At 37.6% G+C, this 57,671-nt stretch carries 60 protein-coding genes, 1 tRNA gene, 1 other RNA gene and 1 other annotated feature (2 of these 63 cut by a window edge); of the genes, 46 read left to right on the top strand and 16 right to left on the bottom strand.

Going from position 1 to position 57,671, the window contains the following annotated elements:
* The 9 genes from UN64_RS15685 to UN64_RS15645 form a co-directional block, all read left to right on the top strand.
* On the top strand, nucleotides 1-469 hold the 3' portion of the coding sequence (locus UN64_RS15685; protein WP_077364447.1) for a sigma-54 interaction domain-containing protein. 932 nt of this gene lie to the left of the window's left edge; 469 of the gene's 1,401 nt are visible here — the last part of the coding sequence; its start codon lies off the left edge, out of view; it ends in the stop codon at nucleotides 467-469.
* 429 nt (nucleotides 470-898) lie between these two features.
* On the top strand, nucleotides 899-2,326 hold the full coding sequence (kamA, locus tag UN64_RS15680) for a lysine 2,3-aminomutase (protein WP_077364445.1): 1,428 nt from the start codon (nucleotides 899-901) through the stop codon (nucleotides 2,324-2,326).
* A gap of 14 nt (nucleotides 2,327-2,340) precedes the next feature.
* Nucleotides 2,341-2,613 (top strand): YokU family protein, encoded by a 273-nt coding sequence (locus tag UN64_RS15675; protein ID WP_077364443.1) that lies wholly within the window; start codon nucleotides 2,341-2,343, stop codon nucleotides 2,611-2,613.
* A gap of 74 nt (nucleotides 2,614-2,687) precedes the next feature.
* Nucleotides 2,688-4,055: an aspartate aminotransferase family protein gene (locus UN64_RS15670; RefSeq protein WP_077364441.1), complete on the top strand. Its 1,368-nt coding sequence runs from the start codon at nucleotides 2,688-2,690 to the stop codon at nucleotides 4,053-4,055.
* A 14-nt stretch (nucleotides 4,056-4,069) separates the two neighbouring features.
* Nucleotides 4,070-4,798, top strand: a complete 729-nt coding sequence (locus UN64_RS15665; protein ID WP_077364439.1) for a CoA transferase subunit A — start codon at nucleotides 4,070-4,072, stop codon at nucleotides 4,796-4,798.
* Nucleotides 4,741-5,403, top strand: coding sequence for a 3-oxoacid CoA-transferase subunit B (locus UN64_RS15660; RefSeq protein WP_077364437.1), 663 nt, complete (start codon nucleotides 4,741-4,743; stop codon nucleotides 5,401-5,403). Before UN64_RS15665 ends, UN64_RS15660 begins: the two co-directional genes overlap by 58 nt.
* A 19-nt stretch (nucleotides 5,404-5,422) precedes the next feature.
* On the top strand, nucleotides 5,423-6,682 hold the full coding sequence (locus UN64_RS15655) for a peptidase (protein ID WP_077364435.1): 1,260 nt from the start codon (nucleotides 5,423-5,425) through the stop codon (nucleotides 6,680-6,682).
* Nucleotides 6,682-7,989 carry a 4-aminobutyrate--2-oxoglutarate transaminase gene (gene gabT / locus UN64_RS15650; RefSeq protein WP_077364433.1) on the top strand — a complete coding sequence of 436 codons (1,308 nt, stop codon included), beginning with the start codon at nucleotides 6,682-6,684 and terminating at the stop codon, nucleotides 7,987-7,989. The genes UN64_RS15655 and gabT overlap by 1 nt, the downstream gene beginning before the upstream one ends.
* A gap of 161 nt (nucleotides 7,990-8,150) precedes the next feature.
* Entirely contained in the window at nucleotides 8,151-9,593 is a 1,443-nt protein-coding gene (locus UN64_RS15645) for a hypothetical protein (RefSeq protein WP_077364431.1), read from the top strand.
* A gap of 40 nt (nucleotides 9,594-9,633) precedes the next feature.
* Here UN64_RS15645 and UN64_RS15640 read toward each other — a convergent pair whose 3' ends face one another.
* The gene (locus UN64_RS15640) at nucleotides 9,634-9,885 is read right to left on the bottom strand and encodes a DNA alkylation repair protein (RefSeq protein ID WP_077364429.1); all 252 of its coding nucleotides are present in this window, start codon (nucleotides 9,883-9,885) and stop codon (nucleotides 9,634-9,636) included.
* 105 nt (nucleotides 9,886-9,990) lie between these two features.
* On the opposite strand from UN64_RS15640, the gene UN64_RS20975 reads away from it, so the two are divergent.
* From UN64_RS20975 to UN64_RS15630, 3 genes are all read left to right on the top strand, one after another.
* Nucleotides 9,991-10,131 carry a hypothetical protein gene (locus UN64_RS20975; protein WP_165389407.1) on the top strand — a complete coding sequence of 47 codons (141 nt, stop codon included), beginning with the start codon at nucleotides 9,991-9,993 and terminating at the stop codon, nucleotides 10,129-10,131.
* Nucleotides 10,132-10,161: 30 nt separating this feature from the next.
* Nucleotides 10,162-10,346, top strand: a non-coding RNA gene (gene ssrS, locus UN64_RS15635) — 6S RNA.
* A 73-nt stretch (nucleotides 10,347-10,419) separates the two neighbouring features.
* Nucleotides 10,420-11,307 carry a 5'-3' exonuclease gene (locus UN64_RS15630; RefSeq protein WP_077364427.1) on the top strand — a complete coding sequence of 296 codons (888 nt, stop codon included), beginning with the start codon at nucleotides 10,420-10,422 and terminating at the stop codon, nucleotides 11,305-11,307.
* Here the strand turns inward: UN64_RS15630 and UN64_RS15625 are convergent.
* Together UN64_RS15625 and UN64_RS15620 are read right to left on the bottom strand one after the other, a co-directional pair.
* Nucleotides 11,304-12,230, bottom strand: a complete 927-nt coding sequence (locus UN64_RS15625; protein ID WP_171978937.1) for a DMT family transporter — start codon at nucleotides 12,228-12,230, stop codon at nucleotides 11,304-11,306. The two genes, UN64_RS15630 and UN64_RS15625, sit on opposite strands and share 4 nt — an antisense overlap.
* Entirely contained in the window at nucleotides 12,227-12,628 is a 402-nt protein-coding gene (locus UN64_RS15620; protein WP_077364425.1) for a reverse transcriptase-like protein, read from the bottom strand. The genes UN64_RS15625 and UN64_RS15620 overlap by 4 nt, the downstream gene beginning before the upstream one ends.
* Before the next feature lie 73 nt (nucleotides 12,629-12,701).
* Between UN64_RS15620 and UN64_RS15615 the strand changes: the two genes are divergently transcribed.
* Genes UN64_RS15615 through UN64_RS15605 form a run of 3 tightly spaced genes read left to right on the top strand, consistent with a single transcriptional unit; the run spans nucleotide 12,702 to nucleotide 14,369 of the window.
* On the top strand, nucleotides 12,702-13,370 hold the full coding sequence (locus UN64_RS15615; protein ID WP_077364423.1) for a reverse transcriptase-like protein: 669 nt from the start codon (nucleotides 12,702-12,704) through the stop codon (nucleotides 13,368-13,370).
* Between the two features lie 52 nt (nucleotides 13,371-13,422).
* Nucleotides 13,423-13,722 carry a DUF6123 family protein gene (locus tag UN64_RS15610; protein WP_077364421.1) on the top strand — a complete coding sequence of 100 codons (300 nt, stop codon included), beginning with the start codon at nucleotides 13,423-13,425 and terminating at the stop codon, nucleotides 13,720-13,722.
* Nucleotides 13,723-13,724: 2 nt separating this feature from the next.
* Entirely contained in the window at nucleotides 13,725-14,369 is a 645-nt protein-coding gene (locus UN64_RS15605) for an HD domain-containing protein (RefSeq protein WP_077364419.1), read from the top strand.
* Between the two features lie 167 nt (nucleotides 14,370-14,536).
* Here the strand turns inward: UN64_RS15605 and UN64_RS15600 are convergent, their stop codons facing one another.
* Complete coding sequence (locus UN64_RS15600; protein WP_077364417.1) at nucleotides 14,537-14,866, bottom strand: 2Fe-2S iron-sulfur cluster-binding protein; 330 nt, start codon at nucleotides 14,864-14,866, stop codon at nucleotides 14,537-14,539.
* A 165-nt stretch (nucleotides 14,867-15,031) separates the two neighbouring features.
* Here UN64_RS15600 and UN64_RS15595 point away from each other — a divergent pair, with 165 nt between their 5' ends.
* The 4 genes from UN64_RS15595 (at nucleotide 15,032) to UN64_RS15575 (ending at nucleotide 19,651) form a co-directional block, all read left to right on the top strand.
* Nucleotides 15,032-16,720: a formate--tetrahydrofolate ligase gene (locus UN64_RS15595; protein WP_077364415.1), complete on the top strand. Its 1,689-nt coding sequence runs from the start codon at nucleotides 15,032-15,034 to the stop codon at nucleotides 16,718-16,720.
* A 56-nt stretch (nucleotides 16,721-16,776) separates the two neighbouring features.
* Complete coding sequence (locus UN64_RS15590; RefSeq protein ID WP_077364413.1) at nucleotides 16,777-16,926, top strand: YycC family protein; 150 nt, start codon at nucleotides 16,777-16,779, stop codon at nucleotides 16,924-16,926.
* Between the two features lie 314 nt (nucleotides 16,927-17,240).
* Nucleotides 17,241-18,101 (top strand): CvfB family protein, encoded by an 861-nt coding sequence (locus UN64_RS15580; RefSeq protein ID WP_077364411.1) that lies wholly within the window; start codon nucleotides 17,241-17,243, stop codon nucleotides 18,099-18,101.
* 131 nt (nucleotides 18,102-18,232) lie between these two features.
* Entirely contained in the window at nucleotides 18,233-19,651 is a 1,419-nt protein-coding gene (locus tag UN64_RS15575) for an amino acid permease (protein ID WP_139343157.1), read from the top strand.
* Nucleotides 19,652-19,666: 15 nt separating this feature from the next.
* Here UN64_RS15575 and UN64_RS15570 read toward each other — a convergent pair whose 3' ends face one another.
* Both UN64_RS15570 and UN64_RS15565 read right to left on the bottom strand, forming a co-directional pair.
* A complete protein-coding gene (locus UN64_RS15570) occupies nucleotides 19,667-21,208 on the bottom strand; it encodes a solute symporter family protein (RefSeq protein WP_077364409.1) in 1,542 nt (513 codons plus the stop codon).
* Nucleotides 21,205-21,540, bottom strand: coding sequence for a DUF485 domain-containing protein (locus UN64_RS15565; RefSeq protein ID WP_281249458.1), 336 nt, complete (start codon nucleotides 21,538-21,540; stop codon nucleotides 21,205-21,207). Before UN64_RS15565 ends, UN64_RS15570 begins: the two co-directional genes overlap by 4 nt.
* Nucleotides 21,541-21,748: 208 nt before the next feature.
* On the opposite strand from UN64_RS15565, the gene UN64_RS15560 reads away from it, so the two are divergent.
* Both UN64_RS15560 and UN64_RS15555 read left to right on the top strand, forming a co-directional pair.
* Nucleotides 21,749-22,429, top strand: a complete 681-nt coding sequence (locus UN64_RS15560) for an MgtC/SapB family protein (protein WP_077364405.1) — start codon at nucleotides 21,749-21,751, stop codon at nucleotides 22,427-22,429.
* Nucleotides 22,430-22,442: 13 nt separating this feature from the next.
* Complete coding sequence (locus tag UN64_RS15555; RefSeq protein ID WP_077364403.1) at nucleotides 22,443-23,015, top strand: cysteine hydrolase family protein; 573 nt, start codon at nucleotides 22,443-22,445, stop codon at nucleotides 23,013-23,015.
* Between the two features lie 411 nt (nucleotides 23,016-23,426).
* On the opposite strand, the gene UN64_RS15550 is transcribed toward UN64_RS15555, so the two are convergent.
* Nucleotides 23,427-24,491: an SDR family oxidoreductase gene (locus UN64_RS15550; RefSeq protein WP_171978936.1), complete on the bottom strand. Its 1,065-nt coding sequence runs from the start codon at nucleotides 24,489-24,491 to the stop codon at nucleotides 23,427-23,429.
* Nucleotides 24,492-24,551: 60 nt separating this feature from the next.
* Here UN64_RS15550 and UN64_RS15545 point away from each other — a divergent pair, with 60 nt between their 5' ends.
* The gene (locus tag UN64_RS15545) at nucleotides 24,552-25,214 is read left to right on the top strand and encodes an NAD(P)H-binding protein (protein ID WP_077364399.1); all 663 of its coding nucleotides are present in this window, start codon (nucleotides 24,552-24,554) and stop codon (nucleotides 25,212-25,214) included.
* Nucleotides 25,215-25,280: 66 nt separating this feature from the next.
* Entirely contained in the window at nucleotides 25,281-25,709 is a 429-nt protein-coding gene (locus UN64_RS15540) for a BrxA/BrxB family bacilliredoxin (RefSeq protein WP_077364397.1), read from the top strand.
* Nucleotides 25,710-25,810: 101 nt separating this feature from the next.
* On the opposite strand, the gene UN64_RS15535 is transcribed toward UN64_RS15540, so the two are convergent.
* The 3 genes from UN64_RS15535 to UN64_RS15525 form a co-directional block, all read right to left on the bottom strand.
* Nucleotides 25,811-25,975, bottom strand: a complete 165-nt coding sequence (locus UN64_RS15535; RefSeq protein WP_077364659.1) for a YjcZ family sporulation protein — start codon at nucleotides 25,973-25,975, stop codon at nucleotides 25,811-25,813.
* Between the two features lie 435 nt (nucleotides 25,976-26,410).
* Nucleotides 26,411-26,995, bottom strand: coding sequence for a glycerol-3-phosphate 1-O-acyltransferase PlsY (plsY, locus tag UN64_RS15530; protein WP_077364395.1), 585 nt, complete (start codon nucleotides 26,993-26,995; stop codon nucleotides 26,411-26,413).
* A 91-nt stretch (nucleotides 26,996-27,086) separates the two neighbouring features.
* On the bottom strand, nucleotides 27,087-29,264 hold the full coding sequence (locus tag UN64_RS15525; RefSeq protein WP_077364393.1) for an MMPL family transporter: 2,178 nt from the start codon (nucleotides 29,262-29,264) through the stop codon (nucleotides 27,087-27,089).
* Nucleotides 29,265-29,372: 108 nt separating this feature from the next.
* Between UN64_RS15525 and UN64_RS15520 the strand changes: the two genes are divergently transcribed.
* Complete coding sequence (locus tag UN64_RS15520) at nucleotides 29,373-30,146, top strand: class I SAM-dependent methyltransferase (RefSeq protein WP_077364391.1); 774 nt, start codon at nucleotides 29,373-29,375, stop codon at nucleotides 30,144-30,146.
* A gap of 15 nt (nucleotides 30,147-30,161) precedes the next feature.
* Nucleotides 30,162-31,181, top strand: a complete 1,020-nt coding sequence (gene ltaE / locus UN64_RS15515; protein WP_077364389.1) for a low-specificity L-threonine aldolase — start codon at nucleotides 30,162-30,164, stop codon at nucleotides 31,179-31,181.
* Nucleotides 31,182-31,279: 98 nt separating this feature from the next.
* Here ltaE and UN64_RS15510 read toward each other — a convergent pair whose 3' ends face one another.
* Together UN64_RS15510 and UN64_RS15505 are read right to left on the bottom strand one after the other, a co-directional pair.
* Nucleotides 31,280-32,737: an amidase family protein gene (locus tag UN64_RS15510; protein WP_077364387.1), complete on the bottom strand. Its 1,458-nt coding sequence runs from the start codon at nucleotides 32,735-32,737 to the stop codon at nucleotides 31,280-31,282.
* Between the two features lie 140 nt (nucleotides 32,738-32,877).
* The gene (locus UN64_RS15505; RefSeq protein WP_077364385.1) at nucleotides 32,878-33,618 is read right to left on the bottom strand and encodes a DUF6081 family protein; all 741 of its coding nucleotides are present in this window, start codon (nucleotides 33,616-33,618) and stop codon (nucleotides 32,878-32,880) included.
* A 190-nt stretch (nucleotides 33,619-33,808) separates the two neighbouring features.
* On the opposite strand from UN64_RS15505, the gene UN64_RS15500 reads away from it, so the two are divergent.
* From UN64_RS15500 to UN64_RS15445, 12 genes are all read left to right on the top strand, one after another.
* On the top strand, nucleotides 33,809-34,087 hold the full coding sequence (locus UN64_RS15500; protein ID WP_077364383.1) for a hypothetical protein: 279 nt from the start codon (nucleotides 33,809-33,811) through the stop codon (nucleotides 34,085-34,087).
* 99 nt (nucleotides 34,088-34,186) lie between these two features.
* Nucleotides 34,187-34,561 carry a DUF2203 domain-containing protein gene (locus tag UN64_RS15495; RefSeq protein ID WP_077364381.1) on the top strand — a complete coding sequence of 125 codons (375 nt, stop codon included), beginning with the start codon at nucleotides 34,187-34,189 and terminating at the stop codon, nucleotides 34,559-34,561.
* 80 nt (nucleotides 34,562-34,641) lie between these two features.
* A tRNA-Arg gene (locus UN64_RS15490) sits at nucleotides 34,642-34,716 on the top strand.
* Nucleotides 34,717-34,838: 122 nt separating this feature from the next.
* Entirely contained in the window at nucleotides 34,839-35,759 is a 921-nt protein-coding gene (trhO, locus tag UN64_RS15485) for an oxygen-dependent tRNA uridine(34) hydroxylase TrhO (protein WP_077364379.1), read from the top strand.
* 82 nt (nucleotides 35,760-35,841) lie between these two features.
* Nucleotides 35,842-36,162, top strand: coding sequence for a hypothetical protein (locus tag UN64_RS15480; protein WP_077364377.1), 321 nt, complete (start codon nucleotides 35,842-35,844; stop codon nucleotides 36,160-36,162).
* Entirely contained in the window at nucleotides 36,149-36,526 is a 378-nt protein-coding gene (gene kapB / locus UN64_RS15475; protein WP_077364375.1) for a kinase-associated lipoprotein KapB, read from the top strand. The genes UN64_RS15480 and kapB overlap by 14 nt, the downstream gene beginning before the upstream one ends.
* A gap of 64 nt (nucleotides 36,527-36,590) precedes the next feature.
* Complete coding sequence (nadE, locus tag UN64_RS15470) at nucleotides 36,591-37,406, top strand: ammonia-dependent NAD(+) synthetase (RefSeq protein ID WP_077364657.1); 816 nt, start codon at nucleotides 36,591-36,593, stop codon at nucleotides 37,404-37,406.
* A 91-nt stretch (nucleotides 37,407-37,497) separates the two neighbouring features.
* The gene (locus UN64_RS15465) at nucleotides 37,498-37,749 is read left to right on the top strand and encodes a hypothetical protein (RefSeq protein ID WP_077364373.1); all 252 of its coding nucleotides are present in this window, start codon (nucleotides 37,498-37,500) and stop codon (nucleotides 37,747-37,749) included.
* Between the two features lie 216 nt (nucleotides 37,750-37,965).
* Nucleotides 37,966-39,915, top strand: a complete 1,950-nt coding sequence (locus UN64_RS15460) for a phospholipase D-like domain-containing protein (RefSeq protein ID WP_077364371.1) — start codon at nucleotides 37,966-37,968, stop codon at nucleotides 39,913-39,915.
* 103 nt (nucleotides 39,916-40,018) lie between these two features.
* A complete protein-coding gene (dat, locus tag UN64_RS15455; protein ID WP_077364369.1) occupies nucleotides 40,019-40,888 on the top strand; it encodes a D-amino-acid transaminase in 870 nt (289 codons plus the stop codon).
* An 18-nt stretch (nucleotides 40,889-40,906) separates the two neighbouring features.
* Entirely contained in the window at nucleotides 40,907-41,479 is a 573-nt protein-coding gene (locus UN64_RS15450) for a DUF502 domain-containing protein (protein WP_077364367.1), read from the top strand.
* A gap of 90 nt (nucleotides 41,480-41,569) precedes the next feature.
* Nucleotides 41,570-42,781: a DUF2515 family protein gene (locus UN64_RS15445; protein WP_077364365.1), complete on the top strand. Its 1,212-nt coding sequence runs from the start codon at nucleotides 41,570-41,572 to the stop codon at nucleotides 42,779-42,781.
* A gap of 6 nt (nucleotides 42,782-42,787) precedes the next feature.
* Here the strand turns inward: UN64_RS15445 and UN64_RS15440 are convergent, their stop codons facing one another.
* Nucleotides 42,788-43,168, bottom strand: a complete 381-nt coding sequence (locus UN64_RS15440) for a hypothetical protein (RefSeq protein ID WP_077364363.1) — start codon at nucleotides 43,166-43,168, stop codon at nucleotides 42,788-42,790.
* Between the two features lie 311 nt (nucleotides 43,169-43,479).
* Nucleotides 43,480-44,319 (bottom strand): pyrroline-5-carboxylate reductase, encoded by an 840-nt coding sequence (gene proC, locus UN64_RS15435; RefSeq protein ID WP_077364361.1) that lies wholly within the window; start codon nucleotides 44,317-44,319, stop codon nucleotides 43,480-43,482.
* A gap of 144 nt (nucleotides 44,320-44,463) precedes the next feature.
* On the opposite strand from proC, the gene UN64_RS15430 reads away from it, so the two are divergent.
* Nucleotides 44,464-44,856: a hypothetical protein gene (locus tag UN64_RS15430; protein ID WP_077364359.1), complete on the top strand. Its 393-nt coding sequence runs from the start codon at nucleotides 44,464-44,466 to the stop codon at nucleotides 44,854-44,856.
* On the opposite strand, the gene UN64_RS15425 is transcribed toward UN64_RS15430, so the two are convergent.
* Complete coding sequence (locus tag UN64_RS15425) at nucleotides 44,850-45,674, bottom strand: GDSL-type esterase/lipase family protein (protein WP_171978935.1); 825 nt, start codon at nucleotides 45,672-45,674, stop codon at nucleotides 44,850-44,852. The genes UN64_RS15430 and UN64_RS15425 overlap by 7 nt on opposite strands.
* A 76-nt stretch (nucleotides 45,675-45,750) precedes the next feature.
* Between UN64_RS15425 and UN64_RS15420 the strand changes: the two genes are divergently transcribed.
* The gene (locus UN64_RS15420; protein WP_077364355.1) at nucleotides 45,751-46,695 is read left to right on the top strand and encodes a DMT family transporter; all 945 of its coding nucleotides are present in this window, start codon (nucleotides 45,751-45,753) and stop codon (nucleotides 46,693-46,695) included.
* Nucleotides 46,696-46,766: 71 nt separating this feature from the next.
* Complete coding sequence (gene msrA, locus UN64_RS15415; RefSeq protein WP_077364353.1) at nucleotides 46,767-47,729, top strand: peptide-methionine (S)-S-oxide reductase MsrA; 963 nt, start codon at nucleotides 46,767-46,769, stop codon at nucleotides 47,727-47,729.
* 17 nt (nucleotides 47,730-47,746) lie between these two features.
* Here msrA and UN64_RS15410 read toward each other — a convergent pair whose 3' ends face one another.
* A complete protein-coding gene (locus tag UN64_RS15410) occupies nucleotides 47,747-49,108 on the bottom strand; it encodes an MATE family efflux transporter (RefSeq protein WP_077364351.1) in 1,362 nt (453 codons plus the stop codon).
* 87 nt (nucleotides 49,109-49,195) lie between these two features.
* Between UN64_RS15410 and UN64_RS15405 the strand changes: the two genes are divergently transcribed.
* The 6 genes from UN64_RS15405 to UN64_RS15380 all read left to right on the top strand — a co-directional run.
* A complete protein-coding gene (locus UN64_RS15405; RefSeq protein WP_077364349.1) occupies nucleotides 49,196-49,468 on the top strand; it encodes a hypothetical protein in 273 nt (90 codons plus the stop codon).
* A gap of 56 nt (nucleotides 49,469-49,524) precedes the next feature.
* Nucleotides 49,525-49,729: a binding site (T-box leader), on the top strand.
* 41 nt (nucleotides 49,730-49,770) lie between these two features.
* Nucleotides 49,771-51,453 carry an arginine--tRNA ligase gene (argS, locus tag UN64_RS15400; protein ID WP_077364347.1) on the top strand — a complete coding sequence of 561 codons (1,683 nt, stop codon included), beginning with the start codon at nucleotides 49,771-49,773 and terminating at the stop codon, nucleotides 51,451-51,453.
* 143 nt (nucleotides 51,454-51,596) lie between these two features.
* Nucleotides 51,597-52,535 carry an EamA family transporter RarD gene (gene rarD, locus UN64_RS15395; protein ID WP_077364345.1) on the top strand — a complete coding sequence of 313 codons (939 nt, stop codon included), beginning with the start codon at nucleotides 51,597-51,599 and terminating at the stop codon, nucleotides 52,533-52,535.
* Between the two features lie 170 nt (nucleotides 52,536-52,705).
* On the top strand, nucleotides 52,706-55,564 hold the full coding sequence (locus UN64_RS15390) for a 2-oxoglutarate dehydrogenase E1 component (protein ID WP_077364343.1): 2,859 nt from the start codon (nucleotides 52,706-52,708) through the stop codon (nucleotides 55,562-55,564).
* A complete protein-coding gene (gene odhB, locus UN64_RS15385) occupies nucleotides 55,557-56,843 on the top strand; it encodes a 2-oxoglutarate dehydrogenase complex dihydrolipoyllysine-residue succinyltransferase (RefSeq protein ID WP_077364341.1) in 1,287 nt (428 codons plus the stop codon). Before UN64_RS15390 ends, odhB begins: the two co-directional genes overlap by 8 nt.
* A gap of 358 nt (nucleotides 56,844-57,201) precedes the next feature.
* Nucleotides 57,202-57,671: the 5' portion of a nuclease-related domain-containing protein gene (locus tag UN64_RS15380; RefSeq protein ID WP_077364339.1), read on the top strand. It continues 211 nt past the right edge of the window; only the first 470 of its 681 coding nucleotides appear in the window; it begins with the start codon at nucleotides 57,202-57,204; the stop codon falls past the right edge of the window.

Genomic DNA, 57,671 nt, shown 5'->3' with positions numbered 1-57,671 from the left:
TTTGTATTTTAGATTAAATGTCGTTTATATAGAACTTCCGCCGTTGCGTGAAAGGCACAAAGATATTTCCTATTTATCAAATTATTTTTTACAAGAATTAAACACTGCTTTTAAAAAGAATGTGCTGGGATTAACACAGGAAGCAGAACAATTACTTAATGAATATAGCTGGCCGGGAAACATTCGAGAGCTGAAACATGCCGTCGAGCATTGTATGAATTTTGCTGATAACAACACAACGATTGGTGAACCTTTATTGCCGAAGCATATAAAAGGTACAAAAATTATTAGAACAGAAAATCACATACCCCATCCCTCAACAATACCTCCATTGAGGAAAGCTTTAGGAGAATATGAAAAGCAGATCATACAAATGGCTCTAAAACAAACCTCGGGTAACATTCAGCAAGCTGCAAGAATATTGCAAGTTCCTAGACAGACGCTTCAATATAAAATAAGACAAAAATAAACCGCCGGAAATTCGGCGGTTTTTCTATTCCATTAAGGCTCTTTTCTAAAAGATTGTTGCTTTGGATGTTTTCGTTTTTTCTTCCTATGCAAGTTGATTGAAACGTAAGGTGCGTGCCTACCACATGAGAAGCTTCTCGCTTAGGCATGCGAGGAGGAAGCTCACATCGAAATAATTTACTTGTAAACGCAGGAGCAAGGAAACTTCCATGAAGCGGTCAGGTGGAGACTCCTAATGGCGCAAAGCGGCGATCAACTACAATCGGAGAGCAATAATGTATACAAAAACAGCCTTCATTAAATCACATATAGGCTCGAAAAAGCTCTAACATGCATAAACTATATTGTTATTTATTATTCGGATATTTCAGATTAATTGGCATGAATCTTGCATGCGTTATGAAGTGTAGAAATAAAGGAGGTCATATATATGCCGGTAGTTAATGGATTGTTTAAACCTAAGAAACATTGGAAAGAGTATGAGCTTTGGAAAGATGTGACTGAGGAGCAATGGAATGACTGGTTATGGCAGCTTACAAATACAATCAGAAATTTAAACGATTTAAGAAAAGTGGTTAATTTGACACCAGAAGAAGAAGAAGGCGTTAAAATTTCTACTATGACAATTCCTTTGAACATCACACCTTATTATGCATGGCTGATGGATCAAGACGATGCTAGATGTCCTATTCGTATGCAGTCTGTACCTATTGGAAAAGAAATATTAAAAACAAAATACGATTTAGAAGATCCGCTGCATGAGGATGAAGATTCTCCTGTACCTGGGCTTACTCATCGTTATCCGGACAGAGTTCTCTTCTTGGTAACCAACCAATGTTCCATGTATTGCCGTTATTGTACAAGAAGAAGATTCTCTGGGCAAATTGGGATGGGTGTTCCTAAAAAGCAGCTTGACGCAGCCATTAATTATATAAGAAATAATCCACAAGTAAGAGACTGTTTAATCTCCGGGGGAGATGGACTATTAATCAATGACAATATTTTAGAATATATTTTAAAGAATCTAAGAGAAATACCTCACCTTGAAATTATTCGGATCGGGACTAGAGCACCTGTTGTTTTCCCGCAAAGAATTACAGAAAACTTATGTAATATCCTGAAGAAATATCACCCTGTGTGGCTAAACACACACTTCAATACTTCTTTAGAGATAACAGAAGAGTCAAAGAGAGCTTGTGAAATGCTTGCGAATGCAGGGGTTCCTGTCGGCAATCAATCTGTCATTCTAGCAGGAATTAATGACAGTGTACCGATCATGAAAAAGTTAATGCATGATCTTGTAAAAATAAGAGTTAGACCTTACTACATCTATCAGTGTGACCTATCAGAAGGAATCGGTCATTTCAGAGCACCAGTATCTAAAGGTCTTGAAATTATTGAAGGATTAAGAGGGCATACATCTGGGTACGCTGTTCCAACATTCGTTGTTGACGCTCCTGGAGGGGGAGGAAAAATCGCTGTTCAGCCAAATTATTTGATCTCTCAATCTCCTGAAAAAGTGGTACTCAGAAACTTTGAAGGTGTAATTACTTCCTATCCTGAACCGCAAAACTATCAAGCTGGCAGAGCCGATGCCTATTTTAATGAAATCATGGGGACAGACCATATTAAGCCCGCTATCGGTGTATCTGCATTAATGCGTGACGAAGCTTTCAACTTAGTTCCCCAAGGATTAAAACGTTTAGAACGAAGAGAAGATTATGGCACAAACCCTGAACATAGTTCATTAAAAGATAAACGGGATAAACGTGATGAATTGAAAGAGAAAAAATTTAAATTTGAACAAGAGAAAAACGCAGGAGTTTCAAGTACGCCTGAAGAACAAAAGAATGCATAAGAATGGAGGATAACATGAAGTGTTTATGGTGTGAAAATGAAAATACAGAACAAACTGCCTGCACAGGTTATTGGGAACTTCCAGATGGCACAAGAGCAGTCGAAATAACTATAATTCCTTCAGTTTCCTGCCCGTCTTGCGGAATGGAGTATCAAGAAGACCATATTGTAGATGAAATAGAAGATCAGCTTATGCTCATCGACACAAAAAGGATAGATGCTTCTATTTCCTATACTGACCTGATGAGCATTCCGAGGTTTCTAAAGAAAAATTATTTTAAGCTTTAACAACACATAGAGGAAGGAAATGTCTGCTTCAATTGGCATTTCCTTTTCAACCTCACGAGGAAGGAGCCTTTTTTATGAGGAAATCACATCTCATTAAACCGGTTCTAGGAAATGATTATCCTGTAATCAGTCATGGTAAAGGAATCTACCTATATGACAAAGAAGGAAAACAATACATTGACGGATCATCAGGAGCTATTACCGCCAATATTGGGCACGGTGTACAAGAAATTGCGGAAGCAATGTGGAATCAGGCAAAACATGTATCCTTTGTATACCGATCTCAGTTTACAAGTGATGCCGCTGAACTACTGGCTGAAAAACTGGCAGAATGTGCACCAGGAGAACTAAATTCCGTTTTCTTTGTTAATAGTGGGTCTGAGGCTACTGAAACAGCATTAAAGATTGCTATTCAATATTTTCAAGAACAAGGAATTTTCACGAAAACAAAAGTACTATCGAGATGGACCAGCTATCACGGAATTACGCTAGGTGCTTTATCTATGTCCGGGCATCAGCTCAGAAGACAGCGCTTTAACTCTCTTTTGGAAGATTTCCCTGTTGCCCCAGCACCATATTGCTATCAATGTCCATTAAAGGATGCCTATCCGGGATGCGGTGTCAGGTGCGCTGATGAACTTGAAAACATCGTTCAAGCGATAGGAGCAGAACAGATCGCCGCTTTTATTGTTGAACCCGTGATAGGTGCTTCAGGTGGAGCTATCGTTCCTCCTGATGAGTATTATTCAAAAATTAGAGCGATTTGCGATAAGTATGACATTTTAATGATCGCTGATGAAGTAATGACTGGAATGGGCAGAACCGGAAAAATGTTTGCGATGGAACACTGGGGAGTTATACCAGACATCTTAGCACTTGGAAAAGGCATGAGTGCAGGCTATACCCCTATGGCAGCAACAATCGTATCAGACAAAATTATGAATGCAATTGAATCAGGAAGCAGAGTTGTGATGAGCGGCCATACGTTTAGTGCCAATCCTCAGTCAGCGGCAGCTTGTCTTGCAGTTCTTCATTATATGGAAAAAAATAATCTCCAAGAAAATGCAGCACTAATGGGTGACTATCTTCAAAACCATTTACAGCGTTTGCAATGGAAATATTCATTGATCGGTGATGTTCGTGGAAAAGGACTGTTGTGCGGACTTGAACTAGTAAAAAATCCTTTAACAAGAGAACCTTTTGAACTAGCAAACAAGATTACAGACCGGCTTTTATCAATTTGTTTTAAAAAAGGGCTGCTTGTTTATCCAGCGGTTGGCGGTGTAACAGGATTTTCAGGAGATTCTATCCTTATCTCTCCGCCACTGACGGTAACAAAAGAACAGATCAATGACATTATCGATATCTTTGATCAATCAATAAGCGAACTTACCAATCAATTAATCTCGGAAGGTTTATATATTACGGAAGCCACGAGTTGAAAGAGGTGTGGGAGATGGCACAAGTAAATAAACAAATTTCATTAGAAAGTGCATCTCAATATTTTTTTAACGGAATGTCACTTATGGTAGGCGGGTTTGGAGGGGTAGGTGCTCCTCCTTCTTTAGTGAATTTAATTCTGGAAAAGAATATTCAAGATATTTTTCTTATTAGTAATGATACTGGGTTTCCGTGGATTGGGCCAGGAAAGCTGATTACTGAAAAAAGAGTTAAAAAGCTGATTGCATCACACATCGGTTCAAATCCTGAAGCCGGAAAACAAATGCAAGATGGATCTTTGGAAGTAGAGTTTGTGCCTCAAGGAACGCTCGCAGAAAAGATCAGGGCTGGAGGTATGGGATTAGGCGGAATATTAGTAGATGTTGGTTTAGGTACTGTGGTTGAAACGAATAAAGAAAAAGTTCATGTGAACAGCAAAGAATATATGATTGAGACCGCTTTGACTGCAGACGTATCTATCATATATGCGAAAAAAGCTGACTTATATGGAAATCTCATATATGACAAAAGTGCACGAAATACTAACCCTCTAGTAGCGACAGCAGGAAACATCACGATCGCTGAGGTTGAAGAAATTGTGCCGCCCGGTTCATTAAATCCAGAAGAAATTATAACTCCTGGCGTATTTGTTGATTACATTATTCAAAGTAAAGGGGTGGACTGGAAATGGGTTTGGGAATTGAAACAAGGCACAGGATCGCAAGAAGGGCAGCACTCGAAATAAAAGATGGCATGACAGTTAATCTGGGCATAGGAATTCCAACACTTGTTGCAGATTATATCTCAAAAGAATTACATATTATGCTCCATACTGAGAATGGTATTTTAGGAATGGGCGGTTCGCCTGCAGAAGGTGAAGAAGATGGAAACCTCTCTAATGCGGGAGGGTATCCTGTTACGATTCAGCCAGGTGCTTCTTATTTTGACAGTGCAACTGCTTTCGGAATAATCCGTAAAGGCTTGCTTGATGTAACGATATTAGGTGCACTGGAAGTCAGCGAAAAAGGTGATATCGCAAATTGGATCGTTCCAGGAAAGCGTGTACCGGGCATGGGCGGTGCAATTGATCTTGCTCAAAAAGCGAAAAAAGTAATCATTTTAATGAACCATACAGACAAATTCGGAAATCCTAAAATTGTTAAGAATTGTTCTCTACCTCTTACAGTAAAAGAAGGAGCGCATATGATTATCACTGAAAAAGCAGTCTTTCATTGTGAGGACGGGCAATTATTCCTTAGAGAAGTTATGAATCCATATACCGTCGAAGAAGTTATCGATACGACAGGTGCTACTGTTATTGTTGATGAAAAAGTTTCTGTATTTCAATAAGTTCTGGGGGAGGACAGTCATGCTTCTAAAAGAAAAGCTCTCGAATTGGCTTTTAAAAGAACAAGATAATGCGATACGTTTTTTGCAGGAAACGGTTCAAGAAGCAAGTACAACTGGGAATGAAGCAGGCGTTCAAAATTTAATTGTGAGAAAACTGCACGATATGGGACTCGAAGTTGACATGTGGCACCCTGATGGGGAAGAACTGGCAAATCATCCTTATTTCTGTGCAAGCCGAACTAACTTTGGAAGCAGCCCTAATGTTGTGGGGATTTGGCGAGGAAAAGGAAAGGGGCGTTCACTTGTTCTAAACGGACATATTGATGTTGTTCCTGAGGGCGATTTAAATCAATGGGATGACCATCCATATAGCGGAAAAATTATCGATGGGAAACTATTTGGACGAGGATCTACTGACATGAAAGGGGGCAACTTGTCACTTCTTCTTGCAATTCAGGCGTTAAAAGAAACAGGAACAACATTAGATGGGGACTTGTATTTTCATAGTGTTATAGAAGAAGAGAGCGGCGGTGCAGGTACACTGGCTGCTGTTCTTAGAGGCTATACAGCAGATGCTGCAATTATTCCCGAACCAACTAATATGAAAATCTTCCCTGCTCAACAAGGGTCCATGTGGTTTAAGCTAACCATAAAAGGAAAGGCAGCACATGGTGGCACCCGTTATGAAGGGGTCAGTGCCATTGAGAAAACTTCTGTTGTCTTAGAAGCAATCAAAGCTCTTGAAACGACACGCAACAAAAGAATAACGGATCCATTATATAGGGAGATACCCATCCCAGTTCCCATCAATGTAGGGAAAATCTCAGGAGGAAACTGGCCATCTTCCGTTCCTGATACTGTTCAATTAGAAGGCAGGATAGGCGTAGCACCTCATGAAACATTAGAAGAAGTAAAACGGGAGTTAGAAGATTATCTTTCTAGTCTTCAGGATGAATGGCTATCGGAGCATCCTGTTTCTGTAGAATGGTTTGGTGCTCAATGGCTGCCCGGATCTATTGATACAGATCATCCTCTCATGAATACACTAATTAAAAACTATGAACATGTTAAAAAAGAACGGCCGATCATAGAAGCTTCGCCATGGGGAACTGACGGCGGCCTGCTTTCACAAGCAGGAAATACACCCTCTATTGTATTCGGACCTGGCGTTACTGCTGTAGCACATTACCCAAATGAATACATTGAAATCTCAAAGATTATTGAGGCAGCAGAAATTATAGCTTTAACGATTTATGACTGGTGCGGGGGGAGTAACTAATGAAGAAATCAGAAGAGTTATTAAAGAGAAAAGAGCTGAATGTACCAAGAGGACCTTTTAATAATGTATTAAGCTTTCTGGATCATGCAAAAGGCAGTACGATGACAGATGTTGACGGCAAGGAATACATTGATTTTGCGGGTGCTATCGGTACACTTAATGTCGGCCATTGTCCGCCAAGAATTGTTGAAGCATTAAAGAATCAAATTGATAAATACATTCATCCTTGTTTTCATGTCATGATGTATGAGCCCTATATACAGCTGGCTGAAAAATTAAATGAGATCACCCCGGGAACTCATCATAAAAAAACATTCTTTCTGAACAGCGGTGCAGAAGCAGTAGAGAACGCTGTTAAAATAGCTCGGAAATATACGGGAAGAAAAGCGATCATCTCCTTTGAACGCGGTTTTCATGGAAGGACACTTCTTGCCATGTCTTTAACTAGCAAAGTAAAACCATATAAGTTTGAATTTGGCCCTTTTGCTCCTGAGACATACAAGATGCCATATCCTTATTATTATAGAGATGAGCGCAATACGGAAGAAACCGATGCAGCGATTTTAAGCAAGTTTGAGGATTTCTTTTTAGGCGAGATTCCTCCAGAAGAAATCGCAGCTATTATTTTTGAACCTGTTCAAGGAGAAGGCGGTTTTGTTGTTCCATCAAAGACTTTTATAAAAGGACTTCGGCAGATCTGTGATAAATATAATATTTTATTGATTGCAGACGAAATACAAACCGGTTTCGGCCGTACAGGTAAAATGTTTGCCATGGAGCACTTTGATGTGGTGCCAGACTTGATGACAATGTCTAAATCAATTGCCGCCGGCCTTCCTATCTCTGCAGTTACAGGAAGATCAGAAATTATGGATGCACCTGCTCCGGGAGAAATCGGAGGAACATATGGCGGCAGTCCTCTTGGCTGTGTTGCAGCATTAGAAGTAATTGCTATGATTGAAGATGAGCAGTTATTATCGAAAGCAAATAAAATTGGTAAAATCATATTGGATACTTTTAGCAAGTGGAAAGATCAATACGAATTTATCGGTGACGTTCGAGGTATCGGAGCGATGTGCGCACTTGAAATCGTCAAAGATAAAAAAACGAAAGCACCTGATGCAGACAAAGCAAAGAAAATCATCGCTTTATGCAACCTAAACGGTGTTGCGATCATGGGAGCTGGATTATATAGCAATGTGATAAGGATTCTCTCGCCGCTTGTTATTTCAGAAGAGCAGCTTCTAAAAGGACTTAATATCATGGAAGCGCAATTAAATCATATAAGTGAGACAGTATCTATGTAATTAATCAACCCTTGCTGAATCTAAATCAGCAAGGGTTTTTAAATTCCCAAAAACTAGGATTTATTCATAAATATTCAAAATATTATGGTATTATTTAAGTAAAGAGAGAAAACAGGTGGGTCCTAAACTTAAAATTTATAACATAAAAAGGGGAATCGGCTTTGAACAGCAAATGGGGAAAAATCATTATAGGAGCTGTTTTATTAATCGGCTTTGTGATCTTTACACAATATGAAAAAAACGCAGAGCCAGCTTGGAAAGTAAACCCAGAAAACTTTACCGTTCTAGATAGCTGGGACGAGTTAATGGATTATGAAAAAATAAAGTACAATGAATTGAAGTTTGCAGACCATTTTAACTTATTCAAAGACAGTAATATTTCTGTTCCACTTTCAAATGAACACAGAACTCTAAGAATAGAAAAGACTTGGAATAATGGGTTTCAGCTTTACGTGCTTTACAGTGTGGATCTAAAAGAAAGAGATAAAGATGAAGGCGATGTTCCGAGATTGAATGTAGAAAAGGTTAAATTATCATCAAAGCAAAGTAAAGAATTTTTAGGCAGTGCAGAAATATATCCTGGTGAAACTTCGTCAAAAGGATATGTTTATAAACATCGCTTATACAACTCAATGATGATTCATCCCGAATTTAATAATGCTGTATATACACAAGAAGATTGGGAAGAAGTGATGAAAAGTAACCGGTTCGAACTAAATGACATCACGATGAGCTCGAAGAAAGGAGTAACACATTTGAAGCCTATTGCTTTTCAGGTTGAACCAGTTCAGATAAACGGCCTTCCAAAAGCTATTGCATCAACCCCTATTAATCAAACTTTGCATGTGAATAATGGCGATGAAATAAATTTAAGAAATATGGAATTTTATCAGATAGGTTCCAGAATTATGCTAGATAAAAAAATTGATAAAGACTTGGTTTCTCTGATTGGAGAAGTTAATATTAATGACAGAAAACATAAAGTTGAATATGAAATTCAATCAATAAATGAATCAGAGGATTTTATTCAAGGATACTCACTAATGAGTGAGCTGTTTAATTTAGAGGAATCTGATGAAGGAAGTTTTTCAATAACACATTCTGTTCACCGTACCAAAAATGAATATTCTTTCTCTGTGCCTAAAATTGACCTAGAGAAATATAACGCTAATCAAGCAGAAGGGGTAACGAAAAACGAATTAGTTGTAAACGAAAATGATGTAAAAGTGGTTTATGAAGGGTTGTACTGGGATGACGCAAATAATCAAGGCGGTATTAAATTCTCATTTGAAACTTTGCCTAAACAAGACTCTATTCAGGATTTCTATATCTACCCTCGTCCCAGCTATCATTTCAGTCCTCAGTCACACGAGGATCGATTCGCGAAGAACCTTGTCTCTGTTAAGGATTCTACAGGTAAACAACTAGAAGAATTTGACATAACCCAAATTTACCAAGACGAAAAATCTTCCTTTTTAATTTATTTTTACAACGGTTTGCCTGTTGATGATCTGTCAATTACTCTTTCACATCTCACTCACATCAAGCCTTTAAAAAATAATGTCGTGGTGCCATTGAAACTTCCTTCTGCTAGAAACGAATAAAACAGTAAGACTGCCTAAAAATTATGGCAGTCTTTTTTGTCTATTGCCTTGGATTGCTTTGAGCACGTTTAATGTACATTTCTTCTTCACCTACAATACCGCAAGCTCCGCATTGAATTAATCTTTCAGAACCCTTGTAAGGCAAGTGGAACATATCGAGCTGTCCTTCTTCATACTGCTGTACAACATCACCTGTAGAAGGATCAAGTTTTACAGATACCGGATTTTGTTCGATAACATTAAAACGTGTTCGATTTGTTTTGCAATTAGGGCACAAATAAGGATTTGCCAATGTAAAGACCTCCTTTTTAGTATTAGGCTAACCATTTGAGGAAAAATTATGTAAGTTTTAATTTAATCATATTTAGCCATAGTAAATATAAGGAGGGATGAACAGATGGGCAGACAGAAAAAAGGTAATGCGAATGCACAAAGAAACAACAATGTGAAAGAAAATGGAGCAGAAAACCAAACAGAATTTGCTTCTTATGCTGAGATGGAAGTTCAAAAGATGCATCACGGCAAGAAAACAAAATAATTTTACATCTGAACTAATACAGAGTATAATAAAAATCTGCGATGTTAGTGGCTTTCCAATGTCTTTAACCTATGTGCTAATGACGGGAATCCAATATGATCTGTCAGACAGTCATGCCTTGCACTCGACTTGGAAGGCTGTAACGGCAGCTGCGGATACCCACCTGAGAGATCAGGTTCCAAAGGCATATAAAGTCACGGCAGAGCGGATTTTACTTAACAATTAACAAGCGTATTTTACTTCATTGTAAAATGCGCTTTTTTCATAACATAACCGGGGGATATTGGAATGGAGAAGAAAGAAGTTTTGCTTTTGATCGATGGATTCAACCTGCTGAGCAGATGCTATTTTGCAACAGCATATGGCAAAGAGATGCATGACCTGCCGCGAAATTCAAAAGGACAATTTACGAATGCAATCCGTGTAACCATACAGAAATTACTCATGCTTGTCAGAGAACACGAGCCTACACATATTGCAGTTGCTTGGGATGTGAAGCGGGAAGAAACGCTTAGACGCGAAAAATTTGCAGAGTATAAAGGAACAAGAAACGAACTGCCAGAACCACTCATTCAGCAATATGAAACACTTGTTGAATTATTTGATACGATTGGAATTACACAGCTTACAATTCCTAGGTATGAAGCAGATGATATCATCGGAACAATGGTAAACCGCTGGCGGAATGAAAGAGACGGGGAGTGCATCATTTACAGCAATGACCGTGACCTATTACAACTGTTATGTGATCGAACATCACAGCTTATATCAATAAAACGTGAAGAGTTAAAATATACACTGAATCATTTTCAAGAAGAGTATGGGATTACTCCTGCACAATGGATAGATGTAAAAGCATTATTAGGTGATAAAAGTGATAACATCCCTGGAGTAGCTGGTGTAGGAGATAAAGCTGCCCTGCCACTCATTCAGCAATATGGTGCAGTTGAGCTCATTTATGAAAATTTCGAAAATCTAGATCCTAAGTACAAACGTTATCTGAAAAAGCTTGAAGCAGGAAAGGATATGGCCGTATTAAGTAAGGATTTATGCACCATCTTCACTGATGTTCCAGATATAGTTGACAGAGACCTTGAAGAATGCAGATATCTATTAAATAAAGAGGCGGTTCGAGAAGCTTTGCATGCTTTGGAAATACAAATAAGAGTGGGTTAATATCCCACTCTTTTTGTTTTCTTTTTAAATGTAAAATCACTGTATTTCAATTCAGAGAGAATCATACCGAACAAAATGAGAATACAACCGATAAGTGCTTTTGAACCTAAGCGTTCATTAAGTACAATAAAAGCAGTGATTGCTGCAAATACCGGTTCCATCGCAAATATCAATGCCACTCTTGCAGGAGTAGTAAAAGATTGAAAATACGTTTGGGCTAAAAAGGCGAGAGCAGTCGCAAACAATGAAGTGATCAGAAGGGCTGTAATGACTTCAGATTTAAGCAGCATATTCGCTGCAAATATTTCCTGCCATTGCTCCGTAAAAAATGCTGTAATAAAGCTTAAAAATGACACAGTAAACAGCTGTATAACTGTCAGGCATAAAGCATCAAAGGATTTTGCAAATTTACCTGTAAAAACAATATGCATTGCAAACGATACAGCACATAAAAGAACATAACCATCACCTATATTTAGAGAAAAACTATTATGGATTGTAAGTAAGTACAGTCCAGCCACTGCAAGCAATGAACTTATGCCGATCTGCCAGTTCAGTTTTTGTTTTAGCAGTGCGTAGCTAAAAAGAGGGACAAGCACCACACTTAATCCTGTTATAAATCCAGCTTTTGAGGAAGTCGTATATAGAAGTCCAACAGTCTGAAATCCGTACCCTAAAAATAGCCAAAAACCTAATAATGTTCCACTTTTTAATAGATTTTTATTTTTAAATTTCCTAAAAGATGAACGCTTAAAAAAGTATATAATGAATAATAATAGTATGGCAGCTATAAAAAAACGGACAGTATTAAATGAATAAGGTTCAAGAAAAGCGATCGCTTTTTGAACAATGACAAACGTCGTTCCCCAGACAAGTGCGACTAATAGCAGATTAAAATCAGCAAACCATGGTTTCTTTATCATTTGGAACTCCTGTTTAACTGGATAGCTTTCCTGGCCAGTTCATCTGCTGCTTTATTTTGTTTGGATGGTATCCATTTGATAAAGAATAAATCGAGCTGATCTGCTAAAGAGAGAACGGTTTCAAGAAGCACAGTATACCTTTTGTCTTTAGCATATCTTTTGTCTACTGCACTTTCTACAGCTTGAGAATCTGTCCGGAATGAAACAATCTGCCACTTGTTTTCAACACATAACTCCAAGCCTCGTATTAGAGCCTGAAACTCTGCTTCATGGTTAGACATATTGCCTAATGGGAAACGATAAGACTGGGTTGTGCCATCTCCGACTTTCACATAAACTCCTGCACCTGACAATCCTGGATCACCAGCACTTGCACCATCTATATATACTTCGATCAATTGATGACTCTCCTCTGTGTAAATTTATATACGTATTATAATGCACTTTAAATAAAACAAAAAGGAGATTGCTATGAAATTCTCCCTAGAATATATGTACAAACATCCAAAATCACAATTGAAAATTCGTTTTGTTTCAGATCCTGTTTCTTTGCAAGAAGCAATTTTTACGGCGAATGATCTGGAAAAAACGGGCCGAATTTCTGAGTTGATATTCATCGACACAAAAGGTGTAACATGGACAAAAAAAGAACTGTTAAAACTTACTGAAGTTAAAAAAGAAGAGCCTAAAGAAATCCGTGTATTTTTTGATGGAGGTTTTTTAACGGAATCCAGAATGAGCGGCCAAGGAATCATTATTTATTTCTCGCAGAACGGCATAAATTACCGACTAAAGAAAAATGCCAGTTTTACCAATATTGAATCGAACAATGAAGCAGAGTACGCAGCGTTATGGTCTGCTGCCAGGGAACTTGAAGAGCTTGGTGTTCAATATGAGCAGGTCTTAATTCAAGGAGACTCAAAGGTAGTAATCGAACAGATGAAAGGAGAATGGCCATGTTATGAAGTGAACCTTCAAAACTGGGCAGATAAAATCGAAACACTGTTTAAGAAGCTTCAGATTGAACCTGTTTACGAATGGATTGCAAGAAATGAAAATAAAGATGCTGACCAATTAGTAAATCAGGCTTTAAATGGCAAGATCATCAAAGCAAAAAAAGAAGTCATTGATAATTCCTGATTCTAACTGGTACAATTTACTAGAAACTTTGGATTTTGGGGTTGAGTAAAACATGGCAGCAAACATTTTAGAAGATTATGTAGCATTGCTAGCTTCAAAAGGTTTTCGTCTTTCAGATGGAGATCTTCATTTTATTGATTTTGGCAGACATTATACAGAAGCATCTGAATCTCAGGTGAAAATAGCTTTAGAAGTTACACTCGTCAAACAATTATCTTTTGATGGGAGTTACTTTATTGCACTGCTTGAATCATTTGTTCAAGAAGATGTCCGATCTAGGAAACGCGCATATGAATTACTTGACCGTTTACAATCGAACAGAGAAATTAACAAATCTTGTACAGTGGGGTAAAAATGAACCAATTAATAATAGAAAAAACTGAAGAATTTGTTAAAGAAAAATTAAAAGATGAAAGCAGCGGGCATGACTGGTACCATATTTACCGTGTAAAAAAGCTGGCAGAAAACATTGCAGAGCAAGAAGGTGCTGATTATTTTATATGTGTAATGGCAGCCTTGCTTCATGATATAGCTGATGAAAAAATTGCAGGCACGGAAGAAAAAGGGCTGGAAGAGGTAAAATTATGGCTGAAGTCTATTGCCTTAGAAAGTCATTATATAGATCAAATTATATCTATTATAAGTACGATGTCGTTTAAAGGCGGAAATCAGTCAGCCATGCAAACACTTGAAGGAAAAGTTGTTCAAGATGCTGACAGGCTAGATGCTATCGGGGCGATAGGGATCGGAAGGACTTTTGCCTATTCAGGAGCAAAAGGACAATTGATGTATGACCCGCAGATACCAGTCAGGGAGAAGATGACGAAAGATCAATACCGGAATGAAAAGAGTACAGCCGTTAACCACTTTTATGAAAAATTGTTAAAGTTAAAAGACAAAATGAATACAGCATCTGCAAAAAATCTTGCGGATGAACGTCATGCGTTCTTGGAGAGCTTTTTAGAACAGTTTTTTGGTGAATGGGAAGGGAAAAAGTAGAAATTCTAAATTAAAGTACATTTCGGCGGAATAATTTCACCGTTTTCATAATTAATTTCACCAAATGCATATATATATCCACCAATGATGAACTTAATTTCACCTTTGACTTAGTTTTATTGATATTTCAACATTTCTCAACAAAAAAGGGCCACAACGGCCCTTTTTTATTCGCATTCTTCAGCTGGACGCGGTCCAGCATCTAAACCTTCAGAACTAACAGTAAGTACAGGTTTGATTGACGCATCTGTACTCACGCAAATCTGACAGGAAAGTCTAACGTTGTCTGATAAGCCTTTTGTTTCAATAATGTTCGCTTCTTTTTCACCAATTGGACCCAAATCTCCGGATAATACTTCTACACGGCAAGAAGTACATTTTGCTTTTCCTCCACAGCGGTGAAGAATATCAATTCCATTGTCTTCTAATGCCAAAACAAGTTTTTTGCCATTTTCGATGTTATACGTCCCATAGCCTTGTACATCAATTTTTGCCATTAAGGTGCCTCCTTAAGAATATCTTTCCATTTCTATTATACGATAACCTGAATTCAAGTAAACTAAACGAATCAAAGTTATCATATAAAAACTAATCGCATCACATACTTATTTCATATACAATAGAGAGTGGAGACAATTTTACATATGGAGGGTCTAATCAACATGCTAGAAAAGGTTACGTTTAAAAGTGATATCGAGATTGCTCAATCAGCTAAGATGCTGCGCATTGAAGAAATTGTAGGACAACTCGGAATTGATGAAGATGATTGGGAACCTTACGGAAGATATAAAGGGAAACTATCCTTAGATCTATTTCAAAAGCTTCAAAATGTTGAGGATGGAAAAGTAGTCTTAGTTACAGCAATCAGTCCAACACCTGCAGGGGAAGGTAAATCTACTGTCACTGTAGGACTTGGACAAGCACTTAACCGCGTTGGGAAGAAAACGATTATCGCTTTACGCGAACCTTCTCTTGGCCCTAGCATGGGGATAAAAGGCGGTGCAGCAGGCGGAGGTTACTCTCAAGTAATGCCGATGGAAGATATCAACCTTCATTTCACAGGAGACCTTCATGCGATCACAACTGCAAATAATGCTCTAGCTGCACTTATAGATAATCATATCCATCAAGGCAATTCATTAAATATTGATCCACGCAGAATCATTTGGAAACGCGCTTTAGATATGAACGATCGTGCATTAAGAAAGATTGTTATCGGTTTAGGCGGACCTGTCCAAGGTGTACCACGTGAAGACGGATTTGACATTACAGTTGCTTCAGAAATCATGGCCATTTTTTGTTTGGCTAATAACCTTGAAGATTTAAAGCTCAGACTATCAAGAATGGTAGTAGCTTTCGATTATGATAATGAGCCTGTAACAGCTGGGGATTTGAATGCACATGGTGCGCTTACCCTTCTGTTAAAAGATGCGATTCGACCTAATATTGTTCAAACACTCGAGAATACACCAGCTCTTGTTCATGGCGGGCCATTTGCAAATATCGCTCATGGATGCAACAGTGTAATTGCAACAAAAATGGCATCAAAGCTTGGGGACATGGTTGTAACTGAAGCAGGATTCGGTGCTGATTTAGGTGCTGAAAAGTTTTTAGATATAAAGGCAAGATATGCTGGAATTAATCCTAGTGCCGTAGTGATCGTTGCAACAGTAAGAGCACTTAAGATGCATGGAGGACTAGCAAAGGAATATTTAAAAACTCCAGATGTTGCTGCACTTGAAAAGGGAATGCCGAATCTTGAAAAACACCTTGAGACATTGAAACAATTTGGAGTTCCAGTTGTTGTAGCCATAAATAAGTTTGTTACAGACACCGAAGAAGAAATCGCTTTTATTAAAGATTGGTGCAGTAAAAAAGGTGTTGCATCAGAAGAAGCTGATGTTTGGGCAAGAGGCGGAGAAGGCGGAGAAGAACTTGCAAAAAGAGTTTTAGAGACAATTGAAAATGAAAAAAATGAATACAGTCCATTATATGACCTTGATTTATCTATTTCAGAAAAAATCGAAACGATATGCAAGAAGGTATATGGAGCAGGTGAGGTACAATTTTCACCTAAAGCATCAAAGCAAATGAAACAATATAGTGAATTTGGCTGGGACAAACTTCCTATTTGTATGGCCAAAACACAGTATTCTTTTTCAGATGACCCTAAAAAACTCGGCCGCCCCGAAAACTTTACAATAACGATCAGAGAATTAAAACCTTCTATTGGGGCTGGATTCATTGTGGCATTAACAGGTGATGTAATGACAATGCCTGGACTGCCAAAAGTTCCTGCTGCTAATAATATGGATGTTACAGAAGACGGTAAAGCAGTTGGCCTATTCTAAAAAACATTGAGTGAACAGCTTATTTTGCTGCTATACTTTTTGCTGGAGGGAAGCATATGAAACCATTACAATTATCTGCTGAAACTGCGGTTAAATTAGCAAAAGAGTTAAATGTACCGCTTGAGCAATTGATGCATATGCCTCAGCACATACTAGTAAAAAAACTAATGGAGCTTGAGGCAGCAAAAGATAATCAAGATGAATAAAAAGAAACAAGAAGGCGAAAACCTACTATGTAGGTTTTTCTTTTTTTCTTTAGCGCTGTATTCGTAAATATTGTTGCTACTAGAAGAGGTTGATTTCCGCTCCAGGATGCTCGCTTTCCGCGGGGCGTGCGGTGAGCCTTCTCGGCGCTTTGCGCCATTAGAAGTCTCACCTGTCCCGCTGATCGCGCAGGAGTCTCGCTCCTTGCGCTCCAATCAACTAATCACAGAAGCATACTCTATAAAAGATATATTGAAAAGTAACAATTTTATAGAAAACAGCCTTCTTAATTGATCAACAGAAAAGGAATGAAACGATGGAATCAAAAAAACCTGGATTAGTATATACACTAAAAGTACTTAGAGATTCAGATTTAGGGTACGTTTTAGATTTAGAAGACGGAAAAGAGGTGCTTTTGCACAAAGCAGAAGCAAAAGGAAAGTATGAAGAAGGTTCGAATGTTGAAGTCTTTCTTTATCAGGACCATGAAGGGAGACTAGCGGCTACTGAAACTATTCCAAAAGTAAGACTTGATTCATTGGCATGGCTGGAAGTAGCTGGGGTAAATCATAAGCTTGGAGTATTTTTGCATATTGGCATTAAAAAAGATCTTCTTCTTTCGAAAGACGATCTTCCAGAATCGTGGGATGAATGGCCGCATATCGGTGATAAATTGTATTCTGGGATGAAACTTGATAAAAAGGGACGTCTTTTTGCTGACTTAGCTACAGAAGAAGAAATGGTTGAACAAGCAGAAGCAGCAACTGAAACAGCTTTTAATCAGCAAGCATCAGGATATGTTTATAAAATCAATGAATCTGGTGTATTGGTGTTTACTGATGAACAGCATATTGGATTTATTCATAATGATGAATTGAAAGTAACGCCGCGCTTGGGGCAAAAATTGGGTGCAAGGGTTGCTTTTGTTCGTGAAGACGGAAGAATTAATCTGTCCATGAAAGCTAGAAAAGAAGTAGCTTACAGTGAAGATGCCGAGCGGATTTATCAATACCTCCGCGAACATAAAGGACAGATGCCTCTAACAGATAAATCATCACCTGATGAAATAAAAGAGACGTTCCAAATGAGTAAAGCAGCGTTCAAACGCGCACTTGGCAAACTCATGAAAGAAGAGAAAATCATTCAGGAAAACGGAAAAACTTATCTTCAAATATAGTTTAATGGAGCCTGCACATAGGCTCCTTTTTTATTTTTCACACTGCCATTTCATCTAAAAAACCTCCACCATAATGGTTACGATTTGAATTTCAGCCTATTGGGTAAAATAAATGATGATTGAAAGGTGGTATTTCATTGAAAAGAAATCTAGGTTTTTGGGTGTTAACAGCTTTGGTAGTCGGAAATATGGTAGGATCAGGAATCTTCATGCTGCCACGATCTTTAGCAGAAGTGGCTAGTCCTGCAGGAGTGATATCAGCTTGGGTAATTACAGGTTTTGGTGTATTAATGACTGCATTGGTTTTTGGTAATTTGTCTCTTAGAAAACCAGAATTGAATGGCGGTCCGCAAAACTATGCTAAGGCATTATTTGAAGAAAATAAAAAATCTTCCTTATTAAGCGGTTACCTTGTCAGCTGGGGCTACTGGGTTGCTAACTGGTCAGGAAACGTTGCTATCATAACAACTTTTGCAAGTTATTTATCTACTTTCTTTCCTGTAATGACAAGTTCAAATTCCTTATTCAAGGTAATGGGAACAACGATTACTACTGGTGGAGTCATAACATTTGTCGTTTGTACTGTTCTTCTATGGGGTGTGCATTTCTTAATTTTAAATGGGATAGAAGGCGCTGGTAAAGTTAACTTTATAGCTACTGCTGCAAAAGTATTAGGATTCTTATTATTCATTTTTGCATGTATGTATGCTTTTCAGAGCAGTAATATTGTTCCTTTCTACGAGCCAGTTGAAGGAGAAGGCGGAATAGCTAATGGATTTCTAAGCCAGATCAATAATGCAGCGATCGCAACTCTTTGGGCGTTTGTTGGTGTAGAATCCGCGGTGGTATTTTCGACACGTGCCAAGAAAAAGAGCGATGTTAAAAAAGCTACTATTTTGGGGCTATTAATAGCTCTGGGACTTTATTTAAGCATTACTTTACTAGTTATGGGGACTCTTCCTCAAAATGAATTAGTCTCTTCCCAAAAGCCGCTGGTTGATGCGCTAATGGTTGCAATTGGTCCATCAGGAAGTATGATTATGGCACTGCTCGGAGTTATTTCATTATTAGGGGCTACGATTGGCTGGGTTCTGCTTTCAGCCGAAGTACCTTTTCAGGCAGCACAGCAAAGAATGTTTATACCTGCGTTTCTAAAGGAAAATAAAAAAGGGGCACCCGTTTTTTCTTTATGGGTCACTAACTTATGTACACAGCTCTTTTTATTTTCAGTTGTGTCACAATCCATGGCCCAGGCATTTGACTTTATGATATTTATAGCAACACTTGCGTTTTTAGTTCCTTATATAGTTGCATCCCTTTATCAATTGAAACTTGTAATAAAAGGGGATACATATGAAGAGACGGGCAACAAAAGAACGACCGATGGTATTATAGCAGCATTAGCCGCCATTTATTCGATATGGGTTATATACGCAGGAACCGCAGATATCAAAACATTCCTTTTCGGAATTGCACTGCTTGCATCTGGAATATTGTTTTATCCGCTCGTTCCAAAAAATGCGAATACAAGTGAAAAACCGGCTGATTGACAGCCGGTTTTTACTTTATGCCCCTTTACGCAGTCCTGAACCTGTATTAGCTTTTACAAGAATTTCATTAAACTTGTCTTCATCAGACGGCTTAGATAGCATTGTTCCTACATATGCGCCTAAGAAACCAAGAGGGATCGAAACAATACCAGGGTTAGCAAGAGGGAAAATAGCTTCTCCTGTTAGAATGGCTGCTCCCTCTACTGGAGACCATACACTTGGAGACAAAGCTACAAGAATAAGAGAACTTAATAATCCCACAAGCATACCAGTAACAGCACCTGCAGTGTTAAAGCGTTTCCAAAAAATCGTCAATAAAATAATGGGAAGATTCGCACTAGCAGCAACTGCAAAGGCAAGTGATACTAGGAATGCTACATTCAATTTTTGAGCGAATAAAGCCAAAATAATGGATATAATCGCAACACCGACTGATGCCCATTTTGCTGCTTTCATCTGTTCCTTTTCAGTCGCTTTACCTTTTCGGACAATATGTGTATAAAAGTCGTGTGCAAATGCTGAAGCTGCTGATAAAACTAGACCGGCAACTACCGCTAATATAGTCGCGAAAGCAACAGCTGAAACGAATGCGAATAGGAATTCACCGCCTAATACTTGTGCTAATAGGGGAGCGGCCATGTTTCCTGCAGCATTTGCTGCTACGATGTTGTCTTGTCCAACAAATGCTGCAGCACCAAATCCTAAGAAGATCGTCATAATATAAAAAGCACCTATAAGCCATGTTGCATATACCACAGACTTTCTCGCAGTCGGTGCATCTTTAACAGTGAAGAACCTGATTAATATGTGCGGAAGTCCAGCTGTTCCTAGCACAAGTGCTAAATTCAATGAAATTGTATCAAGCGGATCTTTAAACTTATTGCCCGGATTCAAGAAAGATTCTCCTAATGGAGTAGATTGCTTTACTTGTGCAAACATTTCTGTAAAACTAAATCCAAACTTTGCAAAAACCATAACTGATATAATAAAAGTCCCAATCATTAAAAGAACTGCTTTTACAATCTGTACCCAGGATGTAGCTGTCATTCCGCCAAATACAACATAGACAGTCATCAAGACACCAACGATCAGTACAGAATATACATAATCGATTCCGAGGAGAAGCTTAATAAGCGCGCCTGCGCCAACAAGCTGAGCGACCATGTAGAATGTTGAAATCGCAATAGTATTCAATGCTGCAACACCGCGCACTTTTTTGTCATTAAACCGGGCAGCAATCATATCTGCCATCGTATATTTTCCTAAATTTCGAAGAGGTTCCGCTACTAGATATAAAACAACAAGATAAGCAACTAAAAACCCAATGCTGTAGAAGAAGCCGTCAAATCCAGCTAGAGCGATTGAACCTGCTATACCTAAAAACGACGCAGCCGACATATAATCTCCTGCGATGGCCAGTCCATTCTGCATTCCAGTAAGACCGCCATCAGCTGTATAGAAATCACTCGTTGTTTTTGTCCTTTTAGAAGCAAAATATGTAATGACTAAAGTAAGGGCAACAATTGCTAAGAATAAAGTAAACGCTGTACCATTCATGAAGAGACCTCCTTGTCCATTTCAGATACAACTTTTTCTGCAAGTTCATCAAATCGTTTTGCTTTTTTTGTATAAATCATGCAAAGTGCCCATGTCATAATGAATTGTGCAAAAGCAAAAATCCATGCCCAGGATATATCACCGATTGCTTTGTTATTTAAGACATCCGAATAAGCTGTTAAGACGGGAAGACTGAAATAGAACAGTAAAAAAAATAAAGTCATCGGTAAAATAAATCGCTTTTTTTCTTCCATCAGCTGCTTAAAATAATTTGAATGAACAATTTCGCTATACCTTGGTTCTTCATAGTTTTTCTGTTTTTTAGGTAACACTGAACTTCCTCCTTTAAGTGTGTTGTGGAATACTTTCATTAAACCCCCTTTACAGAATTATTTTTATTTTCAGATAATAATACTTTTATTATTATAAACGGAAAACCATTACCAATTCAAATTAATAAGCTTAATGTTTAGAAGGAATATATACTGTAGTTTGCGTATTATTAAGTAAGGACAAAAACAGAGAAGAGGTGCAAACATCATGAGTGTTGTCTTAGTTAAATTAGGGATATCCGCTTTTTTCGGATTAATAATTGGTATCGAACGCGAATTAAAAAACAAACCAGTAGGGCTTAAAACAAGCCTAGTCATCTCAATCAGCAGTTGTTTGCTCACCATTGTCAGCATTGAATCAGCTGAACAATTCTCTACTGTATCAGGACAAACCGTTATGGACCCTATGCGTCTTGCTGCACAGATAGTGAGCGGAATAGGTTTTCTTGGTGCAGGAGTAATATTAAGAAGAAGCAACGATGTCATTTCAGGGCTTACAACAGCTGCAATGATTTGGGGGGCATCGGGTTTGGGAATTGCAGCTGGGGCAGGTTTTTACAAAGAGGCTGCAGCTGGAGCTTTGTTAATTTTAATCAGCGTAGAATTGATACCTTTGATTATGAAATGGATAGGTCCAAAAGCATTAAGACAGATTGATGTAAAATTAAAATTAATCGTAGAACCCGAAACAAACATGAGTGATGTAATGAAACAAATTAACGAGCTCAACGTACGTATTGTAAATGTAAGAATTAAGGATCTAGAGAATGATAACCGGAAAATGGAGATGGCTGCTTCCATTTATGAAAAAAGGTACACCACTGATCTATATGATGATGTAAAAAAAATTCAGGGAATAAGAAGTGTAGAAATTGAGACACTTGATTAAATAGGAGGAAAAAATGAAAGCTTTAGTAGTTATTGATTACACAAACGATTTTGTAGCCAATGAAGGGAAGCTGACTTGCGGAAAACCAGGTCAGGCAATAGAAGAAAGAATCACAGCAATTACTGAAGAATTTATTAAAAATGACGATTATGTTGTATTTGCAGTAGATGTTCATGACGAGAACGATCAGTATCACCCAGAGAGCAAACTGTTTCCTCCACATAATATCAGGAATACTGAAGGCAGGGAACTGTACGGAAAGCTTAAGGATGTATTTGTTGAGAACATGGCTCGGCCGGAAAATAATATTTTATGGCTTGATAAAACTCGCTATAGTGCTTTTGCGGGTACAGATCTGGAGATTAAACTAAGGGAGAGAAATATTCAAGAAGTACATCTGACAGGAGTATGTACTGACATTTGTGTATTACATACTGCTGTAGATGCATACAATAAAGGTTTTTCAATTGTGATACACGAGGATGCTGTACAAAGTTTTAGCCAGCCAGGGCATGAATGGGCGCTATCCCATTTTAAAAATACACTAGGAGCAGAAGTTGTCAGTAAGAACAACAGTCTCGTTTAAAAACAGAGGGATGACTCGAAAGTATAAAACTTTTGGGGTCATTCCTCATTTATTTTGGTTTTTCTCTAAAAGTTTGTTGCTTTCGGCTCATTTTTTTATTCTCTTCATTGACAAGTTGGTTGGAGTGCAAGGTGGGAGACTCCTCGAAAATGAAAAATCACATTTTCTTCTTGCGATGTAATCCTGACGAAGCCTTTCTTGTCCTGCGGGAGCAGCGGGACAGGTGAGACTTCTAATGGCGCAAAGCGCAGAGAAGGCTCACCGCACGCCCCCCTGAAAGCGAGCATCCTGGAACGGAAATCAACTACTTCCAATAGCAGAGGATTTTATTTTTTTATTTTGTAAAAATAAATAATAGGGGCTGCCAAAAGTAAATTCACTTCACTTTTTTGATAGCCCCCTTACTTTTTACTAATAACGCTTTAACGAAACATCAGCAGCATTTTCTTTATAGTACCGTACAAGTACTGGCACATATTTTTCAAAAGGCGGGCATGTTATACCAGTACCTTCTAGATCTTCGACTAGTTGAGAAGTATCATACTCTGCTTCATGTGAGAAGTAAGAAATAGTTTCACGGGGTACACCAAGCCATTTTGAGATAAAAGAAATGGCTAGCATTCGATCAGCAATTGATCGAGGCAAATGCCAGCTAGGCTTCTTGTCATTAAGCTCTTTGCATATTAACGTATACGCATCATAGATCTTTGGCGATGATGGACTTAATAAATGATAAGTTTTGGACTCCCCACGTTTATCGTGCATCAAAAATACAGAAGCATTAACAATAAAGTCAACCGGAACAAGATGAATTTTAGAAGTTGTACGCCCGATATAAGGGATTGGCAAAGCAGATAGTCTTCTTAAGAATTGCATCATAAAATAAGGGCCATCAAACTTTATAGTTTCACCAGTTCTAGAATCACCTACTATGATTCCAGGTCTAAATATGGTGATTGGCAGTTTATCCATATACATCCTTACCATTCGTTCTGCCTCATACTTTGTTTGTTCATAATAGTTCCTAAAGCCACCAGGTTCTGACATACTGGATTCTACTATTTTTCCTTTATCATTTCCTGATACATAGGCAGTGCTGAAATAACCAAAACGTTTCATTTTTTTACAAGTTTTCAGAAATTTTATTACATTTTCAGTGCCAAGTACATTACAAGAATAAGAAGGAGAATAAGCTGCCGTTAAATCGTAAAGAGCAGCAAGGTGTATACAATGTGTCATTTTTTCTGCTATTTCTCTCCTCAAATAATCAGGCAGACCAAGTCCTTTTTTTGTAATATCGCCTTCTAAAAGAACGGTGTTTTTTCCATAGTCTTTAAGTTTTTGTTCAGCAATCTTTCTCTCTTGTTTTAGAGTAAGCAAATAAAATTGTGATGAAGGATATTTGTGTTGAAGTGATTCAAATAGTTTTGTAGCTATAAAACCTGGAAATCCAGTGATAAAATAAGTATGTTCCAAATTAGCACCAGCCTGTCTTAATATTTTCTAAGATTTTAATAAGCAGAAGGGATTATAAGTATGAATGAAAAAACTGTTATTTTAGCAGGATCGAGCGGTCTTGTTGGCAAAGAAGTTGTAAAACAGCTAATTGCTGACCAGTCTTGCAAAGAAATAATCCTGCTCGTTAGAATTAAATCAAAAATAAAACATCCTAAAATTAAAGAGATTTTGTTTGACTTTACAAGTCCAGAATATGAGATTGAGAACGTTGAAGCAGACAGCATGATAATTTGTATTGGTACAACTATGAAAAAAGCACAAACAAAAGAAAGGTTTAAAGAGGTTGACCTCAACATTCCTGTTAAACTGGCAAGGTTATCGATTAAGTTAAACGTTCAAAATGTTGCAATCATTTCTGCAATGGGTGCAGATTCCAAATCCTCGTTCTTTTACAACCGAGTAAAAGGGGAGATGGAAACACAATTGATCTCCTTAAAGATTAAAAATCTTACTATCGTAAGACCTTCCTTATTAATTGGTGACCGTAATGAATTTCGTTTCGGAGAAAGATTTGCAGAAAAGGTTTATTCAGTTGTTCCTTATATTTTTCCAAAAAAATATAAACCGATCGATGCGAGCAATGTTGCCAAAGCAATGATTAAAGCAAGCTTTGCTTTTTCAAATAAGCAAGTGAACATCATTGAAAACTCTGCTATTCATGAGTTAAGCCGAAACAGTTAAATAAATAGCTTAATTACGCTATAATAACATTGTATGTAAAAGATTCGTTATCAGGAGGAATAATTTATGAATGCCTATGAAGAATATATGAAACAAATGGCTCAGCCTATGAGAGATGAATTGACTCGTGCTGGATTTGAAGAATTAAAGACACCAGAAGAAGTAAATTATTTTATGCAAGAAACTGAAGGAACTGCACTTGTGGTAATTAACTCCGTATGCGGATGCGCAGCAGGTCTTGCTCGTCCTGTAGCAGTGGCATCATTGAACCACTCAGTAAAACCAGACCAGTTTGCTACTGTATTTGCCGGTCAGGATAAAGAAGCAACTGCACAGATCAGAGAATTCTTTGGTGATATCCCGCCGTCTTCTCCTTCGATGGCTCTTTTAAAAGATGGAAAAGTCGTGCATTTTATCCACAGACATAACATTGAAAATCATTCACCAGAAGAAATCCTGGAAAACCTGTTAGGAGCTTATGACCAGCACTGTTAATCGTTATGGTTAATTTTGGTAATGTGAATTTTAATTTTATCACAGGACATTAAAAGAGAGAAGCGGATTCGCTCCTCTCTTTTTTTTATAAAATAATTACATTAATGAGATGATGAAGATTCATCTTTATCGCAGTCGTCTTTACCATGGAAAGCTGTAGCACCGATAATGATTAATAGAATGAATAGAACAACAATAATTAAGAATCCACATCCATAACCATAACCATGACCATAGCCACCGCCGTATCCACCGTGAAGAGGCATGTTAGCTACTGGCTTCATACCAATATTCATATTGTCACCATAAGGCATATTCATTTTCTTATTTTCCATTTCAGTCCCTCCAAAAATTTAAGTATAGGTCAACGTCACATTACACCATATGACCGAAACACCTAAACGGACACGGACAAATGCGGAGTTTTTAGTGAAATCGCCTGTACTTTTTAAGGAGAAGAGCCTATTTTTTTAAAATATAAGAAAAAAGGGGCTGACTTAAAAGTATGAAACTTTTTAAGACATGCCTCATTTTATTTAAACCTATTTAGATAACGTACATCGTTATAAAATAGTTGGTCATCTAATTAACTCGATTAGATAACTAAATTTTGGCGATTTTCTTTATTTTTTATTTTGATAAAAATAAAAAATTAGGGGCTGCCAAAAGTAAGTTTATCTTACTTTTGGGACAGCCCCTCGTTAAATCCATTTTACTTTTGGCTCAGTTTTCTTAGCGATCCGGACAATATTCTGTCTATGTCTGTACAATAAAAAGAGGGTAAATCCAATCAGTATATAAGTAGTAATGTTATCAGCAAGTAAAAGACTTAAGATTACTGAACCCACACCAGCCATGATGGAAGAAAGAGATACATATTTACTTATGTATAAAGATAAAAAGAAAGTAAGCAAGACCAAGAGAAATAATAATGGCTCTGCAAACAATAGAACTCCTCCAGATGTTGCTACAGCCTTTCCACCCTTGAATTTTGCGAAGACTGGATAACAATGTCCAATGACAGCGGGAATTCCTGCAACCAATGGATGAAGGTCTGCATTAAGCAGTAAGGGCAAGCTGGCAGCAAGTGTTCCTTTTAATACATCTGCCGCAGAAACGATGAACCCTGCTTTTTTACCTAAAGTCCGAAATGTATTAGTGCCGCCTAAATTACCGCTTCCATGCTGGCGAATATCAATTCCATAACCAATTTTTCCTACTAAAAGCGCAAAGGGGATAGAGCCTAGCAAATAGGAAAGAAGTATAATAATAACTGTGTCGATCATATAAACACCCCTAATATAAAACTAGCTAATTCTTATTATAGGACATAATGTTTTAATTTCCCACTATTGTTTAAAGAAAAGAGCACCCTTATCAAAGAGTGCTTCGCTGTTTATTTCGTTTTGAAAAAGGCATCCACCAGTTCCAATGTCCAAGTAGTTTCATAAGGGAAGGAACAAAAATCATTCTTACAATGGTTGCATCGATAAAAATAGCTAATGCAATAGCAATTCCTATTTGTTTGACTGGCATTACATCTGTAAATGCGAATGAACCCGTAATAACAATCATTATCGCTGCTGCAGAAGTAATAATCTTTGAGGTTGAAGTCAGACCCAGCAGGGTTGCGTTATCATTGTCACCGGTTTCTTCATATATTTCTTGAATTCTAGAGATCAAGAATACTTCATAATCCATACTTAATCCAAACACAATACCAAAAGTAAAGACCGGAATCATCAATCCAATTTCCACCGGCTCCATAATTATTCCGCTTTGAAAGATCCATACGAGTATACCGAAAGTAGCAGCTAAACTAAGCATGTTCATGAAAATTGCTTTAAGCGGAATAAAGACTGACCTAAAGGCAACCATCAGAATAAACAAAGTTGCTGCAAGTACAACAGCAAGTCCATATGGTGCTTTTTCAATAATCTCATCGAAGATTTCTTGGTTAAACTTAGTTGCCCCGCCAATCGTTAAGGAAAGACCTTCATGCTTCATTTCCCATTCTTTCACGAACTGTTTCGCGTCGCTTCCTGTAACATCTACTGATAGATATGCACGAATAACCGCTGTACGGTCATTGACAAAAGGATCCAGAGCAGGAGATAGCTGTTGTTTTCCTTGTTCTGTCTGAAGTATCTGGAATAGTTCGGTGCTGTTTAACTGATTTGTATAATCAAAAATTGATTCTGTTTTTGCGATTTCTTTTTCTTCTTTCAAGTCTCTTACTAACCGTTCTAAAGACTGCAATGCATTTTTATCTTGGAGATATGATTTCTCTGACTCTGCAACAATAAGTACTGGGTACAACTCATCTTCACCAAAAGTCTTTTCAAACTTCTCGAATGCTGTTCTAGATTCATAATCAGGGGGTAAAGCCTCAGCTTCTGGTATTGAAAGTTTCATATCCTTAACAGGTGTTACGGACAAGATGAGCAAGAGAGCTGCAAATAATGCCATTATTACTGGCCGTTTCATCACAAACGATGCAAATGAATGCCAGATTGATTTTTCTTTTTCTTTCGTTTTGAGTATTTTCAGGGCGTTAACTCGTTTACCAAGTACTGCAAGCATTGCTGGCAGGAATGTTATAGCATTCAATACAGATAACACGACAACAACCATTCCGCCAATAGCTACTGTTTTAAATATATCGATATCAATAAGGAGCATTCCTGATAGTCCTAAAAACACACATAAACCAGAAAAAGCGATTGATCTTCCTGCAGTTTGTACAGAAATAATTGTAGCTTTTTCAATACCTTGATGAAGTTCTTCCCTAAACCGGTTAACGAGAAGTAGGGCAAAATCAATTCCTAATGCCAGTCCGATCATAGGAACAACATTTAATAGAAATATACTGACGTTCGCTTCTAGTCCGTAAAAGTATAATAACCCAAGGGAACTTGCTACACTTATCAATCCAACAATTATAGGCAGTCCTGCTGCTACTAGACCTCCAAACGCAAGCAAAAGAATAATTAGAGCTGCTGGAATACCAATAGCTTCAGCCCTCGCTAAATCTTGCTGGCTGGCTGTATTCATATCTTCAGCAATAACTGGGCCGCCCGTTAAAGAGACAGAAATATCACCGTCTTTTGGCAGCCTGTCTCTAATTTGATCGATGGATTTCTTAAGATTATTAAAACTTTTATCAAATCGAATAGAGGCAAATGAAACGTTCTCTTTTATCATTCTGTCTGGTGCATCATATGGACTCTGAACACCAACTGCATCTTCAACATCTTTTACTGATGCAAGTGTCTTATTTACAAATTGTTTATAAGTTTCATCTTGTGTATCGTATTTTTTTGAATTAAATACTAACATTACAGAAGACTTTGGCTGGTCAAACTTATCTTGGAGAATATTTTCAACCTTTGAAAATGATCCCTCCATCTCAAACCCGCTGCCGCTTAATATGGAAGGCAATTTGATCGCAAAGAAGCCTAATAGAATGGTAGTCAAGATCCAAAATGCTATAATAGCTATACGGAATCGATATGTAATTCTTCCTAATCCCAGAAAAGGGGAGCTTTTTTTCATTATGGAGCCTCCTTGTATATATCTTCCCATATTTTAGGTTTGTTCCAAGAGATATGCAAATAATACGTAATATGTTAAAGCAATTATTTTTTAGACAGGATGATCATTATGATAGTGACAACCGCAGGGAAAAATGCAGAAAGAATTTATGAGAAAGCGAAAGAAACGGCCCATATATTAAATAGTTCTTTTGTAGAAAGAGGCCGCCATTCGATTTCTTCAATTATTGAAAAATATAACGATAATGTTCTAATGATCGGAGTAGATAAAATTTCTTATCATCCAAAAGACGGAAGTTCTCCTTTCTTTTTTCATCCGAACTCCTCTATGTTTAGAGTAAAGCAATTACTTAGGGGCGATAAAGATCCATTTATTGAAGCAGCAAAAATAACTGCTGGTATGTCATTACTCGACTGTACTCTCGGACTCGGTTCTGATTCAATTGTTGCAAGTTTAGCAGCTGGCGCAAATGGAAAAGTGACGGGGATTGAGAGCAGCAAAGCTATTTCTTTTGTTGTACAGAGCGGCTTGAAAGTATGGGATAGCAGTTTAAAAGATATGAATGATGCAATGCGCCGTATTCAAGTCATTCATAGTGATCATTATGAATTCTTAAAAAAGGAAGCAGATAACTGTTTTGATGTTGCATATTTTGATCCCATGTTTGAATCAAGTATCCAATCACCAGGAATTCAAGGTTTAAAAGGGAGTGCTGATTATCGGGTGATCACACCTGAAGTTATAGAAGAAGCTTTACGAGTGGCGTCACAGCGAGTGGTAATGAAAGACAGCAGAAACAGCAGTAAATTTGAAGAGCTTGGATTCAAAGTAATACAGAGAAACGCTAGCTTTATATATGGAGTAATTGAGAAGAATAAATAAATTAGAGGTGATAGAATGATTGATTTAAGAAGCGATACACTTACACAGCCGACTAAAAGAATGAGACAAGCTATTTTTGAAGCAAAGGTAGGGGATGATGTTTACGGTGAGGACCCAACCATAAACAAGCTAGAAGAACTGGCAGCAGAAATGCTTGGCAAGGAAGACGCACTATTTGTTACAAGCGGAACACAGGGAAATCAGTTAGCTGTTCTCGGCTATTGTTCACCAGGCGATGAAATTATCGTAGAATCTGAGTCTCATATCTTCTTTTATGAAGGAGGAGCTATTTCAGCATTAGCTGGAGTACAACCCCGTGTAATAAAGGGGATTAAAGGGGAGATGAATCCAAAAGAAGTTAAAAGCGCAATCCGGTCAGAGGATATTCATTTTCCTGATACTTCATTAATCTGTCTTGAAAACACACATAACCGGTCAGGAGGCTCAGTTGTTTCTACAGGGAATATGAAAGACATCTTTGAGGTAGCCAAACAGGCATCTATACCAGTACATATAGATGGTGCAAGATTATTTAATGCTGCAGTAGCCTCCAATAAAAAGGTCACCGATTATACACAATATTGTGATTCAGTCCAGATTTGTTTATCCAAAGGTTTAGGTTCTCCAGTCGGATCCCTCTTAGCAGGAAAAAAAGAGCTAATACAAAAAGCCAGAAAATGGAGAAAACGATTAGGCGGAGGTTTAAGACAGGCAGGTTTTTTAGCAGCCAGCGGTATTATATCTTTAACCGAAATGGTAGACCGATTAGCAGAAGATCATGAAAAAGCAATGAGACTAGCTAATGCTATTGAAGATATTAACGGACTTTCCTTAAAAAATAGACCAGACACAAACATCGTAATTATCAATATTGAAAAGACTCATAAATCTAATGAAGAATTTTTGGAGGATTTAAAAAAAGAAGGAGTTCTTGCTGTATCTTTCGGTGAAGGTCAAATACGATTAACCACTCATTATGATGTAGGTTTTGATGATATTGAACAGGCAATCTCTGCATTAAAGAAAATTGTATAAAGGGATGCATCTTTTTCAGACGGACATGTATTGTTGAAGAGACTTTTTTGTTCGGTTGAGCAGCGAATTCAAAAACCGGGGGAGTTCCCCCGGTTTTTTTATTTAAATTCAATCGGTCTACGCTTTTGGGTTGCTTGTTCATATACAAATGCAATCTCTATCAATTTCTTCTCTGAGAATGCTTCTGCAGTCAAAACGATACTTAGCGGCAATCCATCTTCATCGAATCCTGAAGGTACTGAGATCGAAGGGTAGCCAGCTTTTGCAGGAATTCCATACCAAACATCATTAGGACTGATAAGTGCATCAAGCTGATTTTCATGGATGACTAAATCAATACCATTATTTTGTGTATTCTCTAAATCATTCAGCCTAGACTTTAAGTAATCAGGGCTTGTTAACGTTCCTACCGTTTGGTCACTTTCAATCAATAATTCTTGATTATGTTTTAGACAATCTTCTTTATGTTTTTCATTATAGGCGATGATATCTGATAACGTCTGTAAACCTAAGGAAGGAGATACTGTCTTCAAGTAATTATTGATGCCTGATTTAAATTCATGCAATAAAACTTTATAATCAAACCCTCCGTTTTCTAATGGAGAAATTTGATCCAAATAAACAATCTCTGCTCCTTCTTTTTTTAGGTCAAAAAGAGCTTGGTCAAACACCGATTTTTGATTTTCATTTAAGTTTTTTATACAAAAATCATACGTTACACCTAATCGTTTTCCTTTTAGTGATGCATTTGCAAGTCCATCCGTGTAGGAGGTGGCAGAGGGTGCACAATGTGTAGCAGAATCTTTAGAGTCACTGCCTGCTAATATTTCCAGCAAAACAGCAGCATCTTTTACATTTCTCGCCATAGGTCCAGCTGTATCCTGACTAATAGAGATAGGGATAATCCCTGTTCTTGCAACTAGACCTACTGTAGGTTTTATCCCAATAATATTGTTATTTCCTGCAGGACAGAGTATGGAGCCTGAAGTTTCAGTTCCAACTGCAAGCATTGTAAAATTGCATGCTACTGCAGCTCCTGAACCAGAACTCGAGCCACTTACATCAAGGACACCAGGCCCATAAGGGTTTAACACTTGTCCGCCTCTAGAACTGAATCCATTCGGCATGTTATAAGCCATGAAGTTAGCCCATTCTGTCATATTTGCTTTCCCAAGAATTATAGCTCCCGCATCTCTAAGTTTTTGTACAACAAAGGCATCCTTCTTTGCATAGTGATTTTGAAGAGCTAATGACCCGGCGCTAGTATGCATCTGATCGGCAGTATCAATATTGTCCTTAATTATCACAGGGACACCATGTAGTGGACTGCGAACTTTACCGTTTTTCCGCTCAGCATCCATATTGCGAGCAATGAATAATGCCTCTGGGTTTACTTCTAGAATTGAGTTAATAGTTGGACCTGATTTATCGTACAATGCTATTCGTTTCAAATAGTGTTTAACGAGTTCGAATGACGTCAATTCCTCACTTTCAAAATAAGTATGTAACTGATCCAGTGTCAATTCTTCAATTTGCAACAGGTTTATTTGGGACATTTTGCCGCTTCCTCTCTTATTTACTCATTACTTATTATATAAAACTGTCGCAAAAAAAGGAATTTTCATATTATTGCTAGAATACATAAAAAAAGGCCCGCATCATGCAGACCTTTAAGAGAATTAGACGAATTGCTGTATCAGTCTTCTATTGAGATTTTCATTGGTGTCCATTCACCAATGATGCCTTGTCCATGAAGGGAACTACTTCCTTCCGGAGATAAGTCTTTTTCCGTCATTAAACCAAGTGCCACTGTAAATTCATTAAACTTAATCGGAACATTTTTCTCTATTCGAACAACATCACCATTTACCGAAAAAATAACTTCATCGGCTACACGGTTATAAGAAATCTCATATTCATTCCATTCTCTTTTCTTAAACGTTGGTTCTTCTTTAAAGATACAAAAATATCTTGTTTTATTTGTTTCAGGAACTTGTACACCCGGAAAAGGGAGGACAGCATAAACACTGGCGTACTGGTCATTGCCAGCAAAGAAATCAAGTGCTGCACCCGTTGAAAAATCTAATAAGTTTACAGAAACAAATCCATCATATAAATCGCCAGGAATCGTGCCGATTGGCCGGGAACGCATTCTCCACTTGAATGTAATGCTTCCTTCTTCAGGGACTTTCACTGGTTCTTTAGAGTAATACATGTGCTTTGCATTATCTAAAAATTGAACAGAAGGGTGGGTTTTAGTAAATGGATTAACTCTGACATAAAGTTCATCATTTCTTACGATTACAACTGCTTCCGGCTCTCTAAACTCATGGAAAGATCCATCTGGAAGAGGGAAACCTCCCATTTTCCATGTGTCAGATTCCGATAGTATGGAATGAAAATTACCCAGAACAATTTCACTTTGAAGTTTCTTCATTAAACACAGCTCCTAGTTATTTGCTTTATAAAGTTATTTAATCAAATAAAAAGTTTTGAGGCAAATGTTGGCTGTTCTATTAATACCCGTCCATAAAAAAGCTAGATTTATTACATGGACAAGTATATTTCAGAAAAAACTGAATAATAATGGTATTAAGAGCTCGCAAATTAAAGGAGGGTGTTTCACTATGAAAACGGTATCTCATATTAATTTACGAAAAGAAAAAACGTTCACATGTGATGATAGAATCATGTTGTTTATTACAAAATTTCATTTAAAATCCAAAAGGGACAAATGGTTAACATTGAGGCTGCTTCTTAGAAAAGGTTCGGCCGATCTCGTAGAACAAATTTTGATCAGTTCAGAGTACAGAAGAGATTTCCCTGAACTGCTTGAAGACGAAACTGTTAGAGATTTTTACTTGGACTTAAAGAATCCAAAAAAAGAAATGTGCCTTACCATTTAACCTTTTGGGAAACCAAAAGGTTTTCTTCTTGCCATTTTTAGTGTGCATGGTTACCTTCATTTGTTATAATACTGACAAGAATATGAAGGAGCATGATCTATGAAACGTTATACATTAGAAGAAGCGAATCAGCTGCTGCCAATACTATCAAAAGAATTTGATTCTCTTCATAACCTGCAAAGAGAATTCGATCTTTGGTATGAATCGTTTCAGCAGGTCGAGCCGCATTTAAATGCAGATGAAAAAGCAGAATGGGAAAAAAGAATTCAATACATGGAATTGGAAGCTGAAATTTTCATCTCAAACATTCTTTCTCATGGTGTATGGTTTGAAGATGCATTTTCCTCTACACTTCATTTCCCTGCAATCTTAAATGGAGAAAAAGGTATTTTTAAATGGCATCCAGAGGAACCATTAATAACTGTCTACCAAAGTACTGAAGAAAAAATCACTCCATTAAACTTAGTAAATTAAGGTAAACTTATATAATTGTTGTAAAAAAAGCTTGTTTTATTTCTGTTTATTGTTTATGATATTAATCGTGACGGTAATTAGCGCCTATAGTGAAATGGATATCACACGAGATTTCGGCTCTCGTATTCTGGGTTCGAATCCTGGTGGGCGCGCCACTTTCCAATTGAATATTTGATTATCGGTAATTCCGGTACTCACCACGGGGAATGGCAATTGGGACCGGTGGTTTTTTATTTGGCGTCATAAATAAACTAACGTTGCAGGTTGGTGATTATTAATGTCAGAAAAAATGAGAGTACTTTTGTATTATAAGTATGTACCGATTGATGATCCGGAAAGCTTTAAAGATGAACATTTAAAGTTTTGTAAGGATTTAGGACTTCTCGGGCGAATTATTGTTGCGCCAGAAGGAATCAACGGAACAGTTTCAGGTACATTTGAACAAACTCAAATCTATATGGATCATCTAAAAGCAGATCCTCGCTTTGAAGATATGACCTTTAAGATAGATGAAGTTGAAGACCATACATTTAAAAAAATGTTTGTGCGTCATAAAAAGGAACTTGTAACTTGGCGTTTTGAGGAAGATGTGAATCCGAATCAGCTTTCGGGCAAACGATTGTCGCCAAAAGAGTTTTACGAAGCACTTCAAGATGAAGATGTTATCGTTATCGATGGCCGCAATGACTACGAATATGAAATTGGTCATTTTCGTGGCGCGATTAAACCGGATGTAAAAGCTTCACGAGACTTCCCTAAATGGGTCCGCGAAAACTTAAGTGAATTTAAAGATAAGAAAGTATTAACATATTGTACAGGGGGAATCCGGTGCGAAAAATTCTCTGGTTTCCTAATGCAAGAAGGCTTTAAAGATGTATCACAGCTTGAAGGCGGTATTGTGACTTATGGAAAAGATCCTGAAGTTCAAGGCCGATTTTGGGACGGGAAATGTTATGTTTTTGATGAGCGAATCTCAGTACCAATTAATAGCACTGAAGAAGATGTAGTAATCTCTCAGTGTTATTATTGCGGTAAAACAGAAGATCGATACGTAAACTGCGCAAATCCAGAGTGCAATAAACAGCATGTTTGCTGTACGGAATGTGAAGTTAAACATAAACGTTCATGTACAAAGGAATGCTTGGAGCATCCCCGTAATCGATACGAAACTGAAAGTAAAGAACAACAAAGCGTTTAAACAAGAGCCAGTAAATATACTGGCTTTTTCTTTTTGCCTGTTTTAAAGTTAACTTTAACAACTAGTCCGAGGGGGAACAATTGTGAACCGTGCAAATGAAATTTCTGAAAAAGTAATCAGTAATTATCAAAAAGATGAAGGAATGATGATTATTATTTATGCCCAGTGGTGCGTAAATAACGGACTTGATCCAAAAGCTGTTTATTTAAAAGCCTATCCCGACCAGGAAAATAATGAATATGTAATGCATATGCTTGAGCAGACTGTAAGTAAAGAAGAGGCAGAGGATATTGCTAATGAAACGCTTCTGCAGGTTTTATCTATATTTGGTAATGAGGACCTTGCTTTCATTGTATCAAAAGAGATAGATGCATTGGAGGAGAAAAAGAATGACAGAACATAAAAAGCTAGTGCTCGCCAGCTATAAAACAGGGCAGTATATAGGTGAAGCAGAGGATGAAAGAAATCAAATGGTTCTCTTTAAAGTTCTGGCAGTTGTATCTCATCCTTGGCAAGGCGATCTTCATAATCCAAAGCAAGCTGACGTTCCATTTTTTCAGGAAAGAAGAGCTTTAAGCTATGGAGAAAGAACATGGGTGCCGATTCATACTATTAAAGAATATGGTGAGAAGCCCCCTGAATACAAAGAATCTTTACGTACAGCTTTAAGCAATTACATAAATAAACTTAAGGAAGATAATAGTGACTGGGCAAAACGTTCACTAGAATGTCTTTATCAGTTAGAAAAAGATTATAAATTTGATTAAGATACTTTAAATTGTGGAAGTGAAATAATAATAAACACTTAATAAGGTGGCGATATAATTGAATTTGCAGCAGAAAATTATTGAAGAATTATTAGCAAAACCTGAAATTGATATTGATAATGAAATTAATCAAAGAATACAGTTCTTAAAAGATTATGTAAAAAAAACAGGTGCGAAAGGTTATGTTTTGGGTATTAGCGGGGGTCAGGATTCTACCTTAGCAGGTAAACTAGCACAGATCGCAATGGAACAGTTGAGAGAAGAAACAGGAGAAGATTATTCATTTATTGCTGTAAGACTTCCATATGGTGTACAAAAAGATGAAGAAGATGCACAATTAGCATTAAAATTTATTAATCCTGATATTTCTCTTACAGTCAATATTAAAGCGGCAGTAGATGCATCAGTAAAAAATTTCAAAGATGCAACTGATAAAGACTTGAATAATTTCCTTAAAGGAAATACGAAGGCACGAGAAAGAATGAAAGTGCAATACGATATTGCTGGTGCCTATCAATGTCTTGTAATTGGAACAGATCACGCAGCAGAAGCCATTACTGGTTTTTTCACAAAACATGGTGACGGTGCATGTGACCTCGTCCCTTTATTTGGACTAAACAAGAGGCAAGGCAGAGCATTGCTGAAACAATTAGGAGCTGACGAACGCCTTTATTTAAAAGTGCCAACAGCTGATTTAGAAGATGATAAACCTTTAATTCCGGATGAAACAGCTTTAGGGGTAACATATGAAGAAATCGATGATTATTTAGAAGGAAAAGAAATTTCAGCATCTTCAAAAGAAAAAATTGAAAAACGATTCATACAAACCATGCATAAACGAAATCCTCCTGCCTCTGTACATGATACATGGTGGAAATAACATTGAACACCTGGTCTTTTGCCAGGTGTTTTTGTTTTAACGTTTTTAGGTTATACTTGTTTTTGGATAAAAGGGGAAGGGGATTTTTAAATTGAGTAAAACAGCAAAAATCATCATTGTCGCAGGAGTTATATTTTTAGCTTATTTTGTATTCGATTCGATTAATCGTGAAAATACCAGAAAAGAACGTCTAAATGTGATCGACGATCATTTTAATAAGCCTTTTAAAATTGAAGAAGAACTTAAAGAACAATATGATGAAGATTTTTTAATCGAAATCGACAACGAATTTTATATGGTAACTGTTAAAGACAATAAAGTTGTTAAGACAGTTAAACAATAATTTAAAGACCGCTGAAAAGAGCGGTTTTTTTATTTTTAGGCTATCTATAACTAAGTTAGTAGGACATTCTACTTAAAATCTATACAAAACTTTTATATAAAAAGTTCTTTAGGAGCAATTATCTTTACAATTGAAAATGCATGCTAACTCCTTAGCTTTCCTATGCTATGATTTTTTTTGGCTTTACAAAATCATTGCAAAAAAGGGGTTTGTTTTATGAAATGGAAAAATTGTTTATCTGCATTAGTTATTTTAACATCGGCAGTTTCAGTTCAATCACCTCATAGTTCATCTGTAAGTGCTGCAGCAACAAGTGAAGGACCAGTCATTTCTGAAGTAGCTTGGATGGGTACAACCATCGATGCGAACGACGAATGGATTGAACTTTATAATCCGACAAGCGAGATCATACAGCTAGATGGCTGGACTCTAAAAGCTTCCGACGGAACTCCATCTGTGCAGCTCACAGGCACAATAAGTCCCGGAGATACTTATTTACTCGAAAGAACAGACGATTCGACGATACCAGAAATAACCGCCGATCAGATTTATACAGGAGCTCTCTCAAATACCGGAGAAGTTCTAGAACTAACTGATTCGGCTAATCAAACAATAGACACTATTTCGAGCTGGTATGCTGGCGATTCTACGTCAAGAGCGACGATGGAAAGAAAAAATTCTTCTGCACCTGGTGATGACCCTCAGAACTGGCAGACGGCAACTGCAAGTTATGACGCAGGTTTTGGTACACCTGGAACCGTAACTGGTACATCGAACGGTCAGTCAGAACAGTTAAATAATATAAGCAATGAAGTTGGAGCCATTAATGTTTATTTTAATAAAAGTGCATTAACTCAGTTTGCGACACCTGGTAATACGGCAAACTATAATGTGAATTTAGAAAACCGTTTAATTAATCGTATTAACGGAGCAACAGAATCTATTGATATCGCTACATATGAGATTAATCTTCCTAATGTAGTCAATGCTTTAATTGAAAAGGCTGCTTCTGGTGTTACAGTTCGTATGATCGCTGACGCAAAGCCATTAAATGATGCTGAGCATGATGCAAGATACGAACTTATGAAACTTTATTTAGAGAAATTAACGAGAGGAAAAGACGGAACAGTTAACACTGCAGATGATGTTCATATTTTTTCAGATTCTATAATCTTTGCTGTAGAGGATTCCTCGAAACGATCTGAGTATAACCTGCCTCAAACAGGTTATCAGGATTTCACACAGCGCACAGTCAATGTAGGCAGCGGCAGTCAAACAGGACACATGCTTGTGGATGGGGAGTCCAAAGATACAAATGCTTATTATTCACCAGATGATCAAATGCATAATAAATATCTGATTATTGATGGGAAATGGGTATTTACCGGAAGCTGGAACTTTACCACTACAGGTCTTTACGGTACAGATGAGAACAGAGAGTCAGGGATCTTAGACGGAAATTCCAATCATTCAATTGAATTGCATTCAACTGAACTCTCAGACATTTATAAAACTGAATTTGATGAAATGTGGGGAAGTGCAGATGTGAATCCAAACCCTGTAGTTTCTAACTTCGGCTCTCGCAAAACAGATAATACTCCGCATCAAGTTACCGTAGGAGGCAAAGTGATAGAAGTATATTTCTCTCCTGGTGATAATGCAGTGCCAAAAATGAATGAAACTATAGAATCTTCCGCTGATCAAAGTGCGTATTTCAGTATATTTGCATGGTCCGATCAATCACTGGTGGATACGTTGAAAGTGAAATGGGAAGGCTCTCCTCAAGACATGGAAGGTACACTGACTGGCTTTGATATCAAAGGAGTTTTTGATGATTCATTCTGGAATATGTGGTGGTCAGCATCCGTGGATATGACAGGTAGAACTGCTTCACAAACGAGTACAAACAACCCTAATACACGCTGGAAAAATCCTGCTCCAGTTTATATGGATAAAGAATCAAGAAAACTTCATCATAAATACTTTATCATTGATGCGGATACTTCCAGTGATCCGTTAGTTATTACAGGTTCTACAAACTGGAGTACAAACGGAAACGATGTAAATGACGAAAATGCATTGTGGATTCATGACTTATCGATTACGAATCAATTCAAACAAGAATTTATGGCAAGATACGAACAAGCCGGCGGTGCTATTCAATAAAATATAAATTTGTAATAAGTGACTCTTGAAGGGAGTCACTTTTTCATTTACAGTAGATGAAAGCTCAATTACATACATACTATATAGATGAGGTGGTTAATTTATGGAAAATTCATACGTTTTATATCATGATCAGATAATTAAAAGCGGATCAATACCTGTAGATCCTGAAGATAGAGGCTACTTATTCGGTGATGGTATCTATGAAGTTGTTTTTGTATATGACAGAAAGCCTTTTGCATTTAATGAACATTTTGAACGGTTTGAGCAAAGCGCAAATAAAATAGAACTAGCAATGCCATACGATGTTTCAACTTTCAAACACCTAACAGAAGAACTAATAACTAAAAACAATATCGTGAACGGTATGGTTTATATTCAAATGACAAGAGGGGTTGCACCACGCAACCATTTGTATGAACGTAATATGCAGAGTGTAGTTACTGGGTTTGCCAAGTCCGTTTCTTTAGATTCTATTGAAATGTCACAGTCTAACGGAATTCAAACATATCTGACAGAAGATATCCGCTGGCTGCGCTGTGATATTAAAAGTTTAAATTTACTTGGTAATGTAATGGCAAAAAGAAAAGCTGCAGATTTTGACTGTCAGGAAGCAATTCAGCATAGGGATGGGACTGTTACTGAAGGTTCATCATCTAATGTATTTATAGTGAAAAATGGTACGCTTAAAACCCATCCTGCAACAAACCTCATTTTAAATGGGATCACTAGGCAGATCGTACTTAAACTTGCTAAGAAGCTTCAAATTTCAGTAATCGAGGAATCATTCTCTGTGGATGAACTAATTGATGCAGATGAAGTATTTATTACTAGTACAACAATGGAAGTAACACCTGTTGTGCAGCTAAAAGGGAATAAAGAACAATCATACAAAATTGGACCTGTAACTGCAGAATTACAAAAGCAGTTTAAGACTCAAATCCAACAAAATACTTCAGCGATGAAATCTTAAAAAACGGTAGAGAAAAACATGAAGACTTTACTCAAATATTTTATTAATGGATTATTAACAATCCTTCCGATCGTGTTAGCGATCTATATTATTTATAAGATCTTTGGTTTCTTAGACAGCATTCTAGGCAACTTACTAAAGGATGTATTAAAAGAAGACTATATTCCGGGAATTGGTCTGGTTACAACCATTGTTTTAATAACAGTTTTAGGATGGATGTCTACACAGTATATATCAGGCAAGATATTTAGACTTATTGATCAAGTACTTGAAAAAACACCTTTTGTAAAAACGGTATATACAGTGATTAAGGATACCGTTAATTCACTCTTTGGTGAAAAGCGGTCATTCTCAACCGTTGTCCTTATCGAATATCCAGAGCTCAATATAAAAAGTGTAGGCTTTGTCACGACAGAGGACGTAAGCAGTCTAGGGGACGAACTGGCAGATCACGTTGCAGTCTATATTCCACAAACCTTTCAGATTGCAGGTTTTACATTTTTAATACCCAAGGAAAGAATAAAAATATTGGATGTAAAACCGGAAGAAGCAATGAAATTTTTACTGTCAGGCGGCGTTGCATCAAAATAAATGAAGAAGCACCCTAACCATGTTAAGGGTGCTTTTTTGTGTTATAAACCTTTTCTTTTCATACATTGTGAGTAAAGGAAGGTGTTAATATTGAGAAGCTCTAAAAGAATTTATACAAAATTGACACTTATTCCACTCCATATAATAATGCGTTCTCTTTTTATGATTAAAAGGAGAAAGGTAATCTGGAAGGTCAATACCATTCAAGAACAACAGTTAAAGCAGAAATGGAATAAAATATTGGAGTGCTCTGGCAGGGTTTCGATAACTTTTCAAAAAGATAAAGAATTAATAGAACGGATTAAAAGGGAAACCTTACTTCATAACATAAACAATGTAACAAGAACAGCTGCCTACCTAGAATTTTATAAAAGACATCCTGAAGTTCACTGGTCTTTTTTAGCACATATGGTCTCCAGGAACGCCGGTTATTTTATGACAGATTTAAAAGGGGAGTTTTTGCCTGATTTAATAGATCCTTCTGTAATTGAAGACTTATATTTCATGCTCGAAAAAGGGAACAGTATGATTTTTCATGACGCATATCCTCAACTACTCTTATATGAAGAAAGTAAAAGAAGGAAGAGATCAGTATTTAACTTATGTAAATTCTTTAATGTTTCTTCATTTATGGAAGGTGTTTGGGAGATGTTTTTCGATGGCGACCGCACTCCTTTATTGCCATCAGCACAAATAATTAATGAACAAAGTCATATTGAGATGCACCTGATTAGAACAGAACAGTTTCAAAAGCTGCAAAACCAATTATCTTTTAAGCTGCAAGAGTGGCTTCACCTTTCACAAATTCTCTTTCCGGTATTGCCAATAAATAATGCAATAGGGGATACCATGCAGGGTTTCGAGAACCTAGAAGAACGGATAATGTTAGGACAAAACTTATACGTCATGCTCTTTTTGCATAATAATTTTGGTCCGGTATATAATTTTGCAGATAATTATCCCCATACTGGCTCTCGTTCGGATTATGATTCTGATGTTTACTCAGCCTCCAAAAGTCAGTACAGCGATTCGGCAAAAGAAAAGTTATCTCTTTTTAAAACAAAGAAAAATCAAAAACTGTACAGTCCTGAACTTGAGGCTGTTTGGGACGAAAACTTTCATGGACCTTTTCATTCTACTGATTGGTTTTCTAATTCGAAAATTATGATTTCTCAGATCAAATTAGTCTCAAAACCTTCTCCTAAAATCAGGATGGCTTATTGGGCAGGACTTCATCAAATAGAGACTGTATATCTTTTGAAACAATATTACCGATTAATAAAAAAAAATAGAGGCCTTTAAAAGGCTCTATTTAAATAAAGAAAGTATGTTTCCCATTTGCTGAGCTAGACCCATAACTTGGTTTGCTCCACCCATCATCTTGCCAAAATTAAATCCTGAACCTTGTGTGTTTGGGTACATCGATGTATTCTGTTGCTTTCCTTGAAATGGCATACCCTGCATCATTGGATGAGGGGCTAATCCAGGGGGCATTATTGGCGGCATATATGGCATATATGGCTGTGGGAATGCTTGTGTATATTGCTGTGGCATTGTGAGAGCAGGAGCTGCTGGTGCATAAGGAGGTCTGTCAGGGATGTTATGGCTTTGGGAGAATACTTTTGAAGAAGGAGTGGAAAAAGGATCATATCCGCCATAAGGGAACATTCTCGCAGATTTCTCTTTCAAAAAAAATCACCTCAAAATAGTTTCTATATATATATATTCAACTATACAAAAAGGGACATAACCCTTAGGAGGAACTGATTAAAACGCCCTGTCCAAATTTTATTCACATCCTGAATGTAGTGAAAGGCGAGAGACTCCTTCGAGACTGGCGGACAGGTGAGACACTTAAAAGTGAAACGTACGAATGTGGCTCACCGCCTGCCCCGCGGAAAGCGAGTACTTGGACCGGAAATCAACAACTTCCAAAAAATACAATGTTTAGAAAACACAAAAAACACAAAGCCGTATAACAGCTTTGTGTTTTTTATATTTTAGAGTACAGGCACTTTTTCAAATTCTTTACGCAATGTTTTCGAACGTTTAGCAGCATTTTCTACAGCAGCTTCAATTGCTTTGCCGCCGCCGTTTTCATCTAGAGCATCCAGGCCGGCTGCAGTCGTACCGTTCGGTGAAGTAACTCTTTTGCGTAGCTCAGCAGGTGAATCATCTGATTCCATAACCATTTTACTTGCTCCGTATAATGTCTGGGCTGCAATATCTCGAGCCATCTCTCGATCAAGTCCGTTTTCAACTGCTACATCTTCCATATGTTCTAGCAGATAGTAGAAATATGCTGGACCGCTTCCTGCGATTCCTGTGAAAACATCCATTTGTTTCTCAGAGATAATTTTTACTTTCCCAATTGCTTTCGATAATTCTTGAGCTAAATCCAAATCTTCATTTTTTACATACTCACCAGCACTGATTCCGGTTATGGATTCTCCAATCATACTAGATGTATTAGGCATAACACGAATTACTGGGAGTTGTTTTCCAATAATCTCTTCAATGAATGGTGTTGAAATTCCAGCAAGAACAGACAAAATGATATGATGGTCTTGCAAATTAGGCTTTAGTTGCTGCAGAACCTCTTCTGCTTGTTTTGGTTTTACCGCAAGAATAATCACATCTGTATTCTTTAATGAGAGCTCATTAAAAGAAACAGCTTGAATATCGTATTTGTTAATTAGTTCGGATCTTCTTTCAACATTAGAATGATTTGCTGCAGTAATCCTTTCAGGCGAGATACCAGCTTTATTAATAAGACCTGATATCATTGCTTCTGCCATAGATCCTGCACCAATAAAAGAAATGTTTCTGTATTTTAACATGCAACCCCTCTTTCAAAATTTTAACTGTTATTTATAAAGTACTATGTTAACATGTTCACAATTAGATGCAAGTTTATCTGTTCATTATTACAGGATTGTAATATGATTTTCACATTAAAACGTTTACATTGAAGGAGAGAAACAATGAAATTTTATAACGCATCCAGTTTTATAAATAAAGAGCTTGTTCAAAAGATGTCAATTGATATTCAGACACAGCTAGGATGGAAACATACATATGATTGGACTCAACACAAAAGAGCGGAAACGATTGAAACACTGGCAGACATCGGAGTAAAAGAATTTAAAGGGGTGTTAGAATCAGATGTGGTTATCGTAATTCTGCCCGGAGGAAAAGGGTGTCATACAGAAATGGGAATTGCGCTCGGCAGTAAAAAGCTCTTATTTCTGTATGATCCGGACAGAATCCTAAATAACCTAAGAGATGCAGCTGCATTCTATTTTTTACCAGAGATTAAACATTGGAACGGTGATATGAAAGTATTGAATGATACTTGCAGTTCATTAAATTATTGAGCTTTTTTATAAGAATGATTTTGAAATGTAGTAATTGTTTTTGCGGCAATTCTGTCATATCCTTCATCATTAGGATGAATAGAGTCATATAGCCATTTATCAATATCTTCTGTTTGAAGTGCGTCACTTACAGGAACCACTACAGACGGCGGATGGGAAAGTGCTGTTTCATAAGCAATTAAATTCCAGTCATTTAATAATTTTTCTGTTGCGGGATAATAGTTTTTCTCTGATTTCACAACATTATATAATTCATTAAGCACTAATACAGCATTCGGGTTATGTTTCCGGATTAGTTTAAATATATCTTCTAAATTTTGTTCGTAATCGGTTTTAACTTCATCATAGCTTTGAATAGCTTTAAGAGGGCCTTCTTCTTTTGCGATTTGAACAAGATCATTGCCGCCGATATTAAGCGAAATAATATCTGCTTTTTTTACCGAATCCTGCACGGCGGGGATTTGCAGCTGATTCAGCAATCCTTGGCTGGTTGCACCAGAAATCCCTTGGTTTTCAAGAACAAAGGTTTTGTCAGTTAAGCTCTGGAGATTTGTATTTACCTTTTGAGCAAATCCTCCTTCTTCAGAACCTCTTCCTTGTGCAACGGAATCACCAAGTACTAAGTGACTGAATGATGATTTTGGACTGTCTTTGAAGTATTCAAGATAAGTTATTTGCTTCTTATCTTTATTTTCACTTTTAACAATAACCGATGCTTCTTTAATTTGGTTTATTTTATACTGTGGATAGTAATACCATCCAGCTATACCAATTAAGATGAATAAAAGAAGCAAGGATACGATATATCTTTTTTTCACTTTTATCCCTCCTCCTTGTAAAATTTATAATAATAAATACTAACATAAATATGCCTAGAAAGTGCATGGTGACAAATTGAAGAACGATACGCTCAAAATACCCGTTTTTATTCCATTGATTATCGGAATTATTGCTGTATCATTTTCATCTATTTTTGTAAAATGGTCAGACGCTCCTGTATCTGTACAGGGAATGTACCGGCTCTTATTTACTTTATTTTTAATGCTGCCATTTACATTGAAGCACATTATTGCTCTCAAAAGCATCACCTTAAGAGAATGGATACTGCTGCTTTTATCAGGAATATTCTTAGCTCTCCACTTCTTGTTTTGGATGGGTTCTTTAAAGTTAACAACTGTTGCAAGCTCCACAATATTGCTTTCACTGCAGCCGGTTTTTGTAATGGCAGGTGCATATTTTGCTTTTCGTGAAAAAACATCAAAACCAGCTATTATCGGAATGCTGGTTGCCATTACAGGTGCTGTCATGATTGGCTGGGGAGACATTGGTATCTCAAAACAGCATATACACGGAGATATACTATCCATATTAGGAACAATCGTAGTTGCTGTTCACATGCTGATCGGTCAAAAGCTTCTTAAAACGATACCAGCAGCTATTTATAGTTTTTCTGTATTTTTATCTGCAGTTATCGTCTTTGCTGTTTACAATGCACTTTTGCAAATCCCGATGACAGGATATTCCGATAAAGATTGGGGTATATTTCTATTGCTAGCCATTGTGCCGACCGTTTTTGGACATGTTCTTTTCAATTGGCTTCTAAAATACGTAACGGCTGCAACGATCTCTATGGCTATATTAGGCGAGCCTGTAGGAGCTTCATTGCTTGCGTATTTATTATTAAACGAAACATTAACTTTCTCACAATGGACTGGCGGAGCAATCGTGCTATTAGGACTTTATTCCTTTTTAAAAAATACCCGAAAACTGAAGAAAGATAAACCACTAGCTCCGATTAAAAGCCCTGTAACTACAGGGCCGCTCGTAAAAAAAGGGTAAGGTTGAGGTCTTTTTCTATGCTTTTACATCGCATTCTTATATGATGGAACAAATGAAAGGAGTTTGATTTCATGAAGAATTATGAAATTGCGACTTTTGCAGGAGGTTGCTTTTGGTGCATGGTTACACCTTTTGAAGAGTGGCCAGGGATTATTAAAGTTGAATCAGGCTATACAGGAGGACATAAAGAAAATCCTACGTATAAAGAAGTGTGCAGTGAGACGACAGGGCATTTTGAAGCTGTCCAAATCACTTTTGACCCATCAATCATTTCTTATGAAAAAATAGTATCTGTTTTCTGGAAGCAAATTGACCCTACAGATGCAGGGGGACAATTCTATGATAGAGGAGACTCTTATCGCACAGCCATTTTCTATCACAATGAAGATCAAAAAAATATAGCTGAACAATCTAAAGATGAATTACAGAAGAGTGGACGGTTCGATAAGCCAATTGCAACCTTAATTCTGCCTGCTCAGACTTTTTATAAAGCTGAAGAATATCATCAAGATTATCATAAGAAAAATCCATTCCATTATAAAAGATACCGACAGGGTTCTGGACGTGATCTCTTTATAAAATCACATTGGGAAGATAAAGGGAAAAAAGAGGAGATACTGAAAACACTGAACCCATTGCAATATAACGTTACACAGAACGATGCAACAGAACCCCCTTTTCAAAATGAATTTTGGGATCACACGGAAGAAGGTCTTTATGTCGATATTGTTTCTGGGGAACCGCTTTTTACTTCTCTTGATAAGTTTGACAGCAGCTGCGGGTGGCCAAGTTTTACTAAACCTGTTCGTTCTTCGACGGTTGATGAAAAAGAGGATCTTTCTCATGGGATGATCCGTACAGAAGTCAGAAGCAAAGAAGCTGATTCTCATCTGGGCCATGTTTTTACAGATGGTCCTAGAGATAAAGGCGGTCTTCGTTATTGCATAAATTCTGCTGCTCTCCGCTTTATTCCAAAAGACCAATTAAAGGAAAAGGGTTATGAAGAATACTTGACACTTTTTGATAACAAATAAACCAGCCATTGGCTGGTTTATTTGTTTATTAGTTTGGTATAAGAGTTTGATTGTATAGATTTAAGACGAATAAATAGCATGATTGCCCCAGCTGATAGACCTGAAATTAATCCTATCCAGTATCCATATGCCCCTAAAGAAGTGAAGTTGGCTAAATAATACCCAACAGGCAATCCAAGTACCCAATAAGAGATGAATGACAATATAAATGTAACATTTACATCTTTATATCCTCTTAACGCACCCTGTATAGGGGCTCCTATCGCATCAGCTAGCTGGAAAAACACCGCGTACCATAAAAAAGAGGTAGTAAGCTGTATTACATCTGGTTCATTCGAGTAAATGCTGGCAACTTGTTCATCAAAGGCAATAAGAAAACCTGAAGAAATCAAGGCAAAGCCAATTGCTGTAAAAATTCCAATATAACCGTATTGTGCAGCATCTTTATACCGTGATGCGCCAACTTCAAATCCAACAGCTATCGTAAGAGCAAAGGAAATGCTCAATGGGAGCATATAAAGGAAAGAAGCAAAATTTAAAGCAGCCTGATGAGCAGCAATTGTAACTGTATTAAAGTCACTCATTAATAATGTAACTGCAGCAAAAATACTAACTTCAAAAAAGATTGCCAGCCCAATTGGTATTCCGATTTTCAATTGTTCCTTCCATGCTGAAAGTGAAGGTTTATAGAAATTTTTAAATAGATGATAACTTCTAAATTCGTTCGTTTTCATTACAATAACAATTGTTATAATAGCTGAAATCCAATATGTGATTGAAGAGGCTATCCCTGCGCCAATTCCTCCAAGTTCAGGAAATCCAGCCTTACCAAATATAAATAGATAGTTGAAGAAAGCATTTACTGGTAATGCAAATAGTGTAACAAACATTGAGATTCTAGTTTGGCCCAACGCATCTATAAAGGATCTTAACGCACCGTACAAAAATAATGGCAATATCCCAAAAGACAAAGCGATTAAATATCCTCTTGCTACACGTTCGACCTCACCCTCTAACGACATCGCATTCAAAATAGGATCCAATATAAAGGAACCAAGAACAATAACGATTATTGAAATAACAACGGAAAGATAAACTGCCTGCATGACAGCTCTAGGAACGTTTTTAGTGTCTTTTGCACCTGTAAGCTGAGATACTATCGGAGTCAATGCCATTAAGATCCCGTTTAAACCTGTGAAAATCGGCACCCAAAGACTAGTGCCTATAGCAACACCTGCAAGCTGTTTCGCACCAGCATGACCGCTCATAACTGTGTCGAAAAAGTTCATCGCATATAGTCCAAGCTGAGTAATGAGAACAGGAACAACCAAAATTAAAAATTGTTTGTATTTATCTTTCAATGTGTGTGTCTGGAACATTTGCATACTTCCTTTATGGTTTTAACTGACAAACAAAGCTAATGCATTATATCATATAATTATCGACACAAACGTAAAGGAGCAGCTATGAGCGTTCAATTTTTATTTGAAGTTGAGTCAGTTCAGCGTGGAGAACAACCGGATGAAAAACTAGTTTTGGTATCAACAGAACTTCTTTATAAAAGCAGCGGAGAGACGATCTTTACCGGTATCATACCAGTAAGAGTGAATGAACACGGCGTTTTCGTTTCTATACAAGCTATTTCCTCTGCATTCACATCCAAGTATTTGCGAACAGAAACATTGTTCAGGCTGAAACGATACATTAAAAGGATGAAAGATTACTTAGATTTTGATTAAATGGAATATGTTGACTTTTAATAATTTCCCTCATATAATATGAAAAACTAAATAGCCGAACATTTATGAAAAAGAGAGTACTCTGTCTAGTTTGTTATAGAGAGCCGGGATTGGTGGAAGCCGGGCACAGCTGACAGAAGAAGCGCACTTTGGAAATGTTTGCTTGAAAATTCCATAGAGCAAACCGGGACAGCCCGTTAACAGATCAAGCGGCCTTTAAAAGGCAACAAGAGTGGTACCGCGGTTTAATCCGTCTCTTCTATTAATAGAAGAGACGGTTTTTTATTTTGGGAGGGGAAAATATGAATGAAAAAAACGAGTTTGCATCTTATCTTCATAACCAGATTGGAACAGATCTCACTTTTGAACAAATCGTAGCTTTAATCGAAAAACCGAAGCAGCTTCATCAAGGTGATTTAGCTTTTCCTTGTTTTCAGCTAGCAAAAATCTATAGAACTTCACCCGCTGAGATCGCTATTAGATTGTCAGCTGGCAGCCTCCCAAGTCTATTTAGCAAGATTGAAACCGTTGGTGGTTATGTGAATGTGTTCTTGGATAAAAAATCGGCGGCAGCTAACCTGATAACTAACATATTAAAAGAACAAGAGAATTATGGCAGTCATTTAATTGGAAAAGACAAAACAATTGTGTTTGACTTGTCATCTCCAAATATTGCGAAACCTTTTTCAATGGGACACCTTCGTTCAACAGTGATCGGATCCTCTTTAGCATCAATCAGTGAAAAATGCGGTTATGAAACGGTGAAAATCAATTATCTCGGAGACTGGGGTACTCAGTTTGGAAAATTAATCTCTGCTTATTTACGATGGGGAACAGAAGAGAAAGTTAAAGCCAATCCAATCCCAGAACTGACAAAACTATATGTCCGCTTTCATGAAGAAGCAGATGAAGATTCTTCATTAAACGATGAAGGCAGAAAATGGTTCAAGCAACTGGAAGATGGTGATCCGAAAGCAACACAATTGTGGGTCTGGTTTAAAGAAGTATCATTAAACGCATTTCAGAAGATTTATGAACTTCTTGGTGTCAAATTCGATTCTTATAACGGAGAGGCATTTTTCAACGATAAAATGGATGCTACAGTAAAAGAGCTGATGGAGAAAAACCTTCTTGAACTTTCCGACGGTGCTCAAATCGTAAATGTTGGTGAAGACATATCGCCGTGTCTGATAAAAAAAACAGATGGAGCAACACTTTATGCTACACGTGACATAACTGCAGCAATCTATAGAAAGAACACTTACGATTTTGATCAAGCTTTTTATGTTGTTGGGCATGAACAATCTCTGCATTTTGAACAAATTAAACGTGTACTTAGTAAAATGGGTTATGAATGGGCAAAAAATATGCATCATGTTCCATTCGGGCTTATTTTGCAGGACGGGAAGAAAATGAGTACACGAAAAGGAAGAACTGTTTTGCTTGAGACCGTACTATTAGATGCTATTCAGCTTGCTGAAAATAATATCCGAGAAAAAAATCCAGCATTACTCAAGGTAGATGAAGTCGCTCGTCAAGTTGGAGTAGGAGCAGTGATCTTTCACGATTTAAAAAATGAAAAAGGAAATGATGTTGAATTCTCTTTTGAACAGATGCTCAAGTTTGAAGGAGATACAGGACCTTACGTGCAATATACAGCTGCTAGAATTCAAACGTTATTAAATAAAGGAAATTTTAATGGTCAAATGCCAGATGAATTTTCAATTGCAGAAGAGAGCTGGGAGCTTATTTCTGTTTTAAATGAGTTTCCGTTAATTGTACAAAACGCATTTTTCCGAAAAGAACCTTCTATAATATCAAAATATGTTTTAAAGTTATCGCACAAGTTCAACCATTATTATGGAAGTGTCAAAATTCTTAATAGCGATGAAACCGCAGAAAGGCTTGCATTATGCGCCAGCATACAAATCGTTCTAAAAGAGGGCTTAAGATTATTAGGAATTCAGACACCTAAACAAATGTAACGGGTGAGTAACATTGAATTTCTTTTTCAATATTATATAGAAGAAATAAATTTTTTCTTTTTGAGTTTACTTGCTGGCAAATTCTTTCGATTCCGTTATATAATCTTATAACCTTAAATCTTCCGGAATCGAGGAAAAGATATATGAAAACATACAGCGAACAAACTAAAGGAGTCTGGTACGGGGCGTTAGCTTATTTAATCTGGGGGTTCCTCCCTTTATACTGGAAACCATTAGACCAATCCGGTTCAGGAGAAATTTTAGCGCATCGCATCTTTTGGTCATTTGTACTAATGCTGGCAGTAATGTTTATTTTAAAAAGGAAAAAGGACCTTAACAGAGATGTTAAGATTCTTTTCTCAAGCAAAAAACAATTTTTCTCTGTTTTTATAGCTTCTATATTAATAAGCGGGAACTGGCTAATGTATATATGGGCCGTTAATAACGATCATGTAGTTGAAGCAAGCCTAGGTTATTACATCAATCCGCTTGTAAATGTTATTTTAGGTATGGCAGTCTTAAAAGAAAGGTTAAATAGCTGGCAAATTGTATCTTTTGTAATTGCAGCCTGCGGTGTGTTTCTTCTAACGTGGCAGTACGGGAAATTTCCCTGGGTTGCCATATTCCTGGCTCTCTCTTTTGGGCTTTATGGACTTGCAAAAAAACTTGGGAGCTTTGACTCGTTAATTGGATTAACATTAGAAACGATGTTTGTCGTTCCTGCTGCTTTTGCTTATTTAGCATATCTTCAATGGAACGGATCAGGTTCTTTTATTAGTGGCGGCATTTCAACAACTGTCCTTCTATGGGGAGCAGGAATCGTAACCGCATTGCCGCTCGTATTGTTCGCTCAAGGAGTAAAGCGGATTACAATGACCATGACAGGATTTCTGCAATATATCGCGCCAACCATTATGCTTTTGCTGGGAGTATTCTTATATCACGAAACGTTTACTGAAATTCACCTCGTTTCTTTTACCTTGATCTGGCTCGCACTCCTGATTTTTACTATAAGTAAAACGAAATGGGCAAATTATCTTATAAATCGTAAAAACAAAAATTCACTTTCTGCGAAAATATAGTATAATGGCAATGACCATTGTTACAGTTGAAACCTTATCAATGATAAGGTTCTTTTCATTCATTGTTTGAGAGCGCTTAATATAGGGAAAAATTAATGGCGAGAAATGATGAATCACCTGTTAACAGCAATAGCACAATACTTACAAAGGGAAGCAGGAGGGAACAAAAGATGAGTCATCAACGTTCCAAATCAGAAAATCCTTGGCAGGGACTAAGCGGGCTAAATATGGCTTATGTCCTTGAACTATATGATCAATATAGTGTGGATCCGGAATCTGTTGACAGTTCTTTCAAAGAAAAATTTGAAACTTGGGGGCCTCCAAGCGAGGATTCTGCACCAAGTGAACGTACTGGACAGAGTTTTGATGGAATGAATTTAGAGAAATTAGCAGCTGCACTTAAACTTGCGGAGAACATCCGCACATACGGTCACTTAGCAGCTAACTTATATCCAGTTGGCGAATTTCCTAAAGACAACCACCATATTGACCCGAAAGAATTTAATTTATCGATTGAAGATTTGAAAGCGATACCACCTTCCTTTATTTGGAAAGAAGCTCCAGCATCTGTAAAAGACGGATGGCAAGCGATCCAAATGCTGCAGGAAGTGTATACGAAGAACATCGCCTATGAATTCAGTCATGTTCATGAAACAGAAGAACGTCAATGGCTGAACACTATGGTAGAAACAAGCCAGCATTACCCTGATTTTTCAGCAGAAGATAAGAAAAATCTTCTTTACCGTTTGTCAGAGGTAGAAGGTTTTGAAAAGTTCCTTCACAAGACTTTTGTAGGGCAGAAGCGTTTTTCTATCGAAGGTGTAGACATGCTCGTACCAATGCTGGATGAAGCTGCAAAAGAAGGCTGTCGTGATGGAGCAGAGCACGCATTAATCGGAATGGCGCACAGAGGACGTCTAAATGTTCTTGCACACGTACTTGGCAAACCATACGAATTAATTTTCTCTGAATTTCATCATTCGCCAAATAAAGAGCTGATTCCTTCTGAAGGTTCTAGAGGAATAAACTTCGGCTGGACAGGTGACGTAAAGTACCATTTAGGTGCAAGCCGGACAGTTGAAACGGATCAATCACACAAAATCAAGATTTCTTTGGCTAATAACCCAAGTCACTTGGAATATGTGGATCCAGTTGTTGAAGGCTACACAAGAGCTGCACAAGAAACACGTGACAGCAAAGGGTATCCTGTTCAAGACACATCAAAAGCATTTGCCATTTTAATTCATGGTGACGCTGCATTCCCTGGTGAGGGAATCGTTGCAGAAACATTGAACTTAAGCAGATTAAGAGGCTATCAAACAGGCGGAACACTCCATATTATCGCAAATAACCTTGTTGGGTTTACTACAGATAGCGGAGATTCCCGTTCAACTAAATATGCGAGTGATCTTGCTAAAGGATTTGAAATTCCCATCATTCACGTGAATGCAGATGATCCGGAAGCTTGTATCGCAGCCGTTCACTTAGCTTATGAGTATCGTAAAAAGTTCCAAAAAGACGTTCTGATCGATTTGATCGGATACCGCCGTTTCGGGCACAACGAGATGGATGATCCTTCTGCAACACAGCCTAAACTGTACAAACAAGTGAACAACCATCCAACTGTTCGTGATTTTTATGCAAAGCAGCTAGTGAAAGAAGGCGTTCTTTCAGAGGATGATGTTAAAACGATTGAAGATGAAGTTTTAACAAAACATCAAACAGAGTACGAAAAAGTACACGGCCGCAAAGAAAAATTCAAACTGGAAGACACTAGGCTTCCGGATCCGTTATCGAGAGCTCTTCCTGATATCGATACCACAATTTCAGTAACAGAACTGCAAGAGCTTACGGAAAATATGCTGAAGTGGCCAGGAGATTTTAATGTATATCCTAAAATCAAGCGTATTTTAGAGCGCAGACGCAAAGCGTTCCAAGGAGAAAAGATTGACTGGGGTATGGCTGAATCTCTAGCATTTGCATCTATCTTAAAAGATGGAACACCAATCCGAATTACAGGTCAGGACTCAGAGCGCGGAACATTCGCTCAAAGACATCTTGTTCTTAATGACAGTGAAAGCGGAAAGAAATTTTCGCCGCTGCACGGAATGGATGATATCGATGTTTCATTCGCCATTCATAACAGTCCGCTGTCTGAATCTTCAGTAGTAGGATTTGAATATGGCTATAACGTATTTGCACCAGAAACTCTTGTTATCTGGGAAGCTCAATACGGGGACTTCGCAAACGTGGCACAAGTTCTGTTCGATCAGTTCCTTTCTGCTGGCCGTGCGAAGTGGGGGCAAAAATCAGGTATGGTTATGCTTCTCCCACATGGATATGAAGGACAAGGACCTGAGCACTCCAGTGCACGTTTAGAGCGTTTCTTGCAGCTAGGTGCCGAAAACAACTGGACCGTTGCGAACGTTACTACGGCTTCTCAATACTTCCATTTGTTAAGACGCCAAGCGAAGCTTCTTTCTATGGATGAAGTTCGTCCATTAGTTGTAATGACGCCTAAGAGCTTGCTTCGTGATACAAAGGTTGCGTCACTACCGGAAGCTTTTGAAAGTGATCACTTTATGCCATTGCTTGAACAGCCAGGTCTTGGCAAAGAAAAAGACAAAGTTAAGAAAATCTTGTTATGTTCTGGTAAAATTGCGATTGATCTTGAAAAAGCACTTGAGCAAGATCAAGTGGCTAGAACGGAGATGCATATCGTTCGAGTAGAACAGATTTATCCGTTCCCAGAGGAAGAGATGACCGCTCTATTAAATGAATATCCAAATGTTGAAGACTTGATCTGGGTTCAAGAGGAACCTAAGAACATGGGTTCATGGCTATACATCGAACCGAAACTCCGTGCTGTAGCACCAAAGGGAGCACATGTTTCTTACATCGGCAGACAAGAACGCTCAAGTACAGCTGGCGGGGAACCAGACATCTATAAAAAAGAACAAGAACAAATTATCCAAACATCATTAGCACTAGACATTCAATCGCGAGAGGGAGGCCGTGAACATGTTTGACGTTAAAGTTCCGGAGTTAGCCGAATCAATTTCAGAAGGTACAGTTGCACAATGGCTTAAAAAAGAAGGCGACAAAGTTGTAAAAGGTGAAGACATCGTTGAGTTGGAAACTGATAAAGTTAACATCGAAATCAGTGCTGAGCGTGACGGAATCTTAAAAAATATTAAAGTTGAGCCTGGCGACACAGTTGCTGTAGGAGATATCATTGCTTCAATCGTTGAGGGTGATGGATCAGCAGCAGAAACTGAGTCTAAACCTGAAGAGAAGCCGGCTGCAGAAGAAAAGGCAGAGCCAGCTCAAAAGCAAGAGCAGTCTTCTGAAAAAGCTCCAGCGGAAGAAGACGATTCGAAGGCTGCAGATCGCCCAATCGCATCACCAGCAGCTCGTAAGCTTGCACGCGAAAAGGGAATCGACCTTTCTGAAGTAAGTTCACGTGATCCACTTGGACGTGTACGTACAGAAGACGTTAAACGTCATGCTGAAGGCGGAAGCAGCGAGAAGGTAGAGAGCTCTTCGAAACCAGCTGCAAGCACATCTCAACAGCAGCCAAAAGCAGCAGAAGCTGTAAATCCTGAAAAGCCAGTAGAACGTGTTAAGATGTCACGCCGACGTCAAACTATCGCAAAACGTCTTGTTGAAGCACAGCAAACAGCTGCAATGCTTACTACTTTTAACGAAGTAGACATGACTGCGATCAACGAAGTCCGCGCTCGCCGCAAGGACAAGTTCTATGAGCAAAACGGCGTAAAACTTGGCTACATGTCATTCTTTACAAAAGCTGTTGTCGGAGCTTTGAAAAAGTTCCCTGCGATCAACGCCGAAATACAAGGCGATGAAATGGTTCTTAAAAAGTTCTACGATATCGGCATAGCAGTAGGCGCTGAAGAAGGACTAGTTGTACCGGTCGTCCGCAACGCTGATCGTTTAAGCTTTGCTGGCATTGAGAAAGAAATCGGGAACTTGGCTGAGAAGGCACGCAACAAGAAGTTATCTTTAGAAGACCTTCAAGGCGGCTCATTCACTATCACGAACGGCGGTATCTTCGGATCGATGCTTTCTACACCGATTTTGAATGCTCCACAAGTAGGTATCCTTGGAATGCACACAATCCAATGGAGACCAGTTGCAATCGATAAAGAGCGCATGGAAAACCGTCCGATGATGTACATCGCGCTTTCTTACGACCACCGTATCGTAGATGGAAAAGAAGCAGTAAGCTTCTTAACAACAATTAAATCACTTCTAGAAGATCCAGAATCATTGCTTTTAGAAGGTTAATATGATGATTGAGGCCACCTTCAGCTGTTGCTGAGGGTGGTTTTTTTGTATGAGGGGCTAGGTCATGACTGTATGTAAAAGAGAATTTCCAAGGGTGAAGTTTTTGATAATTAATAGAGCATGACTTTGTCGAAATAATAGGCATTGTGTCGATAGACTTAATAATTTCAATTTAGACTCAATATACTTGCAAGAAGACTTAATTAATTTAATTTAGACCTAATTAAGGGACATTTAGACCTAATTATAAAAATTTTATTAGAAATACGCTATTTAATTTTCTCCATATCATAAAAAATAAAGGATACATGACAACTAAAGCGAACTATTTTAGGAGCAAAAAAGAAGAGGTGAAAATTTGATTAAAAAACAACGAACAAAACCTTTAAAACTCCTAAAAATCGAGTTGATTTTATCACGCTTGCTCCCAAATCATAAAAAAAGAAATGATCTTGATAACGAATATGCCAAATTAAATGCAGGCTTTAAAGGAGAAGAATCCTTAGATTATTATTTAGCAGATTTGAAAGGCAAATCCTTTTCTATCTTCCATGATTTACGTCTGCCAAGAGATAAGGATAGAAATTATTTCTTTCAAATTGATTGTTTAGTTATTCACCATCGATTTTGCGTTTTGATTGAAGTGAAAAATTTAATTGGAGACCTATATTTTGATCATCAATATGATCAAATAAAGCGGTCACGAAATGGGATAGAAGAAACGTTCTCAGATCCTGTAAACCAGGTAGAGATACAAAAAGATTACTTAGCAAAATGGTTAGAAGCTAATGACTTTCCTGCACTTCCACTCAAAACCCTCGTAGTTAT

Source organism: Fictibacillus arsenicus (genome assembly GCF_001999465.1).
GTDB lineage: Bacteria > Bacillota > Bacilli > Bacillales > Fictibacillaceae > Fictibacillus > Fictibacillus arsenicus.
The sequence above is the reverse complement of the archived record's forward strand: the minus strand, read 5'-3'. Positions and strand labels throughout refer to the sequence as shown.

Coding starts and splice junctions, on each gene's coding strand:
- UN64_RS15675 (WP_077364443.1), top strand. CDS start 2,341: ATGAAGTGTTTATGGTGTGAAAATGAAAATACAGAACAAACTGCCTGC.
- gabT (WP_077364433.1), top strand. CDS start 6,682: ATGAAGAAATCAGAAGAGTTATTAAAGAGAAAAGAGCTGAATGTACCA.
- proC (WP_077364361.1), bottom strand. CDS start 44,319: ATGTTAAAATACAGAAACATTTCTTTTATTGGTGCAGGATCTATGGCA.
- kamA (WP_077364445.1), top strand. CDS start 899: ATGCCGGTAGTTAATGGATTGTTTAAACCTAAGAAACATTGGAAAGAG.
- UN64_RS15535 (WP_077364659.1), bottom strand. CDS start 25,975: ATGCCTCTTCACGGTGGATACGGCGGTGGCTATGGTCATGGTTATGGT.
- UN64_RS15495 (WP_077364381.1), top strand. CDS start 34,187: ATGAAACGTTATACATTAGAAGAAGCGAATCAGCTGCTGCCAATACTA.
- UN64_RS15540 (WP_077364397.1), top strand. CDS start 25,281: ATGAATGCCTATGAAGAATATATGAAACAAATGGCTCAGCCTATGAGA.
- UN64_RS15410 (WP_077364351.1), bottom strand. CDS start 49,108: ATGTTCCAGACACACACATTGAAAGATAAATACAAACAATTTTTAATT.
- UN64_RS15560 (WP_077364405.1), top strand. CDS start 21,749: ATGAGTGTTGTCTTAGTTAAATTAGGGATATCCGCTTTTTTCGGATTA.
- odhB (WP_077364341.1), top strand. CDS start 55,557: ATGTTTGACGTTAAAGTTCCGGAGTTAGCCGAATCAATTTCAGAAGGT.
- kapB (WP_077364375.1), top strand. CDS start 36,149: ATGACAGAACATAAAAAGCTAGTGCTCGCCAGCTATAAAACAGGGCAG.
- UN64_RS15570 (WP_077364409.1), bottom strand. CDS start 21,208: ATGAATGGTACAGCGTTTACTTTATTCTTAGCAATTGTTGCCCTTACT.
- UN64_RS15500 (WP_077364383.1), top strand. CDS start 33,809: ATGAAAACGGTATCTCATATTAATTTACGAAAAGAAAAAACGTTCACA.
- UN64_RS15670 (WP_077364441.1), top strand. CDS start 2,688: ATGAGGAAATCACATCTCATTAAACCGGTTCTAGGAAATGATTATCCT.
- UN64_RS15505 (WP_077364385.1), bottom strand. CDS start 33,618: ATGAAGAAACTTCAAAGTGAAATTGTTCTGGGTAATTTTCATTCCATA.
- UN64_RS15660 (WP_077364437.1), top strand. CDS start 4,741: ATGGGTTTGGGAATTGAAACAAGGCACAGGATCGCAAGAAGGGCAGCA.
- UN64_RS15450 (WP_077364367.1), top strand. CDS start 40,907: ATGAAGACTTTACTCAAATATTTTATTAATGGATTATTAACAATCCTT.
- ltaE (WP_077364389.1), top strand. CDS start 30,162: ATGATTGATTTAAGAAGCGATACACTTACACAGCCGACTAAAAGAATG.
- UN64_RS15510 (WP_077364387.1), bottom strand. CDS start 32,737: ATGTCCCAAATAAACCTGTTGCAAATTGAAGAATTGACACTGGATCAG.
- UN64_RS20975 (WP_165389407.1), top strand. CDS start 9,991: ATGGGCAGACAGAAAAAAGGTAATGCGAATGCACAAAGAAACAACAAT.
- UN64_RS15430 (WP_077364359.1), top strand. CDS start 44,464: ATGAAATTTTATAACGCATCCAGTTTTATAAATAAAGAGCTTGTTCAA.
- UN64_RS15630 (WP_077364427.1), top strand. CDS start 10,420: ATGGAGAAGAAAGAAGTTTTGCTTTTGATCGATGGATTCAACCTGCTG.
- UN64_RS15390 (WP_077364343.1), top strand. CDS start 52,706: ATGAGTCATCAACGTTCCAAATCAGAAAATCCTTGGCAGGGACTAAGC.
- msrA (WP_077364353.1), top strand. CDS start 46,767: ATGAAGAATTATGAAATTGCGACTTTTGCAGGAGGTTGCTTTTGGTGC.
- UN64_RS15615 (WP_077364423.1), top strand. CDS start 12,702: ATGAAATTCTCCCTAGAATATATGTACAAACATCCAAAATCACAATTG.
- UN64_RS15580 (WP_077364411.1), top strand. CDS start 17,241: ATGGAATCAAAAAAACCTGGATTAGTATATACACTAAAAGTACTTAGA.
- UN64_RS15555 (WP_077364403.1), top strand. CDS start 22,443: ATGAAAGCTTTAGTAGTTATTGATTACACAAACGATTTTGTAGCCAAT.
- plsY (WP_077364395.1), bottom strand. CDS start 26,995: ATGATCGACACAGTTATTATTATACTTCTTTCCTATTTGCTAGGCTCT.
- UN64_RS15545 (WP_077364399.1), top strand. CDS start 24,552: ATGAATGAAAAAACTGTTATTTTAGCAGGATCGAGCGGTCTTGTTGGC.
- rarD (WP_077364345.1), top strand. CDS start 51,597: ATGAAAACATACAGCGAACAAACTAAAGGAGTCTGGTACGGGGCGTTA.
- argS (WP_077364347.1), top strand. CDS start 49,771: ATGAATGAAAAAAACGAGTTTGCATCTTATCTTCATAACCAGATTGGA.
- UN64_RS15665 (WP_077364439.1), top strand. CDS start 4,070: ATGGCACAAGTAAATAAACAAATTTCATTAGAAAGTGCATCTCAATAT.
- UN64_RS15595 (WP_077364415.1), top strand. CDS start 15,032: ATGCTAGAAAAGGTTACGTTTAAAAGTGATATCGAGATTGCTCAATCA.
- UN64_RS15525 (WP_077364393.1), bottom strand. CDS start 29,264: ATGAAAAAAAGCTCCCCTTTTCTGGGATTAGGAAGAATTACATATCGA.
- trhO (WP_077364379.1), top strand. CDS start 34,839: ATGTCAGAAAAAATGAGAGTACTTTTGTATTATAAGTATGTACCGATT.
- UN64_RS15610 (WP_077364421.1), top strand. CDS start 13,423: ATGGCAGCAAACATTTTAGAAGATTATGTAGCATTGCTAGCTTCAAAA.
- UN64_RS15520 (WP_077364391.1), top strand. CDS start 29,373: ATGATAGTGACAACCGCAGGGAAAAATGCAGAAAGAATTTATGAGAAA.
- dat (WP_077364369.1), top strand. CDS start 40,019: ATGGAAAATTCATACGTTTTATATCATGATCAGATAATTAAAAGCGGA.
- UN64_RS15600 (WP_077364417.1), bottom strand. CDS start 14,866: ATGGCAAAAATTGATGTACAAGGCTATGGGACGTATAACATCGAAAAT.
- UN64_RS15590 (WP_077364413.1), top strand. CDS start 16,777: ATGAAACCATTACAATTATCTGCTGAAACTGCGGTTAAATTAGCAAAA.
- UN64_RS15605 (WP_077364419.1), top strand. CDS start 13,725: ATGAACCAATTAATAATAGAAAAAACTGAAGAATTTGTTAAAGAAAAA.
- UN64_RS15625 (WP_171978937.1), bottom strand. CDS start 12,230: ATGATAAAGAAACCATGGTTTGCTGATTTTAATCTGCTATTAGTCGCA.
- UN64_RS15405 (WP_077364349.1), top strand. CDS start 49,196: ATGAGCGTTCAATTTTTATTTGAAGTTGAGTCAGTTCAGCGTGGAGAA.
- UN64_RS15655 (WP_077364435.1), top strand. CDS start 5,423: ATGCTTCTAAAAGAAAAGCTCTCGAATTGGCTTTTAAAAGAACAAGAT.
- UN64_RS15460 (WP_077364371.1), top strand. CDS start 37,966: ATGAAATGGAAAAATTGTTTATCTGCATTAGTTATTTTAACATCGGCA.